This window comes from Clostridiaceae bacterium (genome assembly GCA_012840395.1).
GTDB lineage: Bacteria > Bacillota > Clostridia > Acetivibrionales > DULL01 > DULL01.
Window position 1 is genome coordinate 1 of the sequence record DULL01000021.1, and the last position, 41,503, is coordinate 41,503.

The 41,503-nt window shown below is 35.0% G+C and carries 39 protein-coding genes; 30 read left to right on the top strand and 9 right to left on the bottom strand.

The genetic code is table 11. The annotated features are described in order from the left end of the window. The first annotated feature begins 575 nt into the window (after positions 1-575). The 5 genes from GXX20_02690 (at position 576) to GXX20_02710 (ending at position 6,696) form a co-directional block, all read left to right on the top strand. Positions 576-1,604 (top strand): Gfo/Idh/MocA family oxidoreductase, encoded by a 1,029-nt coding sequence (locus GXX20_02690; protein ID HHW30572.1) that lies wholly within the window; start codon positions 576-578, stop codon positions 1,602-1,604. 99 nt (positions 1,605-1,703) lie between these two features. Further along, a complete protein-coding gene (locus GXX20_02695; GenBank protein HHW30573.1) occupies positions 1,704-3,086 on the top strand; it encodes an MATE family efflux transporter in 1,383 nt (460 codons plus the stop codon). Positions 3,087-3,214: 128 nt separating this feature from the next. Next, entirely contained in the window at positions 3,215-4,156 is a 942-nt protein-coding gene (locus tag GXX20_02700; protein HHW30574.1) for a hypothetical protein, read from the top strand. 418 nt (positions 4,157-4,574) lie between these two features. After that, on the top strand, positions 4,575-5,195 hold the full coding sequence (locus GXX20_02705) for a manganese efflux pump (protein HHW30575.1): 621 nt from the start codon (positions 4,575-4,577) through the stop codon (positions 5,193-5,195). Positions 5,196-5,226: 31 nt separating this feature from the next. After that, a complete protein-coding gene (locus tag GXX20_02710) occupies positions 5,227-6,696 on the top strand; it encodes a DUF445 family protein (protein HHW30576.1) in 1,470 nt (489 codons plus the stop codon). On the opposite strand, the gene GXX20_02715 is transcribed toward GXX20_02710, so the two are convergent. After that, positions 6,693-7,367, bottom strand: coding sequence for a metal-dependent hydrolase (locus tag GXX20_02715; GenBank protein HHW30577.1), 675 nt, complete (start codon positions 7,365-7,367; stop codon positions 6,693-6,695). The genes GXX20_02710 and GXX20_02715 overlap by 4 nt on opposite strands. A gap of 241 nt (positions 7,368-7,608) precedes the next feature. On the opposite strand from GXX20_02715, the gene GXX20_02720 reads away from it, so the two are divergent. Beyond that, positions 7,609-8,073: a GNAT family N-acetyltransferase gene (locus GXX20_02720; protein ID HHW30578.1), complete on the top strand. Its 465-nt coding sequence runs from the start codon at positions 7,609-7,611 to the stop codon at positions 8,071-8,073. Positions 8,074-8,165: 92 nt separating this feature from the next. On the opposite strand, the gene GXX20_02725 is transcribed toward GXX20_02720, so the two are convergent. After that, entirely contained in the window at positions 8,166-8,354 is a 189-nt protein-coding gene (locus GXX20_02725) for a ferredoxin (GenBank protein ID HHW30579.1), read from the bottom strand. A gap of 306 nt (positions 8,355-8,660) precedes the next feature. Here GXX20_02725 and GXX20_02730 point away from each other — a divergent pair, with 306 nt between their 5' ends. The 15 genes from GXX20_02730 (at position 8,661) to GXX20_02800 (ending at position 24,252) form a co-directional block, all read left to right on the top strand. Further along, on the top strand, positions 8,661-9,017 hold the full coding sequence (locus GXX20_02730; protein HHW30580.1) for a GIY-YIG nuclease family protein: 357 nt from the start codon (positions 8,661-8,663) through the stop codon (positions 9,015-9,017). A gap of 152 nt (positions 9,018-9,169) precedes the next feature. Next, positions 9,170-11,287: a methyl-accepting chemotaxis protein gene (locus tag GXX20_02735; protein HHW30581.1), complete on the top strand. Its 2,118-nt coding sequence runs from the start codon at positions 9,170-9,172 to the stop codon at positions 11,285-11,287. Positions 11,288-11,500: 213 nt separating this feature from the next. After that, entirely contained in the window at positions 11,501-11,983 is a 483-nt protein-coding gene (locus GXX20_02740; protein ID HHW30582.1) for a YbaK/EbsC family protein, read from the top strand. Positions 11,984-11,989: 6 nt separating this feature from the next. Continuing rightward, positions 11,990-12,661: a response regulator transcription factor gene (locus GXX20_02745; protein ID HHW30583.1), complete on the top strand. Its 672-nt coding sequence runs from the start codon at positions 11,990-11,992 to the stop codon at positions 12,659-12,661. Position 12,662: 1 nt separating this feature from the next. Continuing rightward, complete coding sequence (locus tag GXX20_02750) at positions 12,663-13,670, top strand: HAMP domain-containing histidine kinase (protein ID HHW30584.1); 1,008 nt, start codon at positions 12,663-12,665, stop codon at positions 13,668-13,670. A gap of 257 nt (positions 13,671-13,927) precedes the next feature. Next, positions 13,928-14,695, top strand: a complete 768-nt coding sequence (locus tag GXX20_02755) for an ABC transporter ATP-binding protein (GenBank protein ID HHW30585.1) — start codon at positions 13,928-13,930, stop codon at positions 14,693-14,695. Further along, entirely contained in the window at positions 14,688-16,664 is a 1,977-nt protein-coding gene (locus tag GXX20_02760) for an ABC transporter permease (GenBank protein ID HHW30586.1), read from the top strand. Before GXX20_02755 ends, GXX20_02760 begins: the two co-directional genes overlap by 8 nt. A 489-nt stretch (positions 16,665-17,153) precedes the next feature. Next, positions 17,154-17,960: an N-acetylmuramoyl-L-alanine amidase gene (locus GXX20_02765; GenBank protein ID HHW30587.1), complete on the top strand. Its 807-nt coding sequence runs from the start codon at positions 17,154-17,156 to the stop codon at positions 17,958-17,960. A gap of 88 nt (positions 17,961-18,048) precedes the next feature. Continuing rightward, positions 18,049-19,206 (top strand): aldo/keto reductase, encoded by a 1,158-nt coding sequence (locus GXX20_02770; protein HHW30588.1) that lies wholly within the window; start codon positions 18,049-18,051, stop codon positions 19,204-19,206. A 33-nt stretch (positions 19,207-19,239) separates the two neighbouring features. Next, positions 19,240-20,058 carry an undecaprenyl-diphosphate phosphatase gene (locus GXX20_02775; protein HHW30589.1) on the top strand — a complete coding sequence of 273 codons (819 nt, stop codon included), beginning with the start codon at positions 19,240-19,242 and terminating at the stop codon, positions 20,056-20,058. A 218-nt stretch (positions 20,059-20,276) separates the two neighbouring features. Continuing rightward, on the top strand, positions 20,277-21,044 hold the full coding sequence (locus GXX20_02780) for an ABC transporter ATP-binding protein (GenBank protein HHW30590.1): 768 nt from the start codon (positions 20,277-20,279) through the stop codon (positions 21,042-21,044). A 67-nt stretch (positions 21,045-21,111) separates the two neighbouring features. Next, the gene (locus GXX20_02785; protein HHW30591.1) at positions 21,112-21,891 is read left to right on the top strand and encodes an ABC transporter permease; all 780 of its coding nucleotides are present in this window, start codon (positions 21,112-21,114) and stop codon (positions 21,889-21,891) included. A gap of 83 nt (positions 21,892-21,974) precedes the next feature. Next, a complete protein-coding gene (locus GXX20_02790; protein ID HHW30592.1) occupies positions 21,975-23,000 on the top strand; it encodes an ABC transporter substrate-binding protein in 1,026 nt (341 codons plus the stop codon). A gap of 208 nt (positions 23,001-23,208) precedes the next feature. Next, entirely contained in the window at positions 23,209-23,730 is a 522-nt protein-coding gene (locus GXX20_02795) for an NAD(P)H nitroreductase (protein ID HHW30593.1), read from the top strand. Positions 23,731-23,820: 90 nt separating this feature from the next. Further along, positions 23,821-24,252 carry a hypothetical protein gene (locus tag GXX20_02800; GenBank protein ID HHW30594.1) on the top strand — a complete coding sequence of 144 codons (432 nt, stop codon included), beginning with the start codon at positions 23,821-23,823 and terminating at the stop codon, positions 24,250-24,252. A 75-nt stretch (positions 24,253-24,327) separates the two neighbouring features. Here the strand turns inward: GXX20_02800 and GXX20_02805 are convergent, their stop codons facing one another. From GXX20_02805 to GXX20_02820, 4 genes are all read right to left on the bottom strand, one after another. Continuing rightward, positions 24,328-25,497, bottom strand: coding sequence for an ABC transporter permease (locus tag GXX20_02805; protein ID HHW30595.1), 1,170 nt, complete (start codon positions 25,495-25,497; stop codon positions 24,328-24,330). Further along, positions 25,484-26,638 (bottom strand): ABC transporter permease, encoded by a 1,155-nt coding sequence (locus GXX20_02810; GenBank protein HHW30596.1) that lies wholly within the window; start codon positions 26,636-26,638, stop codon positions 25,484-25,486. The genes GXX20_02805 and GXX20_02810 overlap by 14 nt, the downstream gene beginning before the upstream one ends. 14 nt (positions 26,639-26,652) lie before the next feature. After that, the gene (locus tag GXX20_02815; protein HHW30597.1) at positions 26,653-27,585 is read right to left on the bottom strand and encodes an ABC transporter ATP-binding protein; all 933 of its coding nucleotides are present in this window, start codon (positions 27,583-27,585) and stop codon (positions 26,653-26,655) included. A gap of 235 nt (positions 27,586-27,820) precedes the next feature. Then, the gene (locus GXX20_02820) at positions 27,821-28,057 is read right to left on the bottom strand and encodes a DUF4097 domain-containing protein (protein HHW30598.1); all 237 of its coding nucleotides are present in this window, start codon (positions 28,055-28,057) and stop codon (positions 27,821-27,823) included. A 288-nt stretch (positions 28,058-28,345) separates the two neighbouring features. Between GXX20_02820 and GXX20_02825 the strand changes: the two genes are divergently transcribed. Next, a complete protein-coding gene (locus GXX20_02825) occupies positions 28,346-30,160 on the top strand; it encodes a DNA mismatch repair protein MutS (GenBank protein HHW30599.1) in 1,815 nt (604 codons plus the stop codon). A 53-nt stretch (positions 30,161-30,213) separates the two neighbouring features. On the opposite strand, the gene GXX20_02830 is transcribed toward GXX20_02825, so the two are convergent. After that, a complete protein-coding gene (locus tag GXX20_02830) occupies positions 30,214-31,179 on the bottom strand; it encodes an AEC family transporter (GenBank protein ID HHW30600.1) in 966 nt (321 codons plus the stop codon). A 716-nt stretch (positions 31,180-31,895) separates the two neighbouring features. Here GXX20_02830 and GXX20_02835 point away from each other — a divergent pair. The 8 genes from GXX20_02835 to GXX20_02870 all read left to right on the top strand — a co-directional run bounded on the left by GXX20_02835 (position 31,896) and on the right by GXX20_02870 (position 39,413). Further along, entirely contained in the window at positions 31,896-32,534 is a 639-nt protein-coding gene (locus GXX20_02835) for a two-component sensor histidine kinase (GenBank protein HHW30601.1), read from the top strand. Between the two features lie 5 nt (positions 32,535-32,539). Next, positions 32,540-33,175: a response regulator transcription factor gene (locus GXX20_02840; GenBank protein HHW30602.1), complete on the top strand. Its 636-nt coding sequence runs from the start codon at positions 32,540-32,542 to the stop codon at positions 33,173-33,175. A gap of 572 nt (positions 33,176-33,747) precedes the next feature. After that, on the top strand, positions 33,748-34,749 hold the full coding sequence (locus GXX20_02845; GenBank protein ID HHW30603.1) for a hypothetical protein: 1,002 nt from the start codon (positions 33,748-33,750) through the stop codon (positions 34,747-34,749). Positions 34,750-35,030: 281 nt separating this feature from the next. After that, positions 35,031-35,252, top strand: a complete 222-nt coding sequence (locus tag GXX20_02850) for a heavy-metal-associated domain-containing protein (protein HHW30604.1) — start codon at positions 35,031-35,033, stop codon at positions 35,250-35,252. A 148-nt stretch (positions 35,253-35,400) separates the two neighbouring features. Continuing rightward, positions 35,401-35,658, top strand: a complete 258-nt coding sequence (locus tag GXX20_02855; protein HHW30605.1) for a heavy-metal-associated domain-containing protein — start codon at positions 35,401-35,403, stop codon at positions 35,656-35,658. Positions 35,659-35,753: 95 nt separating this feature from the next. Further along, positions 35,754-37,652, top strand: a complete 1,899-nt coding sequence (locus tag GXX20_02860) for a cation-translocating P-type ATPase (GenBank protein HHW30606.1) — start codon at positions 35,754-35,756, stop codon at positions 37,650-37,652. A gap of 49 nt (positions 37,653-37,701) precedes the next feature. Beyond that, the gene (locus GXX20_02865) at positions 37,702-38,307 is read left to right on the top strand and encodes a Crp/Fnr family transcriptional regulator (GenBank protein ID HHW30607.1); all 606 of its coding nucleotides are present in this window, start codon (positions 37,702-37,704) and stop codon (positions 38,305-38,307) included. Between the two features lie 140 nt (positions 38,308-38,447). Continuing rightward, positions 38,448-39,413 (top strand): methyltransferase domain-containing protein, encoded by a 966-nt coding sequence (locus GXX20_02870; GenBank protein ID HHW30608.1) that lies wholly within the window; start codon positions 38,448-38,450, stop codon positions 39,411-39,413. 60 nt (positions 39,414-39,473) lie between these two features. Here GXX20_02870 and GXX20_02875 read toward each other — a convergent pair whose 3' ends face one another. Then, entirely contained in the window at positions 39,474-40,136 is a 663-nt protein-coding gene (locus GXX20_02875) for a hypothetical protein (GenBank protein ID HHW30609.1), read from the bottom strand. A 249-nt stretch (positions 40,137-40,385) separates the two neighbouring features. Beyond that, the gene (locus GXX20_02880) at positions 40,386-40,898 is read right to left on the bottom strand and encodes a methylated-DNA--[protein]-cysteine S-methyltransferase (GenBank protein ID HHW30610.1); all 513 of its coding nucleotides are present in this window, start codon (positions 40,896-40,898) and stop codon (positions 40,386-40,388) included. Between the last annotated feature and the right edge of the window lie 605 nt (positions 40,899-41,503).

Consider the following 41,503-nt stretch of genomic DNA (forward strand, 5'->3'; position numbering starts at 1 on the left):
ACTCGCTTACGCTCGCCCTTGACATCCTCAGACATAGTAAATAAATGTAAAATATAGAAATTTAAAGAAAGGAGAATCTAACTTAGAAAAGCTGAAAAATTGTCTTGACAATGGGGGGCATTATAGCTAAATAGCTTAAGCCTCAAAATTTAGTTGTTTCCGGCAAAATAGAATCCAAGCATTTAGGTTCTGTAAAATTTCCAGTTTATCATTGACAATGAGCCTCTGTGAACATGATTTGATGTCAGGGGCGATATGCATAACAACTTTGTGACATCGCCCTCATAAGGATATCATGTTCACTTCTCATCGTAAATGATTCGCTTCGCTAAATTGTAAATTCTTAAGTTCCGCAATGCTCGAAAGTTTAAGTTCCGAATATAATTTAGTCAAGAAAAGGGAATAAAAACAAATATTAAGGGATATTAAATAAATAATCTTTTAAATATAATTTATTATGTAGTAATTCAGAAGCGATAGTTGTTCGCTTAATTTAAGAGTCCGATTATCATAATTATAATTAAAGTCTAGTCAATTAAAAATCTAATTTATCTGAAAGGAGAGGTAGGTATACAATGAGTGTAAGAATGGGTATTATTGGAGCAGGAGTCTGGGCAAAGACACACTGCATAGCTTATCAGTTAGCTCCAAACGCTGAATTAGTTGCTATATGTGATATAATTCCTGAGAAGGCAAAATCTCTTGCAGAAAAGTATGGCGCTAAAAGGGTGTATACAGACTATAAGGAAATGCTAAAAGACCCCGAAATAGATGCGGTCGCTGTTGTAACTCCGGATTATGCACACAAAGAACCTGTTTTAGATGCAGCTGCTGCAGGAAAGCATATTCTTGTTGAGAAGCCAATGGCTACATCTTTGGCAGATGCTATTGAAATGCATGAAGCGGCAAAAAAATATGGTGTTATTCTCATGCCTGATTTTCATAACAGGTGGAACCCTTGCTTTGTAACAGCTAAAGAAAGTATAGCTGATGGTTCTTTAGGCGCTCCCAAATATATTTTTATTCGTCATAGTAATACAAAATATGTTCCATTTACTATGTTGAACTGGTCTGCAAAATCTTCTGTTTTATGGTTCCTTGGATCTCATGCATGTGATTTAGCCCGTTTTATTATGGAGTCTAATGTGAAAAGGGTTTATACTGTGTCAAGAAAGGGTGTTCTTCAAAAGGCTGGCATAGATATCCCGGATTTCTTTATTTCTATTCTTGAATTTGAAAATGGTGGGGTAGCTACTATAGAAAACTCCTGGATTCTTCCAGATGTATTGCAAAGTGTTGGAGAATTCCGTGCTCAAATTGTATGTGAAAATGGAATTCATAATATTGAATTCAATACAAGTGATTCCTGTGTCACATATACAGAAAAACAAGGCCGCGGACGTTCAAGAGATTTATATGCACAAAACGTTGTTTATGGCAAACTTAAAGGCTTTTGTTATGACAGTATACTCCACTTTTTGGATTGCGTTGAAAACGGCACCGAATTAATATGTAACAGCATTGATGGTATAGAAAATACAAGAACACTTGAGGCTATGTCAAAATCCCTTGAGATTGGTGAACCTGTTGAAGTTGTCCGCTAAGAAACCTGGAATACCAGAGTTAAGATCATAAAAGAACATAGTGCTTATGTAGATAACATCTAATTATTATATAAGCGATAAATAATATTGAGGCAAAATATGATTACATATTTTAATGCGCCGCCACCGAATCCCAGACTAAAAGAACTTATGCATGCCTTAATACCTGCAGTAATTGCTGATCAAATTGCGGCGACTATGTTAGGTATTGTCAACTCTATTATGGCTTCAAATGTAAGCAGTGTTGCTATAGCAGGAGTGGGACAAGTTGATGCTTTTAACAATATTTTTGTGATATTTTTTAGTGCTTTAGCCGCTGGTGGGACTGTATTGGCGGCACAAGCTGCAGGCTGCAACAACCATGAATCTGTTAATCATATAGCGACTCAGTCTATGACATTTGGTTTAGCAATTTCAACATTTGTTAGTTTGTTGATTTTTTGCTTAAGAGAACCAATACTTATGTTTTTATATAGTAGTGTTGATGAGTCTATACACAATGCTTCTATGGATTATTTTTTCTGGGCTTCATTATCTATACCATGCTCTTTTATTATCGCTCAAGGAGGAGGTTTATTCCGTGCTGTTAAGGATGCAAAAACTCCTATGCGTATTAGCATTCTAACAAATATTATAAACCTTCTTGCTGGCTATGTTTTAATTATAGGACTTCCAGGTAGAACAGGACTAGGAGCATGGGGAGCAGGTATTACTATTTTCTTATCACGTTTTATAGGCGCATGTTGGACTATTTGGATAATTAGATTTAAAGGCGCAAGTGTAAAAATCATACCTATAAAAAAATACCATCTTGACAAGTCAATTATACAAGATTGCATAAAAATTGGTGTTCCTGCTGCATGCGAAAATGGGCTATATTATTTGGGCAGGCTTGTAATACAGGTAATGGTATCAAAAATGGGTGCGCTTGCTATATCAGCTAATCAAATAGTCCTTTCTATTTATTCTATCATGACGCTGGTACCGAATTCTTATGCCCTTGTTACTCAGACTATTGTGGGTAATTTTGCAGGCAAAGGTAACAAGAAAGAATGTGCAGCAGCTTCATACCATATTGGGAAAATTAGCCTTTATACATGTCTTGCTACTTTATTATTTATCATGATATTTTCTAGGATTATTTGTCTTGCATATACCCGGGATGCAGAAATATTGAATCTTGCAAGCACAGCATTACGAGTTTTCGCTACTTCACTTTTGTTTTGGGCACGAGCTGTGATACCAGGCTCTTCTTTACGAGCCATGGGTATTTCCTGGTATCCTATGGCAGTAAATGCTTCAACTATGTGGGTGTTTCAGGTATTATTTATAGCGGTTATTGTCATACCACTTAACTGGGGAGTATGGGGTGTATGGCTTGGCTATGGGCTATCAACTGCTGCACGTGCTGCCTTATACCTTTTATATGAGCAGAAAGGGAAATGGCTTTCTAATGTCAAAGAACAGTCTGGTAATATATAAATAGTGCGGAAGACTTATCTTGTTATTTATATCGCTTATACCGCAATTTATATTTGTTTGTGTTCATTGTTTCAGAAAAATATTTGTGATAAGATGTTGATGAATATTAAGAAAGGAGATAAGTTGTCATGAGTAGTGATTTCAATTTTATACCTGCCGATTTTTGTCCAATTAAGGACAGGGAACTTCTTGAGAGATTAGCTAAAATGACACCTGAAGAAATAGAGCAGCACCCCAATCCGGATGTAAAAATTAAAATTCTTCCCAACGCTGGCTCTGTGATGCTTGCAGAGCAGTTCATGGGAATAAAAGAATCTTTTGAAAAAGATAAAAAGTTTTCTACAATCTTTGGAAATCCAAATCCCAATGATCACATGCCATTAGCTGAATTAATTAATGTAAACCGCATAAACTGCAAAAATTGTGTATTTATTACAATGGATGAATGGGCGGATCAGGATGGAAATATAGCCCCGATTACATATAAGTCTGGCTTTACATATTCATTCCTGAAGTATTTTATTAACAAAATTGATCCGGAACTTCGTCCATTACCTGAAAACATTTTATATCCTACAAACGAAAATATCAATTACTACTCTGACCTTATTGATGAAAAGACAGACGGAGGAATTGATTTATTCGTTTCTGGTCCGGGATGGGCAGGACATATTGCTTTTATTGATCCTTGTCCTGAATATACTCAGGTGAACAGTATTGAGGAATATTTGCAGCAGCCTGCTAAAATAGTTACCTTACATCCATTAACTATTGTGCAGAATTCTCTTCATGGTGTTTTCGGATGTTCAGGTAATATTGGAAATGTTCCTCCGAAAGCTGCAACTATAGGACCCAGGGATGTATTGCACGCTAAGAAAAGAATAGAAATTCATTCTATTAGCACAATGGGAACATTTTCTTCATGGCAGAGAATGACTTCAAGGCTGATAACCCATGGGCCTGTTACACCTATGGTACCAGGATCTATTTATCAAGTACTGCCTTGTAGAATATATATTGATCCTAATATTGCAAAACCAATTGAGTGCTTAGAAACTGTAGGATATTAGGTTTACTATAGAAGCTGAGCTTTGATAAAAGTAGTTTGGATTTTTAGCTCAGCCGGCAGATTCAGGCGACCTGCCTAATCAGGCGTCAAGAAGTCTCTCGCTTCTGTAAGCGGGAGCTGAATTGATGTAAATTATAATAACAACCTTGTTCAGTTGGAGATTGCAAGACCTCCACTGAATCCCCGGGCAAGCGAGTTTAACGTCCGGTTAGGTTAACTGATTGGTAAAATTATTTCAGCTCATTTAGAAAAAAAGTTTATCCCCGCTTGTTAATGTGAGCATAAATCAGGAGGTTTCTCCAGTTGCATTTTTACAGGCATGGGGATATTTTTATTGTTGTAGATGATAATATCTAATGATAAAATGGATGGGCAAGTATATTTATTTTATGGACAAGTTTTGTTTAGGAGGCACTGGATTGAATTTTTTTACAGTACTGCTAATGTCAGTTGGACTTGCTATGGATGCTTTTGCCGTGTCGGTAACGAACGGTATGTTAATAGCAGGTATTAAGTTTAAACATGCTTTTAAAATAGCTGCTTTTTTTGGATTTTTCCAGGCTGTTATGCCTATTGTTGGTTGGCTTGCAGGTATAAATTTCAGAAATTTCATAGGAATGTTTGATCACTGGGTCGCATTAATTTTACTTGGATTTATCGGTGGCAAGATGGTACGGGAATCTTTTGAAATGAAAAAAGAAAGTTGCCCTACTGAGGATCAGAAAAAACATGATATTGATAACAAGACACTATTAATGCTGGCAGTAGCCACCAGTATTGATGCACTTGCAGCTGGATTAAGTTTTGCCATATTAAGCACATCAATTATTGAAGCAAGTGTTTTGATTGGTTTTACTACTTTTTTAATATGCTTTGCCGGGGTTCTTATAGGGAAAAAATGCAATATTTTATTAAAGAGTAGAGCAGAATTAACAGGGGGAATAATCTTAATAATAATCGGGTTGGAGATTTTCGCGAAGGATACCGGAATTCTGTCGTCATTTTTATCATATTTAATTTTAAAAATCCAGGGATTATAGAGCAGGTTCATTTTGAAATGAGGTTTTAGCAATGAAATTTTTAGCGCCAATAATAGTCGGAGCTGTAATAGGATATATAACTAACTGGTTAGCAATAAAAATGTTGTTCAGACCTCATAAAGAGGTCAGGATATTTGGAATACGCCTGCCTTTTACCCCAGGGCTTATACCAAAGGAAAAGGACAGAATTGCCAAGAGCATAGGGGATGCTGTAGGAACTTATCTTTTGTCACCCGAAACATTTACCCTTGCTTTGCTTAATGATAGGATAAGCCAGCATATTGAATCATGGGTAAATAATATTCTGAGCAAACAAGATAATGGTGATAAATCCACCAAGACTATGCTGGAAGAAACTTTGGGCGTTAATGTGGATAGTCTGTTAGAAGAAATTGAACAGAGGTTGGCTTTATTTATATGCTCTCAGTTAAAAGAGAAAAAATTCAAAGACGGACTTATGAATTTTATAGAGTATAAAATCTATGATCAATACGGCTCTTATTTTTACAATGGAATTAAAGAAAAAGCTGAGGAAATACTGAATATATTCTTTACCTCGGGAGTTATTGAAATTGAGTTGTCAAAATCTTTGAATAATTTAATCAATAAGTTGAGTACTGATACCCGGACCTTAGAGAAGGTCTTACCGGATAGCTTTTTAAATTCAGCCAGGGAGTTTATTTATGAACATGCCGGTGATATCAGGATTAGATTAAAAGAATTACTAGATAGCCCATCCATAAAGAGAAAACTTAGAAATTCCATTTCAGAGATAGCAGAACAAAATATAAATAAGCTGGTTGCCATATTTATAACTCCAGATTCAATTGCTGATAAAGTAATTGGAGCCTTGATTAAATATGTTGAAACTCCTGAAAACGAAAAAAACATTGCGTCAATTATGTTGACTCTTATTGATAGATTTGTTAAAAGCAAAATATCGGATATTATTTCAGCAATATCCGATGAAAGGAAGGAGCAGACAGTATCCCATATTTCTGCTGAAGTGGTAAAATACTTATCTGACAGGAATAATCAAAGAACTCTGGTAAATTTGGTAGAAGAAAAGCTTATATACTTAAAGCCTGAAATCAAAAAAAGCATACTTTCCTTTGTTGAAGATGAATATGAGGGTATTACCTCTTCACCTGATTTATGCGAGAAAATACTTCCTATTGTCCGAGATATTATCAGAGGCATTGTAAATAAACCATTTTCTTTAATTATTGGTGCCATTGACGAAAAAACTGTAAGAAATATTACAAACTTTATAGAAGAAGTGTTTAAGTACTTTGTAAATACAAAAATGACAAACATAATAAGGCAGCTCAATCTATCTGAAATAGTGGAAAATCAGATTAAAGGATTTGATGCTGCCTATACTGAGGATATAATATTAGAAATAGCCAGCAGAGAACTAAAAGCAATAACGTGGCTTGGTGCACTTCTTGGAGGAATTATGGGTATTCTTATGCCTTTTTTTGAGATGCTGTATAATTAACCCTCAATTGGAAGTTCAAATATCTCATCTGGTTTTAACAGGATAACCTTTGTGTTGGTTTGACTTTCCACCTGGCTTTTAAATTTAGCGGGATCCTGGGAAATTGCAGGGAATGTGTCATAATGCATAGGTATGACAAAATCAGGTTTAATCATTTTAACAGCTCTTACGGCATCTTCAGGTCCCATAGTATACAGACCTCCGATAGGCAATAGAGCCAATGTAATTCCTTCATCGGCTAGCAGGCTCATATCAGTGGTCAGGGCTGTATCTCCTGCAAAATATACTTTTACATTTTCCGCTTCCACCACGAAGCCGCAAGCTATTCCACCGGGCACACCACTTCCGTGAACCGCTGCAACAAGTTTGACAGAACCAAATTCAGTCTTCTGGATTCCTCCTATATTCCCCGGAAAGAACTTAATGGGCTCTTTATCCAGCATTCTTGCCAGTTCAAATGTAGTATAAACTTTAGAATTATTTGATTTGGCAATCTTTACAGTATCTCCGAGATGATCCCCATGGGCATGTGATACAAATATATGAGTAGCCTTTATTTCCTCAGGTTTTTTTGATGCCGAGGGATTGCCGGTAATGAAAGGGTCAAAAAGCAGGCTGTGCTGTCCTGTAACAATTAAAAAGGCAGAATGTCCTAAATACTGAATTCTCATTTCACATCTCCATCCTTGTAATTTTCCATTATTTTCGGTATATACTTATATTTTTTATACTTTATTTTTTTAGTAACAGAATTAATTCTTTCAGTATTATTTTACCAAAAACAATAAGGTTGAGGAATAGAATATTAATTTCTCAATTCTATTTACTACAACTCACTGTTTCTATATAATTAAACATTGTAATTAACACATTGAAATATGGCATGATTAAGAAAAATGAGGAGGATTTGGCATGGTGGAAAATCTTGTAATCAGAAAATTAGAAAAGGGGGAAGAATTTCCTTATGATTTGCTTCTCCTGGCAGACCCGTCAATGGAAGCCATAGAGGATTATATACACAGAGGTGACTGTTACATTGCTTTATTGGATAATAAGGTAGTTGGAGAATATGTTTTAATAAAGACAAGGCCTTTTACAATAGAACTTGTAAATATTGCAGTGGACGAGAAATATCAGGGCAAGGGTATAGGAAAGGCTCTGGTTATGGATGCTATTAATAGAGCCAGAGAAAGCAAGGCAAAAGTTATTGAGGTTGGTACCGGAAATTGCAGTGCTTATCAGCATCTGCTCTATCAAAAATGCGGTTTCCGCATGACCTGGATAGATATAGATTTCTTTAAGAAGCATTATGATGAAGAAATATATGAAAACGGTGTAAGATGCATTGATATGATTAGAATGAGTATGGATTTATAGAGAAACAAATAATAACGGCAGCATATTAAAAATATCCTGCCGTTATTAATATTTTTGCATAACTGATATTTTCCTGTACATGGTATTAAGTACTATTCCACAGTAATTACTGACACAGGGCAGCTCTCTGCTGCTTCCTTTGCAGAATCTTCCACTTCTGCAGGAACTTCGTCAACATATACTTCTGCAAGGCCGTCATCAGCCATTCTGAATACTTCCGGGCAAGTGCTGGCACAAAGTCCGCAGGAAATACAACCATCTCTATCAATTGAAGCTTTCATAACTATACCTCCATAAGTTATTTATAGGACTATAATTTTATCATAAGACAATCATAATATAATAATATATTATATCTCGTATAATCTCAATTATCCAGATAGTATCACATGAAAGTTTCTTTGCTGACAATATATATAAAAATAATTAGAATTAATTAAAAAGAATTAGTAAACAACTAATTTAGTAATATATAAAAATAATGTAATCAGTTATAATAGAAATATCGACTTTTTTTAATTTAAGTATTTATTTTCATTAGTGGAAATGAGTATTATTATGAATATTTACTAGAATGGAGAGAAATTATGGATAAACAAAGACGTAAGGAATTAGTGGAAAAGTATAAAGAGATTAAAACTTATATGGGAGTATATAAAATTACAAATCAAGTAAACAGAAAAGTGTTCATATCAGCTACCCCTAACCTTAAAAACCGCTGGCTGACGGTTAAAAGTCAACTTGAAATGGGTATGCATGTGAACAGTGAGTTGCAAAAGGACTGGAATGAATTTGGACAGGATGCATTTACCTATGAAGTGATTGAAGAAAAGGAAATAAAAGAGGGTACTGATGTCCGCTGGGAAATTAAACAAATGGAAAAAAACTGGCTGGAAAAGATCCAGCCATTTGGGGAGAGGGGATATAATAAAAGGCAAAAATAATAACCCTATTTAATAATATTTTTAATAAATATACCACAATTGTAGTTTGAATTAACCTGAAAACAGCCGATATATAATCTAAGTATTTATGTTTTGAACATTAGGTCTTGGGTAATATTATTTTGAATATTGGTCTGATTACGGGGGGCATTATGAAAAGTATAAGTGTAAGAATTATATTATTATTAGGGTTGTTGGTTTTTCTTATTTGCTCTGGATTAGGTATTGGAGCATTTCTTACTACTTCTGATTCCATAATAAATATTTTTAAAGAAACTATGCCCAAATTTGCTTTAGAAGCATCTATCGTTATACAGAATGAGATACAAAACCAACTCAATACCCTGAGCATCATTGCATCTTTGGAAGTAATGGAAGTATTGAATGAACCTGATGGAGACCTTTCCTATGTGAGTTCTGTTTTATCAAGAGAATTTAACAGAGCAGGACATAAACGAATGATACTTGCTAACAGACAGGGAAGTGTGCTTTATGATAGCGGATCATCAGGTGATATACATAATTTAAATGAAAATGTTTATTTTAATAGGGCACTGGAAGGAGAAAATGTGGTATCAGACCCCATGTTTGATGAAGATGGTGTTAGTGTAATCATTGTATATGCAGTTCCGGTAAAAATTAACGGGGAAATAGCAGGTGCTTTGATTGCAATAAGGGATGGACTTGAATTAAGTGAATTTGCTAACAGAATTGAATATGGTGAGTCTGGGGAAGCTTTCATTATTAATAGCCAGGGTAAAACTATAGCCCATGGGAATAAAAATCTGATGATAGAAATGATAAAAACTTTTGCTGCAGATACGGTGTCTTCAGCAACAACCAGAGGTTTTTCCGGTGAAGAGGAAGAAAGAAGTGATGTTGCCACCTCCGCCACTTCATTGTTAGTAAGAGATGATGGTTCTGGTGATAAAACGGGATTTAGAGGTTTTTATGAAGCTCTTGAACAAATGGTCCAGGGAAAAACAGGTTTTGAAGAATATGAGTATAAAGGAATTCAAAAAGTTTTAGGTTTTGCACCAATTGAAGGCCGTGGCTGGTCTATTGGAGTTGCTGTTGATAAGGAAGAGGCATTATCAGGATTGTCAGAACTAAGGAGAGTTTCCCTGTTTGTATCTTTAATTTTTCTTTTTATAGGATTTGTGGTTGCCTATTTTATAGGAAAGAGTATATCCAAGCCCATTATCGATCTGACAAAACAGTGCAGCATCATGTCTGAAGGTAATTTTACTAAAATGATGGGAGAGAAGTATACCCGCCGGCGTGATGAGCTTGGGGATTTGGCCAGGGGATTTAATAAAATCAATGTTAACGTATCAAAGATAGTCAAGAATGTAATTTCTGAAACAAGCAACATGAGCAGTGCAATTGAAATTGCCGATAAAAGTATGTCTGATTTGACGAGAGAAATAGAGTATGTGTCTGATATAATACAGCAATTATCATCAGAAATTCAGGAAACCTCTGCTATGGCTGAAGAGATGAATGCTACTTCAGTAGAAATAGAGACATCCATAGATTCAATTTCCAACAAGGTTCAGGAGGGTGTAGAATCTGCCGAAGGAGTAAGTAAGAGAGCTGATGAACTGAAAAACAACGCACTCGACTCTCAGAAAAGTGCCCGTGATATTCTGTTAAATGTTGATGAAAAGTTAAGAGAAGCAATTGAAAAATCAAAAGCCGTTGAAAAGATAAGTGTTTTAGCTGACGTAATTTCAAAGATTTCCACACAGACGAATATTCTTGCACTGAATGCATCAATTGAAGCTTCCCGGGCAGGGGATACAGGAAAGGGTTTTGCCGTTGTTGCGGAAGAAATAAGAAAGCTGGCTGAACATTCTAAGAAGACTGCAAATGAAATTCAGGAATTAATAAATCAGGTTGTGGATTCAGTTCAGAATCTTTCAACAAATTCGAGACAGGTGCTGGATTTTTTGGAAAGTAAAGTTGTAAAAGATTATGATATGCTTGTAAAAACAGGAATTCAGTACAGTCAGGACGCCCAGTTCATTGATAGTATGATGAAAGAATTTAGTGAAGCTTCGGAAAAACTATATATATCTGTTAATAATATTGTGAAAGCTATAAGCGATGTTGCGGAGGCTGCAAATGAAGGGGCTTCTAATATTTCAGAGATGGCTAATGAAGTCAGTATGATAGTTAAAGCTGCTAATGAAGTATTAGAGCAGACTCATGTTGTCAGTTCAAGTTCAAGTAAATTATCTGAACTGGTATCTATATTTAAAGTGTGATAAAAGTAAAGATTAATGGAAAATTTCCTATCATTTAGATATAATTTAATTTATATGGAATTTTAATTATTGGAATTATAAATGACATTTTTAAAATTTAAGCAACTGAATTGGTCAACAGAATTAAAGGATTCTGGCTATAAGTATAAGGATAGTGGCTATAATTGAAATAGCCACTATTAATTGACATCAGAGACACGGGAGGAAGTTATAATGTCAATTGAAAAAGTAAGAAAATATTTTAGTCAATGGAACATGGAAAACAGAATACAGGAATTCGATGTTTCAAGTGCAACTGTTGAATTGGCTGCAAAAGCACTCAACTGCAAACCTGAGCGAATCGCAAAAACATTGTCTTTTTTGATATACGGACAAGCAATTCTTATTGTTACCGCCGGTGATGCAAAGATTGACAACTCAAAATATAAGCAGAAATTTAGAGCAAAAGCAAAGATGCTTACTGCGGAACAGGTTGAAGAGCTGGTTGGACATGCTGTAGGCGGTGTTTGTCCCTTTGGAATTAATGAAGGAGTTCCTGTTTATCTAGATATATCGCTTAAACGCTTCGAAACTGTATTTCCTGCATGTGGGAGCAGCAACAGCGCCATTGAACTAAGTATTCCGGAACTTGAAAAATATTCCGGATATGTTGAATGGGTTGATGTTTGCAAAGGCTGGAGTGATGAGGAAGTTTAAACTGGTATGTATAAAATTTTTATAGTTGAAGATGATTTAGTCATTGCCAGAACTATAAAGGAACATCTGTCAAGATGGAACTACGATGTTGCATATGCAACTGACTTTAAAAATATTATAGATCAATTTATCAAATTTGAACCGCATATTGTACTTCTTGATGTAATACTTCCGTTTTTTAACGGCTTTTACTGGTGCGGTGAAATACGTAAGATTTCAAAAGTTCCGGTCATATTTATATCTTCTGCAGGTGACAATATGAATATTGTTATGGCTATGAACATGGGAGGAGATGACTTTATAGTTAAACCCTTTGATCTGAATGTTTTAACGGCAAAAGTAGGAGCTCTCATTAGAAGAACTTACTCTTTTCAAGGCCAGGTCAATATTATTGAGCATAAAGGAGTTGTTTTAAATCTGAACGACACAACACTGGCCTATAAGAATAAAAAAATTGAGTTAACAAGAAATGAATATAAGATTTTACAATTGCTTATGGAAAATGCAGGTAAAGTTGTATCCCGGGAAGAAATTATGGAACGTTTATGGGAAAGTGATGAATTTATTGATGATAATACTCTGACAGTTAATATTACCCGCCTGAGAAAAAAACTTGCAGAAGCAGGATTAGACAATTTTATAATAACAAAAAAGGGATTAGGGTATATGGTTGAATGATATGAAGAATTTGATAAATATTATTGGTTTATATATAAAGCGGAATATGGTTGCAATTGTTGCCATACTAATATCTTTTGGAATTTTCCTATCGGTTTTTTCCCTTTATTCCCTGCCTTTTGAAGCGGTAGGCTATGCCGCTTTGCTTACAGGAATTTTTGTTTTGTTAATAGGAGCAATGGATTTTTGGGTTTTTTATAAAAAACACATATTTCTTAATGAAATAAAAAGATGTATTACTATTTCTGATTTTACCTTCCCTTCTTCGAAAGATCAGATAGAAAAAGATTACCAGGAATTAATCAGAATTATAAATGAAGATCGTAAAAATATAATAAATGAAAAAGACAGGGCCTTTACCGAGATGGTGGAATACTACACTACCTGGGCCCATCAAATCAAAACACCTATTTCTGCAATGGGTTTACTTTTACAATCCCAGAAATCTGATACAAATACTGAATTATTAAACCAGCTTTTTAGGATAGAAGAATACGTTCATATGGTTCTGCAGTTTCTGCGTACCGAAAGTATGAGTTCTGATTTAGTATTTGAGAGACACTCTCTTGACGATATTGTAAAACAGGCAATAAGAAAGTATGCAAAATTGTTTATATACAAAAAAATAAAACTGAACTATAAGGAACTGAATTGTTATGTGCTGACAGATGAAAAGTGGCTTACTTTTGTTATAGAACAGGTGTTGTCAAATGCCCTGAAATATACTAATGCAGGAGAAATATCAATTTACATGGACAATAATTTGGCTGATACATTAGTTATCGAAGATACAGGGATAGGGATTGAAGAAGAAGATTTACCCAGAATATTTGAAAAAGGTTTTACAGGATATAACGGCCGGGCAGATAAAAAATCTACCGGAATAGGAATGTATCTTTGCAAGAAAATATTAGACAAACTTTCACACACTATAACTGTTGAATCAATGGTTGGCAAGGGTACCAAAGTGAAAATAGGTCTTGATGTAAATCATATTGAAGCTGAGTGAATTTATGGATAGAGGGACATTTCTTAACGCGAAAGAAAATATTCTTGCCCGGAAAGGAATGTCCCTTTAACTTAACCTTACAAAAATGTAAGCCTGAAAGAGAAAATGTAAGCCAAAGTTAAGGCAAGGCATTTTCTTTTTTTGTTATAATAAGTCAAGAAAACCAGGGGGTAACTGGAATTTTATAAGTATGCAAATCAGTCAATATGGCTGATTATTAAGTTGATAGGGAAGAAGATTATTGGAGGAAAAGAATTATGCCACTTTTAGAGGTTAATAATCTGAAGAAAATTTATACTACAAGATTTGTAGGAAATTCTGTCCAGGCTCTTTCCAATGTATCTTTTTCAATTGAAAAAGGAGAGTATGTAGCCATTATGGGAGAGTCCGGATCAGGTAAAACCACTTTGCTAAATATTATTGCAGCCTTTGATAAACCTACTAGCGGGGAAGTACTGTTAAATGGGAGAAGTATAACTTCAATGAATGAAAAAGAAATCTCCGCTTTCAGGCGTGATAATCTGGGCTTTGTGTTTCAGGATTTCAATTTGCTGGATACTTTCTCAATTCAAGATAATATACTTCTGCCTTTGGTTTTGGCAGGAAAAACTTATGAGGAAATGAACAGCAGACTAAAACCTATTGTGAAGAAACTGGGGATAAATGATATACTTTCAAAATATCCTTACGAAGTTTCAGGAGGACAAAAGCAAAGAACAGCTATTGCCCGTGCAATCATTACCAAACCGCAGTTGATTCTTGCTGATGAACCTACCGGCGCTCTGGATTCCCGTGCTTCTGACAGCCTCTTGAAGTTGTTTGGCGAAATTAATGGAGAAGGACAGACTATCCTATTGGTTACTCATAGCATAAAAGCTGCAAGTCATGCTAAAAGAGTTCTCTTTATAAAGGACGGAGAATTATTTCATCAGATTTATAAAGCAACAATGTCAAATGAAGAATTGTATCAGAAAATTTCAGATACACTAACTCTAATTGCGACAGGCGGTGCTAGAAATGAATAGGTTTTTTTATCAAAAGCTTGCAGTAAATAACATAAAAAAGAATGCAAAAGCTTATATGCCATATATACTGGCATGTATTGGCACAATTATAATGTTTTATAACATAAACTTTTTGGCTGAGGCAAAAGATATAGAAAATTTAAACGGCAGTAATTCTTTAAGGACAATATTGTTCCTTGGAACAGGAGTAATCGGTGTTTTTTCTCTTATTTTTTTATTTTATACAAATAGCTTTTTGATTAAACAACGTAAAAAAGAATTTGGTTTGTTTAATATACTTGGAATGGAAAAAAAACATATTGCAAGAATTATGTTTTATGAAACAATATTTATTGCCTTTTTATGTATTTTTATAGGAATACTGGCAGGGATACTTTTAAGCAAACTAATGATTTTGCTTCTATTTAAAATTATTTCTTTTAGAGTTGTTTTCGGATTTGAAATACCCGCCGGAGCTGTTTTATTAACAATGGTTTTATTTGCAGGAATTTTCATGTTAAACCTTATCTACAATATATTCCAGGTACATTTGTCTAAACCTATTGAACTGTTAAAAGGCGGCAATGCAGGTGAAAAAGAGCCTAAGATAAAATGGGTTTTAACAGTTATAGGAGCATTATCCCTGGGTATAGGTTATTATATTGCATTAGCAACAGAATCTCCCTTGGAAGCAATAAATATATTTTTCGTGGCTGTGCTTTTCGTCATAACTGGCACCTATTGTTTGTTTATTGCAGGAAGTATAGCATTATTAAAGATACTTCGAAAAAATAAAAATTATTATTATAATATCAAACATTTTATTTCAGTTTCAGGTATGATCTACAGAATGAAACGAAATGCTGCAGGACTGGCTAGTATTTGTATCCTGTCAACAGCAGTAATTGTCATGATATCCACTACAGTTTCGCTGTATACAGGAATAGAGGACGTCTTAAGGACCAGATATCCGAGGAATATAATTGTTACCATTACTGATATTTCAGAACAACAGGTAGAAAAGCTGGATACTATTATTGAAGAGCAGGTAACTTTAATTAACGCCGTTAAGAAGGATGTCATTCGTTATCGCTATAAAAATTTTCTCACAATCCAGAATGGTACTGATTTTACTACCGCAAAGGAAGAATATTATCCCGGCAGCAATGTGGCATCAGTAACATTTATTACTCTTCAAGACTATAACAAAATGGAAAACCAGTCTGTTTCACTATCAGAGGGTGAAGCCTTTTTATATACCCTTAGAGGTAATATTCCCGGTGATGATTTAGACTTTAACGGATATAAAATATCAGTAAAAGAGCGCCTTCCTTCTCTAAATGTAGAAGGAAGAATGTCGGCTGTGTTGTATAACAATTATTATTTGGTAGTAAGTGATATAAGTACAATTAAAGAAATATATAACCGGCTTCATGGAAATGATGATATAATGGAAGAGCTTTCATATTATTATGCTTTTGATATGGAGAGTAGTGGTGATTCTCAGATAAATCTCGTAAAGGAACTACAAAAGGCTATCAACAATTTAGGTCTGAAAGGTTATGTAGAGGGACCCGAAATTGCGCGGGAAAGTTTCTATTCCCTTTATGGTGGCCTGTTCTTCCTTGGTATTTTCTTAGGACTTTTATTTATCATGGCAACAGTCCTTATTATCTACTATAAGCAGGTTGTGGAGGGGCATGAAGATAAGGAGCGTTTTGAAATCATGCAAAAGGTAGGCTTAAGCCGTGAAGAAATCAAGAAATCAATTCACAGCCAGGTATTGACGGTGTTCTTCCTGCCTCTTGTTACAGCTGTTATTCACATAGCATTTGCTTTTAAAGTAATTACAAAATTGCTCGTAATTCTTAATCTGACTAATATCCCCTTGTTTGCTCTGTGTACAGCATTAACTATACTTGTGTTTGCATTATTTTATGCCATGGTATATGCATTAACTGCAAAAACTTATTACAAAATAGTGAGCTAATAATTAAAATTGCTTCTATCCGGGTAATTTCAATAGTCCCTGGTTGTATTGGTGTTACAGGTAAAGGAATGCATACATACCTGTATGCCAGAGGATGGAATACGCTGATATATATTTGTGAATCCTGGCTAAAACAAACTATATGCCATAAATTTGACCCCACTTGTAAATATAATTTTACTTTTATAGTATGGTTTCAGCCCAAATAGATTACTATCATTTTATGTGAACTAGTGTAAATCAAGTATAAAAAATTTGATATTATATTTATCAAAGAAAAAAGTTGATTGAAAGGCATATATGAAATAAAATATTAAGACAGGTATAAAGAATCAGATATTTAACCAAGCATCAGGAAGTTTACTTCTTTAAACTGGAACTGAATTGATGCAAGTTATAATAACTACCTTATTCAGTAGGGGCTGCAAGACCTCACTTAGTCCCTGAGTGAAGCGAGTTTACTAACAAAGGAGTCTTGATTATACTAAAATGAGAGTTAAGTTTAACCGTAGAAGGTATTATTTAAAAAACAGATCACGGTTTATAACTTTTTTAGCTGTTTTACTTATGTTCATAATATCCATTTATTTATTGGCTGAAATATTTAATCCTGCAGAAGCTGATTCATCTTTACCAGTTAAAATACCTGTGTTTACACAATCAGATACAAGTAATGAAAATGAAGGTAATAAAAAATCTAACCCTGTTGTGGTTATAGATCCGGGCCATGGCGGACGTGATCCCGGGGCAATATCACCATATAAAAATGATTTCTATGAAAAGGAAGTAACTCTTGACATAGGGTTAAGACTTAGAGAAAAGCTGGAGAAAGCAGGAATTAAAGTTGTGATGACAAGAGAAGAAGATATAGAATTAGATATTAATGTTGAGAAAGACATCCGGGCAAGATCAGTTATTGCCAATGAGGCTGGTGCTATATTTTTTATAAGTATTCATGTAAATTCTTTTGATCTTAAGGTAAATAATGGAGATACATATAATGGAACTGAAGTATACTATTTTAGCATTGGTAACGGTGGATCCGCCAATGAAGAGTATGCAAAGATAATGGGTGAAGAGATTCAGAGGGTAACTGATACAGCATACAATGGAATTAAAAAAGCAAATTATGGTGTTCTAAGAATGACCAAAATGCCTTCGCTTTTAATTGAAACAGCTTATATTACAAACAGGGAAGACCATAAGCGTTTAGAATCCGGAAAATTCAGGGAAGATATGGCTGAAGGGATTTTCAGGGGCACAGTTAGAATTTTGGAAAAAATGCAAGTGCAGTAGAAATGCGTATATAAAAATATATAATAAAGGTAATCTATATAAAATATGTGATATAATTCTATAAAAATAGGCAAAAGAGGGATACGTTATGAAATACAGAAAATTCGGGAAACTGAACTATGAAGTTTCAGCTCTTGGATTTGGTTTGATGCGTTTACCGACCTACGGAACAGATGCTCCGGCAGGCAAAGAAGCCAGTGATGTTGTTGAAGATGAAGCAATTAGAATGATCCGGTATGCTATTGACCATGGTATAAATTATATTGATACTGCCTATCCATACCATAATGGACAAAGTGAAAAAATTCTTGGCAAGGTTTTAAGGGATGGATATAGAAACAAGATAATGCTGGCAACAAAGTCCCCTGTTTGGTTATTAAAAGAAGCAAAGGATTTTAATAGGTTGCTTGATGAACAGCTTGAGAGATTGCAGACAGATTATATTGATTTTTATTTATTTCACGCTCTGTCAAAAGACAGATGGGAAGATATTATTCTTAAGATGAATATTATTGAACGGGCCGAAGCTGCAAAGAAAGCGGGAAAGATAAAACATTTAGGTTTTTCTTTCCATGATGAGTTAGATGTTTTCATTAAAATTATAGATTCATATGATAAATGGGATTTTTGCCAGATACAATTAAATTATATGGATATAGAGAATCAAGCTGGCATTGAAGGTTTGAAATATGCAGCATCCAAAGGACTTGCTGTTGTAATAATGGAACCCCTTCTTGGCGGAAAGCTGGCCAACCCTCCGGAAGATATCCGAGCAGTTTTTGACCGCAGTAATATAAAAAGATCTCCTGCTTGCTGGGGGCTACAGTGGTTATGGAATTTGCCTGAGGTCAGTGTAGTATTAAGCGGTATGAGTAATATGCAGCAGCTACAGGAAAACATAGCCTCTGCAAATAATTCTGGCATTGGAGCATTAACACAGGAAGAATTAGAAATAGTTAATACTGTAAGACAAAAATATAATGAACGGGCGGCTATCCCGTGTACCGGCTGCAGTTACTGTATGCCATGTCCTAATAATGTGAATATTCCTGAGAATTTCAGAATATATAATAAAAGCACGATTTATGGAGATATAGCTTCAGCTCGAGGGGAATATAATAACCTCATAAAAGAGGCTGAACATGCAGGCCAATGCGCACAATGTAAATTATGTGAAGAAAAATGTCCCCAGAAGATCCCCATAAGCGGCTGGATGACAAAAATAAACAGTGATTTAGGGAAATAAACAAATACCGGGGTTGGAGGTCAATATATGCTTATTATTGAATTATTAAAGGCTGTTCTGCTGGGAGTAGTGGAAGGAATAACGGAATGGCTTCCTATAAGCAGCACAGGTCATATGATTTTAGTTGATGAATTACTCCAGCTTAATGCTTCAGATGCATTTAAAGAAATGTTTTTAGTGGTTATTCAGCTGGGGGCAATACTTGCGGTTATTTTTCTATATTTTCATAAATTAAATCCCTTTTCACCAAAAAAATCCAAAATGGAAATGAAAAGTACACTGGAGCTTTGGTATAAAGTAATTGTTGGTGTTATACCTGCAGCAGTGTTAGGAGTATTATTTGATGACTGGCTGAATGATCATTTGTATAATTATAAGACTGTAGCCATTACATTAGTATTTTATGGTATTATGTTCATTGTGGCAGAGAATTGGAATAAAAATCGAAAAGCCAGAGTCAATTCAATTAACGACCTAACCTACAAAACTGCTTTATTAATAGGAGTATTTCAGGTATTATCCTTGATTCCGGGGACTTCCCGTTCAGGGGCAACCATTCTCGGGGCGATTCTTCTTGGAACATCCCGATATGTGGCTGCCGAGTATTCTTTCTTTTTAGCTATTCCCGTTATGTTCGGGGCAAGTGCATTAAAGATAGTAAAGTTCGGGTTTGATTTTACCGGTATGGAACTTGCCGTTTTGCTTACAGGCATGGTTGTGGCTTTTATTGTTTCAATTGTTGCTATTAAATTTTTATTGGGATATATTAAAAATAATGATTTTAAAGCTTTTGGATGGTACCGTATATTTTTAGGTTTACTGGTAATTGGATATTTTGTATTAATAAGATAATCATCTATTAATTATTTATACCTTCAAGGACAACCGTTAACCAAACATCAAGATGTCTCTCTCTTCTACAAGTGGAATAGATACAAACTATAGAGCGAATGAGTTTGCTGAGAAGTAAATAAGAAACTGCCGTAATTTTACAGACGGCAGTTTTTTTATTCACCCATTCCCGTTTTTGTAAATATACTGTTAAAGAGGCAGAAAAGGGGGAGATTTCTTTGAAGTACATTTTGGAATTACATAACATTGGGATGAAATATCAATCTCTCAATGGGGAAATACCAGCATTAGATAACGTTAACATGAACGTAAGTGAAGGGGAATTTGTAAGTATAGTCGGCCCAAGCGGATGTGGAAAGTCCACCCTTCTTTCAATAATCTCGGGATTATTGCCCCCTACTTCGGGAGAAGTTGTTATTGAAGGGGAGATTGTAAAAGGTCCATCCAAGAAAATAGGTTATATGCTTCAAAAAGATCATCTTTTTGATTGGAGAACAATTATGCAGAACGTTATGCTGGGATTAGAAATTCAAAAAAGAGTTTCAGCTGAGGCAAGGGAATATGCTGAACACCTGTTAAGAACCTACGGACTTATTGAGTTCCGGGATAAATATCCCAGCCAGCTTTCAGGAGGAATGAGGCAACGGGCTGCTCTTATCCGTACTTTGGTTACCAATCCTCAGATATTGCTTTTGGACGAGGCTTTTTCTGCCCTGGATTACCAGACACGTCTTGCAGTTAATGATGATATTTACTCCATTATAAAAAAGGAAAATAAAACAGCCATCATGGTTACTCATGATATTGCTGAAAGTATCAGTATGGCTGACCGGGTTATTGTACTCACCAAAAGGCCGGGTACAATTAAGAGCTGCCATACCATAAAATTTAACCTGGAAAACCGGACACCGTTGAATACCAGAAAAGTACCGGAGTTTCAGGTGTATTTTCAGCAGATATGGAAGGAGCTGGACGTACATGTTTAAGTTTAAAAAAAGGCTTTATAAAGTTTCTGCAAATAGAAATGAGACCGGGCAGATCTCAAAGGAAAGAATGGAATTTTTGAAACGGGTTAGCCGCCAAACAGCAATGGTTAGATTTACGCAATTTTTTATTTTAGTAATGGTTTTTGGCTTATGGGAAGTCTTCGCATCATTAAAAATAATTGATCCCTTTATTACCAGCCAGCCTTCGCGTGTTATTAATACTTTGATATCTCTTTATAAAGAGGGAGTCCTCTTTAAACATATATTTATTACTTGTATAGAAACAATAATAGGATTTATCCTCGGAACAGTACTCGGAACACTGGTAGCGATTATTTTATGGTGGTCAGAATTTATTTCAAAGGTATCAGAACCTTATCTGGTAATATTGAATAGTCTTCCCAAAATAGCATTAGGCCCTATCTTTATTGTCTGGATAGGAGCAGGACCTGCCGCCATCATTGTAATGACTCTTGCTATTTCATTGATTGTCACTATTCTTGAGGTACTAAATGGCTTTATTGCAATTGACAAGGAAAAGACCAAGCTTGTGCAAACCTTTGGAGGAACCAAGCTTCAGATTATGACAAAAGTAATTCTTCCTGCGTCACTTCCCACAATTATCAATGCCTTGAAAATTAATGTGGGATTATCCTGGGTAGGGGTAATAGTAGGTGAATTTCTGGTATCAAAAGCCGGATTAGGCTACTTAATTGTTTACGGTGGCCAGGTATTTAAATTGGATCTTGTCATGACCAGCGTATTAATTCTGTCTGTTGCGGCTGCACTTATGTATCAGGGGGTGGTTTATCTGGAGAAACTGCTTGTAAAAAGATATGATGATTAACTCTCACAGGAATGAAAAGAAACTAACGATGGCTAGCTATTAATTAATAATTTTTCATTAATAAAGAGAAATGGAGGGTAAGTATGAAGAGGAGAAGTTTTATTTCTTTACTTATTGTGGTGCTTTTGGGAATTTCCTTGATTTTATGCGGATGCACCAAGGAAAGTACTCCGCAGAAATTAACAAAAATACGCCTTTCAGAAGTCACTCATTCAGTTTTTTATGCACCTCAGTATGTGGCTCTGACTCAAGGCTTCTTTGAGGAAGAAGGGCTGGAGATTGAGCTGTATAACGGACAGGGCGCAGACAAAGTTATGAACGCAGTACTTACAGGTCAGGTAGAAATAGGATTTGCAGGGCCGGAAGCTAGCATATATGTCTATAACGAAGGAAGAGAGGATTACAGTGTTGTCTTTGCCCAGTTGACTAATGGAGACGGAACCTTTTTAATGGGAAGAGAACCTGATCCGGATTTCAAGTGGAGCGATGTTAAGGGTAAAACCATTATAGGCGGACGTAAAGGAGGAATGCCTGAGATAATACTTCAGTATGTTCTGAGGAAAAATGGCTTAAAACCAGGAGAAGACGTTTTTATTGATACAACTATGCAGTTTGCAGCTATGCCTGGAGCTTTCATGGGAGGACAGGGAGACTATGTGATTATCTTTGAACCCACAGCTTCGGAAATGGAAAAGGAAGGTAAGGCATATATCCTTGCGTCTTTAGGGGAATCCAGCGGAGAAGTGCCTTACACAGCCTATTTTGCAAGTAAAAAATATATAGAAAAAAATCCTGATATCATTCAGAAGTTTACTAATGCTATATACAAGGGACAGTTATGGGTAGAAAAACATACTCCTGAAGAAATTGCAAAAGCTATTAAGCCTCATTTCCCTGATACTGACGAAGAAATATTGGCAACTGTTGCGAAACGTTATAAAAACCAGAATACATGGAAAAAAGATCCCATCCTCTTAGAAAAAGACCTTGGTGTATTACAAAAGGCTCTTCAAGATGCCGGCGAGCTTGATAAACTGGCTCCCTATGAAAAGATAGTAACTACAAAATTTGCTGAAGAGGCAATTAAGAATATTAAATTGAAAGAATAAATAAGGAAATATCAAAAGGAACTGCATATATGACAGAACCAAGTGTAATGGCGTCTGTTTTTAAAGATAGACGCCATTATTTTACGTTATTCACCCGATGGTGTAATAGCTGTTGGAAATTCCTGTAGAGTAATTAAAATTTTGATATGATATACTTAATAAATTTAATAATATAAACAAAACAAAATTGATGAAAGGATGATGAACAGTGTTTTATGATTTAATAAAAACCAGAAGAAGCATTAGAAGATTCCAAAGCAGAGAGGTGGAAAAGGACAAAATAGACACAATTTTAAAAAGTGCCCTGTTATCTCCTTCTTCACGTTCCAGAAGACCCTGGGAGTTCATAGTTGTCACGGACAGGGAATTGTTACAGAAACTTTCGCAATGTAGGGAACATAGTTCATCATTTTTGGCAGGTGCGCCAATGGGCATAGTTGTTGCGGCAGATCCGGGCCTTTGTGATGTTTGGGTAGAGGATGCTTCAATAGCTTCAATAATAATCCAGTTATCTGCTCATTCACTGGGGCTAGGTTCGTGCTGGATACAGGTCAGGGAAAGATACTATGACAATAATACAAAAGCTGGGGATTATATTAAAAAAGTTTTAAATATACCTGAGCAATATGAGGTTGAATGCATGATAGCAATTGGTTATCCTGCTGAAGAGAAAAGGCTTTATTCTGAAGAGGATTTACTATATAACAAGTTGCATTATAACTATTTTTAAACTAACTGATTGAATACTGATTCTTTCAAAAAGACATACTATTTCCAGGATTAAATCTTTTTATAGGACTTAAAACTGGAGGCAAACAATATGAATGAAAATACCGAACTGCTAAACTATATTTACCAAAACTCCCAGATGGGTGTCCATACAATTGGTCAACTGATAGACATTACTGAAGATGAAGAATTCAAAAAACATTTAGAGTCTCAGTATAAGGAATATAAAGAAATCCATGATGCTGCTCGTGAATTGCTTAATAAACATGGATATGATGAAAAAGGAATAGGTACATTTGATAAGATTAAAACTTATCTGATGATCAATATGCAGACCCTGACTGATAAATCTACATCACACATTGCTGAAATGCTTATAATCGGGAGCAATATGGGGGTAATTAATGCTGTTAAGAATATAAAAAAATATCAGAATGCTGAACCGGACATAATTAATCTTATGAAAAGACTGCTTGAGTTTGAAGAAAATAATATACAGCAGTTAAAAGAATTTCTTGCGTAAACTTTAGTAATACAGAAAGAGTGTGGAAGAGTGGCAGAGGGGTGCGGATAAGATGAGGCCTCTCTGCCACATAACTTATTCTTGGGACATTTTATACTTTCCTATTACCAAAGCTACAGCATAGAAAGCTAAAGCAAAACCAAGCTGCACAAGCATATTTGAAAAAACAGGCTTAAGATGTAAGAAGTCAAACTTAGTTAATTCCGCAATGCGGTTGTTTGCGTCAACATACCAATAGGTTGGCGTAAAGCTGGCTATTTTAAGAACTGTATCATCCAAAAATTCCTGAGGTACGAAAACTCCGCTGATAAAGCTTGTTCCAAGAGTAACAACATTACTGATTGCAGGCACTGCTCCACGGCTTTTTAATAAGTTGCCGATCAAGAAGCTTATACTTGAGCTGCAGATGGCGAAAATAAAGGAGTTAATAATGAAGTAGACTGTGTTTATATTAAAGCTGCCCTTAAAGTTAAGAAGGATACAGAATGTAATAATTATAGCCCATGAAATAAATGTAAACAATAGAGTTGCAAGTATAAATTGTAAATTAACACTTTTTGTACTCAAAGGTGAGCAGGCATTTCTACTTTTTAAATCATGATTATTGATAACCAGCATCAGATAGCTCATACCCAATATAAGAACAGATAGCAGTGTATAGGACAGGTAATTAAAAAAGTAATGTATATTAGTGCTTTTTTCAATATCAATGCCGCTTGTTTGCATTTCAATGGCAGTACCCATGGCCAAATCAACCTGGAGATACCGGACTAGGGCTTCCTCCGAAATGTTATCCATGTGCTTTATATAAAGACTTGCGGTATTGAGGTATTTATTAATTGTCAAATCAATATAAGTGTTGTCAATGGAGTTGGGTATGGTTATTTTCTCTAATTGTACATTTTCTCCATTCATGAACTTTTCGGTGAAACCTTCGGGTATACGAAGAATATATGAAACTGTCCTGAAAAACAAAGCATCCTGAAGTGCTTCAGTTTCATCCGGTATATCTATAAAATTTGAGACTTTTTCCAGTTCATTTTTAAGACCTTCTACTAACGGACTGCTGTCTTCACTGATAAAAGCAATATTGCTCTTTGCAGGAGTAAAGCTGCTGATTTTATTTTGTTCACTTGCAGTCGATGAAGATATTATCAGTGATATTCCAATAAATATAATCAGGTAAATTACCATAGAAGGTATATTCTTTTTCAATATTTTCAAACAAAGTTTAAAGACTTGCATATTTCCTCCTCCTTATAATTAAATAAGTCCCCAGGCAAAATAAGAAGGTAATAATAGTGAGGATTCCCATGTTAAGAATATACCTGAATAAAGTGTCATAGTAGTAAAGGCTGTAGAAGGCATCTGTAAGCAGGTTAACAGGGTTCAGGTATGAAAGGAGTGGCGCTTTCCGGGCAATAGTATATTTAATACTATGCTGCATCATCCCTGCCAAAAAGGAACAGGTCATGCTTATACCAATCAAAACAGCCACTTTAACATTTTCAGACTTTTTGACTATGGCACTTATTACCGTACCAAAGGAAACACCGGCAATAGAACCTAAAAATGTAGTTAATAGAACTAAATTGGTTTTTTGACCGAAGTCAACCTTGAGGACAAAGTATAAATATGCCAGTAATATAAGCATTTCTGTAAAATGCACCAGTAATGATACGCCCATACTGTATATAAATGTCTTTAATTTGTGTACAGGTGCAATATTTATTCTTGCCGCAAGCGGTGAAATATCAGCCTGAATACGTGCTACTTCCTGCATTCCCCAGAATCCTCCATAAAAACATGCCATAGCAATTAAAGAATAAAAATATGTGAGTACAATATCAGGTTCTGCGCTTGAGGCTGAAATTTCTTTAATAAACTGAGTATATTCCCCCTGAGTACCCAGGTCTTTTATAATATCCTGTTGTTTTGCCGTATCTGCAGTGTTATTCTTAATTAATGTGTTAACAGTGGACAGGGTTTGAATATAATAGTCAATAAATGACTTTATTATATTCTGGTCAAAGCCTGACTTGTTAACTACCAGTTTTATAGGCGATTCAACAATTATATATCCGGCAATTTTATTGTCGTTTAGCATTTTTTCAGCTTCACTTTTGGTGACTATATTAAGGTTGAACAATCTGTCATTGCCTTTTGACACCTGTTCCAAAGCCAGCCTGAAAGATTGGTCCTTCTGATAATTGATATCATCTACAACGGCTATATCTATAGCTTTAAAGGCTTCACTGCTGTTAATATTTGAGAGAGCCATATTAAAAAGTGTAGCCAGTATTATTGGAAACATAAGTGTCCAGAACAATGTTACCCGGTCACGCAAGAGACATTTAAGTTTATATATGATTATATGGGTAACCATTTTAATAATCCTCCTTAATCTCTTAATTCTTTTCCTGTAATCTCAAGGAATACATCATTCAGGGTCGGCAGCTCAGAGTATATTTTACCAAATTGTATTTTTTCGCTTTTTATAAACTCCAGAACATTTTCCAGGTTATTTTTGCCTTTGCTTGATTTGATTTCAATCATATCTTCTTTATAATCAACAGAGACAATGTTAGGTAATTTACGAAGTTTATCCAGTTGTTCCCGTGAAACTCCATAGGTTTCTACAGTTATTTTTTCTCCAAGGGTGATCATTGATTTAAGCTCTTCTTTAGTTCCGGTTGCGATTGCCTTGCCTTTATCTATGATCATGATTCTGCTGCAAATACGCTCTACCTCTTCCATGTAATGGGAAGTATATACTATTGTAGCTCCTTGCCGGTTCAGCTCAAGGATTCCCTCTAAAATTTTGTTCCGGCTCTGAGGATCTACTGCAACGGTTGGTTCATCCATAATAATCAGTTTTGGTTTATGGGCAATACCACAAGCTATATTAAGTCTTCTAAGCAGTCCCCCGCTAAGCTTTTTTGGATAGAATTTTTTAAAATCACCTAGCCCTACAAAATCAATGGCTTCATCAACAAGCTTCTTTTTTAAATTTCTGTCCTTAACATACAATCCGCAAAAATAGTCTATATTCTCGTATACAGTTAGCTCATCATATACTGCAACATTTTGCATGACAATTCCAATGTCACGTTTTATATGGTAAGCATCCGGTTTCATTGGTTGATTGAATATTTCTACTTCTCCTTTGTCGTATTTAAGCAACGAAAGTATACAATTAATTGCTGTTGTTTTTCCTGAGCCGTTTGGACCAAGCAAACCGAAGATTTCCCCTTCTTTAACAGACAGGGAAAGGTGATCTAACGCAATTAGGTCGCCGTACCTTTTGACAAGATTGTTTACTTTAATTACCATCCCAAATACCTCCGATAAATATCTGAATTTATTCGATTACTTTTAGCGAACGCTTATCCTTGGAAGATTAAATTATTATATTATTCTTAAATAATAATGTTATCTCTTATATATAATGGTAATATGATTGGATAAATTTTTTAAGTGCCGTCAGTCACTTCCTGATATGACAAATGTCACAAGAAAAGGAGTTAGGTTTGGATTATTCACATATTTATGAGGATGAATACTTTGCTTACTTTAGGAGTTCCAGATCACCTGAAACGGTTTTGACTTTAATGCTATTTTTAGAACTAACTACTGTTCCCTCTAAGGAGTTCTTCTTAACGGTTCCTTTTACAGAAATCGGAAAGTCGCTGCTGACCTCTCCAGAGGTTGAAGTGAAAGAAAGATGGAACTCAGATCCCTCAGGGAGCTTTATTTTTGAATCCCCGGAGGTTGTTTCAATATTAACACCTTGCCAGATAACAATTTCCTATAATAAACAGCTTCTGTTTATTATATTAAATCTCTTTTTTATCTTCCGTGGATAAATTATCCAGTGACCAGCCCAGGATACTTAAAAAATCATTCTTGGTCATGTCATACTATCATTCTTTACAATTAGAATAAATACGTTACAAGCAATGGGTACATAATTAAAAGTAAAGAAAGGTTGCAAGGGAATATGTACAATAAGTGCTACTGCCATTGACACAATTATACCATAAATATACAATAGGTTTAATTATCTAGCTTCAAATTGGAAAGAGGTGGAGATTTGAAGAGCTCAAGAGATCTGTACATTAAGAGAAAAGACACATATAACCGGCTGATTGAAAAGCAAACAAAGGCTTCTAACTGCTTAAGCAACCTACGGCTTTTTACTATTGCTGCAGGCATTGCTGCAGCAGTATTCCTATATATAAAACATTATTACATTTTACTGGCAGCTACTGTTATGGTTACGCTGATTTTATTTTTATATTTGATAGTTATACATGAAAAACTCACAAAAAATATAGAGTATGCTACTCTCATATTGAAAATTAATGAAGATTCTATAAAACGCTGTGATGGAAAATGGAATACATACCAGGATGATGGCAGTGAATTCAAAGATGAAAATCATTATTTTTCTTTCGACCTTGATATTTTCGGAGAAAATTCTCTTTTCCAGTGGATAAATACCGCTAAGACTTATACCGGACGTAATATTTTGGCGCGGCTTTTAACACAGCATCCAGACAATCTGGCAGATATTGTGAAAAGACAAAAAGCTGTAAAAGGGTTGGCCGGAAAGATTGGCTGGAGACAACGGTTTTTAGCAGAAGGGCTTGTGTCTGCTAAGGGCATGCATAACCCGGAAGACCTGATTGCATGGGTAAATAATGGTGATCCTTACTTTAAAAAGACCTGCATTGTATTCCTGACAAGGCTTCTGCCTGCAATTACAGTGTTTTCATTATTGCTTGCATCAATAGGCAGTATATCTTATTACATACCGGTTACCGGGTTGATTATACAATTTATATTATTATTTATAAAAAGAAGAGAGCGCGAAGAAATTTACCGGTTAGCAAAAAAATATAAAGAAGACATAAGCGTTTACTATCATATGATTAAAATGATTGAAAGACAAAAATTCAGTGCTGAATATTTAAATGAACTTAAGGAAAGTATGCGTAATAAGGAAGGACAGACTGCCTGGCAACAGGTAAACAAGCTTTTTAAAATAGTTGATTCCCTGGAGGACCGCAATAATTTTTTCTATTTCATTTTTAATACACTATTTCTTTGGGATTATCAAAATTTAATTGCATTAGAGAAATGGAAGGGAAATTCAGGGATGTTCTTAAAAAACTGGATCGATGCAATTGGAAATGTTGAGTCTTTAGCAAGTTTGTCGATTATTGGATTTGACAATCCTGAATGGGCTATGCCGGAGCTTATATCTTCCCAGGAGTGTATTTTCGAAGCCGAAAGTTTGGGGCATCCTCTTATTACACATCAAAGAGTAAATAATAATCTGAAAATTTTGCCGCCAGTTCATACACTTTTGATTACAGGTTCAAACATGTCTGGCAAAAGCACTCTTTTGAGGGCTGCAGGAATCAACCTGGCACTTGCATATGCAGGAGCACCTGTTTGTGCTCAATATTTTCGTGTTTCTTTGATGAAAATTTATACATGTATGCGAATCAATGACAATTTGAGTAAAAATATATCTTCTTTTTATGCAGAACTGTTACGTATAAAAACAATTGTTCTTAAAGCATCAGAAGGAGAACCGGTATTTTTCCTGCTGGATGAGATTTTTAAAGGCACAAATTCAAGAGACAGGCATTTTGGGGCAAAAGTTCTGATAAAGAAGCTTTGCGCTACAAGATCCATCGGAATGGTATCCACTGATGATCTTGAACTATGCATTCTGGAAAAAGAAAACAGAGCAGTGAGAAATTATCATTTTCAGGAGTATTATAAGGACGGGAAGATCTGTTTTGACTACAAGCTTCGCCCTGGTGCCTCCACTACTCAAAATGCAATATATTTGATGAAATTAGCAGGAATTGACGTAGATGAGGAGAATAAATAGGGAACAAGAGGCCTCTTAATTCCTGGTTTAACTCCGGGCGAAGCGGGTTTGCTTTAAACTACTGGAAAAAGTATGCGTGACATATAGATTATTAGAGATAGAGTAATAGTACATGCAATAGTTGAGATTAATACCACCTGGGAAGCAAACTCAGGACAGTTATCGTATTCCACTGCAATTAAAGCTGTATTAACAGCGGTAGGTACTGATGCTGATACCAGAAAAGCCTGGGCAATAACTCCCTTGAGCGAAAGTGCATAGATAATAAACAATGCAAATAAAGGCCCCCCAATTAAACGAAACAGAACCGACAGAATAACCTCTGGCTTTATAGAATAAAATTTAGTTCGGGCAATTTGAATACCCAGAATTAAAAGAGCAGTAGGGACAAGAGCATTTCTTAAATGTACTAATGCCGGCCAGACAGGCAATTTTGTCATATCAAAAGGAAAGAGTTTTAATATTAAAGCCATAGATATTACATATATGGCAGGCATGTGCAATATTTTGCGGACTGATTCCTGCCATTTCATACTGGCGGATCCTGCGTTGTAAAAACCCAGTGTATTTGTCAGAATATTTTGAACCACCAGTACCATTATCTGTGAAGTTAATGCAAGATTAAGATAAGGAGTTTCACCGTCAACAATATAAGGTTTATTGCTGAAAATTAAGGTTATCAGCGGTATTCCAATGTTTCCGCTGTTATAAAAAATGATTGAATTAATGAAGGCATTTTTCATCTTTTTATCGAAATGACGGAAATGAGATATGACAGAGGCAGATGTGTAATTCAGTATCATCAGAATTAATGCAGCTACCAGAACTTTCAGCATATCAAGGGGAATGGGAGTACTATACAGGTATACGAAGGTAAAAGAAGGAACCAGGACATAAAAATTTATTTTGGTCAATGTTCCGATATCCATAGAGAATTTTTTTGCAAGTATAAAACCCAAACCAACCAGTAAAAAAATAGGTAGAATATTATTTGTAAATATATGTAACATTATTTCCATATGTTATCCGCCCCATTTTTTAAGACATTAATGCCATATTTTTTTATGATAACATAATATAGTGATATTGCAAGTAGCCTGATAAATGTGTTTGTGCTGACATGAAAAATATGGTAAAATAAAGCAAACTCGCTTCGCTCGGGGATTCACTGGAGGTCTTGCAATCTCCCACTGAACAAGGTTGTTATTATAATTTGCATCAATTCAGCTCCTGCATATAGAAGCGAGCGACTTCTTGATACTTGGTTAAAATATTGATGTATTGATGGGATTAAACCTATATGATTAATTATGCAAATTTAATCTATAAAATAATAATATTTTTTTGTTGTATTGCTGTTTTTATCTGCCAGGCTGATTTTAATATAAGTGTAACAACAGTACTTATGGCAACAATTTTCAGCGGATTTCTGGGTTACTTTGAAGGAGTTATACTTAGAATCGGATTATCATTGGGATTTATAATATTATGCTGCTTTGTTCCCGAGTTGACAATTTTTCTACCTCTGATTGTTTATGATGTATTTCTATGTGAATATCAATATATTTTAATCTTAGGGATAATTCCCTTAGCGGTTTTTTCCCAAAATGTTTCTTTGCAGCATTTTTCTATTGTATTGATTTTACTGGTACTTTGTTTATTAATCAAATACCTTGCAAAAATGGGATTTGACTTACAAATCAGATTTAACCAACTCCGGGATGAAACCCGGGAGATGTCTATTCGGCTTAAAAAACAAAACAGAGACCTGATAGAAAAACAGGATAACGAGATTTATTTAGCTGCAATAAATGAGCGAAACCGGATAGCGCGGGAAATCCATGATAATGTTGGACATTTGCTTTCAAGTGCTATTTTGCAGTCTGCCGCCCTTCTAACTATAAATAAAGATGAAAAAGTAAAAGAACATCTGAATACTTTGAATGAGACCTTGTCCCAGGCTATGAACAGTATAAGAAACAGTGTCCATGAATTGTATGATGAATCAATTGATTTGAATGCAAGAATTGAAGAACTGATCAGAAAATTTGATTTTTGTGAATTGACCTATGAATATGATATAAGCAGCAATCCGGGCAGATCCCTGAAATATGCTTTTATTTCCATTGTAAAAGAGGCTTTATCCAATATAATGAAACATTCCAATGCAACCCATGTATATATTACATTCCGAGAACATCCCGGATTTTATCAGCTCATCATAAAAGATAACGGCATTGTAAAAAGATGGAGCAGGGATGAGGGATTGGGAATTAATAACATGATTGAAAGAGTGGAATCATTTAAAGGTAATATAAATATTAAGACGGAAAATGGTTTTGAGATATTTATCTCTATTCCTAAGGAGGTATAAAAAACGTGAGAGTGTTGGTTGTGGATGATGATAAACTGGTAACTGCATCACTAAAGACCATATTGGAGGCAGATAATGATATTGAAGTAGTTGGAACAGGAAATAGCGGAAAACAGGCAGTTGATATGTATTTTGCTTTAAAACCTGATGTATTGCTGATGGATATCAGAATGAACGGTATGACGGGAATAGAGGCTGCCGAAACTATAATTGATAGGGATAATAAAGCTAGAATACTTTTTCTGACAACTTTTTCGGATGATGAGTATATAGTGAAAGCTTTTCGTATAGGCGCTAAAGGATATATTCTAAAGCAGAATTTTGAAAGTATAAATTCATCGGTAAAAGCGGTTTATATGGGACAAAGAGTATTTGGTGATGAAATTATTACAAAAATACCCATACTGCTAAATGACAGTGCCGAAAAAGATACAGGTAAATCCAGAATGAATAATTTTAATTTAAGCCAAAGAGAAATTGAGATAATCACACAAGTAGCAAACGGATTATCAAACAGGGAGATTTCTGAAATGCTTTTCTTAAGTGAAGGAACTGTACGAAACTATATAAGTGCCATACTGGAAAAGCTTAACTTAAGGGACAGAACCCAGCTGGCAATTTTTTATTACAAAAATTTATAACCATTGAACTATTGTAGTTAAAAATTTAACAAAAAAGATTGACAAAAATTTATCAATATGCTAATATGATATTGAACAGGATAGTACAACTGTTAATCGTACATCTAAGTGTGTCCTGCTAATTTTCACTATAACAAGAGTAATTGGGGAAGCACCCTAATGAAATTGATGATATAGATCATATAGATCAAAATATTATTGAATGACGGACCACAAGATTGACAACAGAGCAGACAACAAAACGTACAACAAGCGGACAGCAAAAGGATGGATAAAATAAAGACAACAAGATTAACTACTGGATCGACAGTAAAACAGACAGAATGAGAGACATAATGATGGACAAAATGCATAAAATTAATAGCACAACTAATTGTTGCTCCTGTTGTGCAAATAATTTTAAATTATTTGCACAACAGGAGCTTTCTTTTTGAATAGGCCATAAATTCAAATATTACCAACTTGTTTTATATTTTTGCTTTATATTTCAAATGGAACTTTTTAATTTCACATAAGTCTATATTCATATACGCGTATACCGAAATAACATTTTAGGCTGAAGGAGAGTTGATATGAAGTTGGTTTTTAACAAGATTTTTTTTAAAAAGATTATTCCTGCAGTTATATTAATTATTGCCATAACAGTTTCTGCGGCAGGAATGATAACGGGGTGTGCAGCCAGGGATAATCAAAAAGAAACAGGAACCAATATAGAGGATTCAACAGATAATTCATCGGAAAAACAAAATACTATTGAAAATAATGATAATGAACAAGATGATAAAGAAAATAAAATAATGGAAGAGTATAGGGGTTTGTTTTCAGGCAATTTTTCAATAAAGGAAATTGTAGAATTTATAGATAAAAATATTTCTCTTGTTTCGGATGAAAATGCAACTTTAATGGTTGATGAATTTGAGAAAATGCAGAAAGAATACCTGTCTGAACTGGAAGAGAAATATAATAATGCTACAATACAAGAAGAGTTGGGCAAAAAATATTTATCTGATTTTGACATTAGTAAAATAAACAAGATTGATGGCATTGAAAATGTTGGGTTAAGAGAGTTGTTAACTGAAACATTGGAAAGCGGGTATAAAGTAGAGACAGCAGAAGGGATGTTCTTTCCTGTCATAAACTATGAGTTTTATAAAAAATACAGTGATTATGTAACTTCCGACATCAAGGAATACATTGATATAATGGCGATTGAATCCAGTAATCCTCCTGCAAAGGATGCAGCTCTTGTAATTAGTTGGGAAGAAATACTGAACCGGGCATTAACCCAGGAGAAGTTCATAATCAAAAATGAAAGCTCAATAAGAATTCAGGATATAAAAAACTTATATAATAAATATATGACATTTACCTTATTTGGCTTAAATAACACACCTTTGTTCACCTATGATACAAAGGCCATGGATCCTGAAGCAAAAGAAGTTTATTTAAGGGCAGTAGAAAAGGTAGAAGAAAGCAATTTCTTAAAAACATTAAAGGAGTATGTGGAATTACTAAAGAAGAATAATTATAAGTTAACTGATGAAGTTGAACAGTTCAGGAAAGGTATTCTGTAGAAAAAGAGAATTGGGATGAATGTAATAAGCCAGGTCTGGAATAATTGAACCAGCCTGGCTTATTATAATTCGCAGAAGCAGTACAATAGCGGAAAAATAATATCAAAAACTGATAGTAAAAAATAATATCTAAAAAATTCAACTAAAAAAACTTGATTAAAATCAAGTTTTTTTAGTTGAAAATAGGCTAACCTATAATCAATAAGAGATACTAAGAATTAATAAAAGTAAATTAAAAAAGTTGAATTAATAATTAATAAAGAAATAGGGAGTGAAAAAACATGGCAAGAGCAGAATTTCAGTTAGAACCTTTGACCTGTCCGTCCTGTGCTAAAAAAATTGAAACTGTTTTGAGTAATACAAAAGGAATTGAATCAGCAAAAGTATTATTTAGCTCAAGTAAGGTGAAAGCAGAATTTGATGAATCGCAGATTGATGTAGAACAAATAAAGAAAACAATAGATAACTTAGGTTTTGAAGTATTATCCTCAAAAATGTCCTGATCAGTTTTTAGTTATTTTATTTGAGAGGTGGTTTAGAAGTTATCTTACAAAGATTTTTCTTTCGGATAATTTCTGAACCTTTTTTTTAATCAATGTTATTTTCTATAAATAATTATGATTATTTTTAAAAGCTTCGGAGGAATAAACAATGCGAAAGATATTATTTGTATTAGAGCAGTTAGAATGCCCCAGCTGTTATAAAAGGATAGAAGATTGTCTTGGTAAACAAAGCGGTATTATTTCAGTAACAGTATTACCTGCTCTTGGCAGAATAAGAACGGAATATGATGAAACAGAAATAAACGAAGAACAACTGGAAAGTCTTATATATAATTTGGGATATGTAATAGAAGCTAAGAAAAAGCTTGAAAATGGAGAATTAAGGGTTTTAAAGCGTGAGAGTTAAAAGTCAGAGGAGAATTAAGGATAGAATTACGGTGTAAGAAATAATAAGCAGGAGATCAAAACTGTAAGCTGAATTATAAAAGGATGTGATATAAAATGTTAAAATATATTAATAAACATAAAAATCATATTACTTTATTTTCAGGAATATTCATTGCTGCAGGTTTTGCGCTTTCCTTTACAGGTAATATATATTTGAAAGATATTTTTTTAATAATAGCAACAATAGCTGCCGGAACACCTATTGCAATAAAAGCCTTCCAGGCCCTTCGCATGAGGGCATTCAGCATTGAGTTATTGGTAACTATAGCAGTAATCGGGGCTTTGTATCTTCGTGAGTATACCGAGTCTTCCGTAGTAGGTTTTCTCTTTTTGTTCGGAGATTATCTTGAAGCCCGCACGCTGGAAAAAACGCGTTCTTCGCTTAAAACATTAATAGATATGGCTCCGCAGGAAGCAATAGTTATTCGAGAAGGTCAAACAATAACTATTCCTGTTGAAGAAGTAGTAAAAGGTGATAGGGTAATTATCAAAGCAGGCGGAAAGGTACCTGTGGATGGTAAAATAGTATCGGGTAGGGCTTTATTGAATGAAGCCGCTGTTACAGGCGAATCTGTGCCTGTTTCAAAAAGTGTTGATGATAAAGTTTTTAGTGGTACAATTGTAGATAACGGTTATATAGAAATTATCGCTGAAAAAGTTGGGGATGACACTACTTTTGCCAGAATAATTGAACTTGTGGAAGAAGCACAGGAATCTAAAACAAAAACTGAAAAATTCCTGGATAAATTTGCAAATATCTATACACCGTCGATTGTTGTATTGTCAATCCTGGTATATATTATTACGAGAAATCTCCATATTGCAATTACTTTTCTTGTGGTTGCCTGCCCTGGCGCCCTGGTAATAGGTGCTCCTGTATCTAATGTGGCTGGAATAGGAAATGGCGCAAGAAATGGTGTTCTAATTAAGGGCGGGGAAGTTATGGACAGATTATCCAGGGTTACTGCAGTTGTATTTGATAAAACCGGTACTTTAACAAAAGGAAAGCCTGAAGTTACTGAAATAAAAGTTTTTAATAATATGAATGGAATTAGTATAGACCCAAATGAGTTGTTAAGGTTGGCTGCTGAAGTTGAAACAATTTCTGAACATCATTTAGGCCATACAATTGTTAAAGAAGCAGAGGCAAGGAATTTAAACATCAAAGGTGAAGTGACGGAGGGGGAAATAATTAAGGGTAATGGTATTCGTGGAAAAGTCGGCAGCCATGTTATAACTATTGGAAACCGGAAGATGATGAATACTGAAAAAATAGCCATTCCGGATGAAGTGTCAGATTATGCGGTAAAGCAGGAGAAAGTAGGTAATACTGCAATATTTACAGCCATAGACGGAAAGGTTGCAGGAATAATATCAATAGCCGACCAAATCCGGGAAGATGCCAATTTAGCTTTGTCAGAATTGAGGAGAAACGGTGTTAAAAGAATTATCATGCTCACAGGAGATAACAGGCACACTGCTGAACTAGTTGCAAAACAACTTGGCTTATATGAATTCCATGCAGAATTATTGCCTGAAGATAAAGTGGAGTTTATAAAGGAATTGAAGAAAGAAGGGCATGTAGTGGCAATGGCGGGAGATGGAATAAATGATGCTCCTGCAATTGCTACAGCTGATATAGGTCTGGCCATGGGTGAAGGGGGTACGGATGTATCAATGGAGACTGCCGATGTAGTACTTATGGCCGATAAATTAATACAATTTTCCCATGCGTACTCTCTTTCAAAAGCTACCATAAGAAACATGAAACAGAATACATTTTTTGCCGTGGCAATTGTATTTATACTGCTGGCGGGAGTATTATCAGAGAATGTCCACCTGGCGTCAGGTATGTTTATTCACGAAGCCAGTGTATTGGCGGTAATACTGAATGCCATGCGGTTAATAGGATTTAACAGCAAGGGCAGAAAGGGGAGGAATACAGTTGCATAAATCATGTATAACTCTGGTACCAATATTTAACCATTTGGAAGCTGAACAAATGGATGAGATTATGAAAACGGTAAAATCACGCTCCTTTAAAAGAGGAGAACTGATTTATAGGGCCGGGGATCATTCAGATTCACTTTATATAGTAAACAGTGGAAAAATAAAGATTTACCGCCTCTCTGAATCAGGAAAGGAACAATTAGTACGTATTCTTAATCCGGGGGATTTTACGGGAGAATTGGCTTTGTTTAGTCAATCGGTTCATGAATCATATGCAGAAGCTATGGAGGACACCAAGATATGTATTATTACCCGTTCTGACTTGCAGGAATTTTTAATGAAATATCCCTCTATTTCATTGAAATTTCTTGCCGAATTTTCCAGGAGACTTGAAAAATCGGAAAAACAAACAGCCAGAGTTTCTACTGAAAAGGTTGAAACCCGGTTGGCTCTTTTTTTGGCTGAATGTGTTACCAGCAGTGAAGGTCCGATGGAATTTGTATTGCCAATGAGCAGAAAAGATCTTGCTTCTTATCTGGGTACCACTCCCGAAACTATAAGCAGGAAACTGGCTGAATTTGAGGACGCAGGATATATCAAACAAAAAAAAGGCAGGAAAATTGAAATTTTAGATTTAGACGGAATGTTGCTTGTTTAATAGTTAGCTGAATTTTGAAGAATGCTTCACTAAGAAGCAATAAGACAGCTACAATATTAAGCGAAACTAATACTAAATGAAAAACCAGCTACTATATAAAAAAGTAGCTGTTAAAAAACTTGCCAGGTAAGGATAAGATGATGTGTAACCAAATATATAATAATAAAAGTATCAAGAAAAAAGACAAAGCCAGGAATTTAATTAATGAGAGCCACAGGATTTTTAAATGCCCTGTATGCAGTTCTCCAATGTTTGTTAATGATTCTTATAGCCTGATATGTAAATCCAGGCATTGTTTTGATATATCAAAGAAAGGATATTTGAATTTATTAACTTCTATTAATTCAACTGTATATTCTAAAGAACTGTTTGAAGCAAGACATAAGGTTTGTGCGGCAGGCTTTTATGACCCGTTGATAAATATGCTTTCTGAAGCGGTTATAAATTACAAAAACTTGAATCATAAAGAACATATAAACATTCTGGATGCAGGATGTGGTGAAGGGTCACATATATGCGGTATTTTTAAAATAGTGCAGAGTGCGCAGAGAAAACAAAGCCAAAATATTCCGGAGATTGAAAGGTCTAAAAACATTTTTTTGGGTGTGGACATTTCCAAAGAAAGCATTAATATGGCAGCAGGAAATGATTCTGATATTATCTGGTGTGTCGCAGATTTAGCTAAACTACCCTTTCGGGACAAGTGCATTGATGTGTTGTTAAATATACTTTCCCCTGCTAATTATGGTGAATTCTACAGGATACTTAATGATGACGGGATTATTGTTAAAGTTGTTCCAGGACCTGAGTATCTTAGGGAGATTAGAGAAACAATTTATGATAAGAACGCCACTTATTCAAACAGCAGAGTAATTAAACATTTTAGGGAAAAACTGGATATAATAGATATACAAAATGTTAAATACAGATTCTATGTCAACGAAGAACTGCTTGAGCATTTTATTAAAATGACACCGTTAACCTGGGGAAAGAGTTCTGAAGATTTAAATGAAGTATTTAAAAAAGACATATCTCATATAACAGTAGATTTGGATGTAATATTTGGCAGTAAGAAAAATTGTATTTATAGTATTAAGACCAGCTAAAATCTTCAGAGGGAGTAAATACTCCCTCTGAAGCGTGGTTAATGACTTTATGAACTCTGTTTATCTTGGTAAAAGCCTAAGTTCCATCCAGTCAAAAGCTATCCAGTCATTGGGACCGGCAGTGGAAGTATTTTCTATTACTATACTATTGTTTCTTCTTATATTGGCAATATCGAAAGTCAGATCCCTCCAATTACTGAAAATGCCCCCTGCAGGTGTTCCGTGCTCAAGAGGTAATCTTCCATTATGCACCACGTTGCCGTTAACTGTAATTCTTGCAGAATAACGGTTAACCGGAACATTTGAATGATCATCTAAAACGGCACGTATTACTAATTGGGTTCTAAGATTTCCGGGGACGAACAGAAATGCAGGAGAATCGAAAGTCCAAACTCCCCGGTTCCCGGTATATAGGATATCGGCATTTCTGCTGGGATTTCCGTAGTTGGGGTATCCCGATAATTCTTTGAAAAGGACAATATTGGCTCTTACCGGGTTGTTGCTTAGTATGGGCGGTGGATCCCCGGCAGAGAGAGCTGCAGGATTTATATCATCCCCATAATCATCATTATAAATTCCAAATGGAACTTGCATTGGATTATATTGGGGCATAGGGATTAGCTGCTGATGGTATTGTTGTACTGGGCGAACGGGCGCCTGGTGTGTAAACATAATATTTGGATATTGGGGTCCAAATGGCCAATTTGTATAGGGCGATAACATAAATTCACCTCCTGATAGCATTATATACCTATAATATTCAGGATTATTGATTTATGTTACCTTATAAAAAATGTTCATAGCTCTTTATATCAAACACTTTGAACAATATCATTAATAATTAACTGGTAATGTTTATACTGTAAACTTGTTTTCTTTCTTTAAAGTATCTGTGGAATTTTGTCCATAAGCTGACTTGTATAGGCATTGGGATTTACAGTTTTTATGTTAACAACGCTTTTCCAAAATAGTTTAAGGCATAATTCTTTTCTCCAATGACAAAAGCTGTTTCTTAATATCAAGCCCTCCACCGTATCCAACCAAGGAACCGTCTGAACCAATAACACGGTGACAGGGTATTATTATTGCTATGGGGTTTCTGTTATTTGCCATACCGACAGCACGGCATGCTTTAGGTTTTCCAATCATCATGGCAATCTGCTTATAACTTCTTGTCTCACCATAAGGAATTGTCATGAGAGCATTCCATACAAGCTTTTGGAAGGGAGTGCCCATAGCTTGTATAGGAACATCAAAAACACGTCTTTTACCTGCAAAATATTCATTAAGCTGTTGAGCGGCACGACTGATTAATTCAGTAGGGCGGCATTCCCCAAATTCTTCTGTTATTCCGAAATTTACAGAGATAATGGCTTCATTGTTGCTTGCAATGGTTATTTTTCCTATGTCGGTATCATAAATATAATATGAAACGTCTGCCAGGCTGCTGTGATTTATTGAAGCTAATGATTTTTTACTTATCATAAATCCATCTCCTTAAAATATTACTGACATAGAAAATAAAATTGTATATGATTATACTCTCCTAAAAATGCCATCCATATTTTTTCTAAAGATAAGTATTAAGTATATTATATCATGAATATGTGAAAATTCATGATAAAAGGCTATATTATCGTTTGTGTCAAGTACTAGTGGGCAAATTTTTCATTTTTCCTTGTAGTAAGAATATGCCAGTACTTTTTTACCTGGTTTGATCTTACTTACCGCATTTATTCCACGGTTCCCTTGACAACGAGCCTCTATCGGCATGTATCCAGGCATCACTGGCACCACCCATCCTGAGCAAGCAGAAGAGCGTTGGAGTATGGGTGATGCCCGGTTAAGTAGCCTAACATGCCGCATACTCATTGTCAAGGGACTTTCGCGGCATAAATGCTACCTTACCTATATACCATTTCACTGAATACTTTAAGATCAAACATACTACGGATTGCTTTCCTACTATTTGTAGCCTTACAGTTTGAAAATGGTATTTGTCCTCGGTGTATTGGATATAATGATTTCTTAACTGCTTTCTTTACTGTCGCCTGGGTATTGCTAATAGTTTCTACAAAACGCTCTGTAAG

What these genes read in the sequence shown, in the direction of transcription:
- GXX20_02725 (HHW30579.1), bottom strand. Translation starts at nt 8,354, where the DNA reads ATGAAAGCTTCAATTGATAGAGATGGTTGTATTTCCTGCGGACTTTGT.
- GXX20_02835 (HHW30601.1), top strand. Translation starts at nt 31,896, where the DNA reads ATGTCTATTCGGCTTAAAAAACAAAACAGAGACCTGATAGAAAAACAG.
- GXX20_02760 (HHW30586.1), top strand. Translation starts at nt 14,688, where the DNA reads ATGAATAGGTTTTTTTATCAAAAGCTTGCAGTAAATAACATAAAAAAG.
- GXX20_02735 (HHW30581.1), top strand. Translation starts at nt 9,170, where the DNA reads ATGAAAAGTATAAGTGTAAGAATTATATTATTATTAGGGTTGTTGGTT.
- GXX20_02800 (HHW30594.1), top strand. Translation starts at nt 23,821, where the DNA reads ATGAATGAAAATACCGAACTGCTAAACTATATTTACCAAAACTCCCAG.
- GXX20_02850 (HHW30604.1), top strand. Translation starts at nt 35,031, where the DNA reads ATGGCAAGAGCAGAATTTCAGTTAGAACCTTTGACCTGTCCGTCCTGT.
- GXX20_02785 (HHW30591.1), top strand. Translation starts at nt 21,112, where the DNA reads ATGGAATTTTTGAAACGGGTTAGCCGCCAAACAGCAATGGTTAGATTT.
- GXX20_02815 (HHW30597.1), bottom strand. Translation starts at nt 27,585, where the DNA reads ATGGTAATTAAAGTAAACAATCTTGTCAAAAGGTACGGCGACCTAATT.
- GXX20_02720 (HHW30578.1), top strand. Translation starts at nt 7,609, where the DNA reads ATGGTGGAAAATCTTGTAATCAGAAAATTAGAAAAGGGGGAAGAATTT.
- GXX20_02690 (HHW30572.1), top strand. Translation starts at nt 576, where the DNA reads ATGAGTGTAAGAATGGGTATTATTGGAGCAGGAGTCTGGGCAAAGACA.
- GXX20_02790 (HHW30592.1), top strand. Translation starts at nt 21,975, where the DNA reads ATGAAGAGGAGAAGTTTTATTTCTTTACTTATTGTGGTGCTTTTGGGA.
- GXX20_02860 (HHW30606.1), top strand. Translation starts at nt 35,754, where the DNA reads ATGTTAAAATATATTAATAAACATAAAAATCATATTACTTTATTTTCA.
- GXX20_02810 (HHW30596.1), bottom strand. Translation starts at nt 26,638, where the DNA reads ATGGTTACCCATATAATCATATATAAACTTAAATGTCTCTTGCGTGAC.
- GXX20_02730 (HHW30580.1), top strand. Translation starts at nt 8,661, where the DNA reads ATGGATAAACAAAGACGTAAGGAATTAGTGGAAAAGTATAAAGAGATT.
- GXX20_02755 (HHW30585.1), top strand. Translation starts at nt 13,928, where the DNA reads ATGCCACTTTTAGAGGTTAATAATCTGAAGAAAATTTATACTACAAGA.
- GXX20_02740 (HHW30582.1), top strand. Translation starts at nt 11,501, where the DNA reads ATGTCAATTGAAAAAGTAAGAAAATATTTTAGTCAATGGAACATGGAA.
- GXX20_02770 (HHW30588.1), top strand. Translation starts at nt 18,049, where the DNA reads ATGAAATACAGAAAATTCGGGAAACTGAACTATGAAGTTTCAGCTCTT.
- GXX20_02745 (HHW30583.1), top strand. Translation starts at nt 11,990, where the DNA reads ATGTATAAAATTTTTATAGTTGAAGATGATTTAGTCATTGCCAGAACT.
- GXX20_02715 (HHW30577.1), bottom strand. Translation starts at nt 7,367, where the DNA reads ATGAGAATTCAGTATTTAGGACATTCTGCCTTTTTAATTGTTACAGGA.
- GXX20_02875 (HHW30609.1), bottom strand. Translation starts at nt 40,136, where the DNA reads ATGTTATCGCCCTATACAAATTGGCCATTTGGACCCCAATATCCAAAT.
- GXX20_02805 (HHW30595.1), bottom strand. Translation starts at nt 25,497, where the DNA reads ATGCAAGTCTTTAAACTTTGTTTGAAAATATTGAAAAAGAATATACCT.
- GXX20_02880 (HHW30610.1), bottom strand. Translation starts at nt 40,898, where the DNA reads ATGATAAGTAAAAAATCATTAGCTTCAATAAATCACAGCAGCCTGGCA.
- GXX20_02695 (HHW30573.1), top strand. Translation starts at nt 1,704, where the DNA reads ATGATTACATATTTTAATGCGCCGCCACCGAATCCCAGACTAAAAGAA.
- GXX20_02865 (HHW30607.1), top strand. Translation starts at nt 37,702, where the DNA reads ATGGATGAGATTATGAAAACGGTAAAATCACGCTCCTTTAAAAGAGGA.
- GXX20_02750 (HHW30584.1), top strand. Translation starts at nt 12,663, where the DNA reads ATGAAGAATTTGATAAATATTATTGGTTTATATATAAAGCGGAATATG.
- GXX20_02765 (HHW30587.1), top strand. Translation starts at nt 17,154, where the DNA reads ATGAGAGTTAAGTTTAACCGTAGAAGGTATTATTTAAAAAACAGATCA.
- GXX20_02845 (HHW30603.1), top strand. Translation starts at nt 33,748, where the DNA reads ATGAAGTTGGTTTTTAACAAGATTTTTTTTAAAAAGATTATTCCTGCA.
- GXX20_02870 (HHW30608.1), top strand. Translation starts at nt 38,448, where the DNA reads ATGTGTAACCAAATATATAATAATAAAAGTATCAAGAAAAAAGACAAA.
- GXX20_02700 (HHW30574.1), top strand. Translation starts at nt 3,215, where the DNA reads ATGAGTAGTGATTTCAATTTTATACCTGCCGATTTTTGTCCAATTAAG.
- GXX20_02855 (HHW30605.1), top strand. Translation starts at nt 35,401, where the DNA reads ATGCGAAAGATATTATTTGTATTAGAGCAGTTAGAATGCCCCAGCTGT.
- GXX20_02830 (HHW30600.1), bottom strand. Translation starts at nt 31,179, where the DNA reads ATGGAAATAATGTTACATATATTTACAAATAATATTCTACCTATTTTT.
- GXX20_02710 (HHW30576.1), top strand. Translation starts at nt 5,227, where the DNA reads ATGAAATTTTTAGCGCCAATAATAGTCGGAGCTGTAATAGGATATATA.